Consider the following 57,671-nt stretch of genomic DNA (forward strand, 5'->3'; position numbering starts at 1 on the left):
GCCGTTCGAAGCGTCTGATGATTGATGCGACACATCTGAAAGCACGCCGGACAGCAGCCTCTTTGTTTAAAAAGGGGTTTTTCCCCGCCATATCGGACGCACGAAAGGCGGTCTGAACTCAAAACTCCATGCCGTGTGCGATGGTCAGGGCCGACCGGTCCGGCTTCATCTGACTGCGGGACAGGTCAGTGACTTCAAAGGGGCAGATGTTCTCCTGACGGACCTGCCGGAAGGAACAGAAGAGGTCATCGGGGATCGGGGTTATGACAGCAACCGGATCAGACGATATCTTGTCGAACAGAACATTACCGCCTGCATTCCACCAAGGAAGAACCGGAAATCAAAGCCATCTTACAACTGGCACCTGTATAAAAAGCGCCATCTTATCGAAAACATGTTCGCAAAGCTGAAAGACTGGCGACGTGTAGCGACCAGATGCGACCGGTGCGCTCATACATTCATGTCTGCAATCCACATCGCAGCAAGCTTCATCTTCTATCTCAAGGAATGAGTCCTGAGCCTAGATGACCGCCGACCACGGCGGAAGGTCATTCGGCATGGCGTGCCATGCAATTCCGTAGCGGATCACGTAACGCAATCCATTGAACAGTTCGCGCAATGCGTGATGTCGTTGTTCCGCATCCTCGCGCATCAGGACCAGATACAGGACAACCAGAGATCATTCTTCATCTGAGAGAGACGGTTTGCGTGCAGGCGTTATCCCTCATTACTGCATCAATCAGACACGAAAGTACATAACACCCTCTAAGCTATCAGGCGCTCAATGTTGTAACATAGCATGGAAGGAGATGAATCTTCCCTAAACCTTAAAATGCGCGATCTTCAATCCGTCCGGGCATTGAGTAGGCGTGGCCGAGTAGTTAAACTGAAGGACTGAACAATTATTTTATCATTCCGGAGCCACACTAGACATGAGCGAGACTGTGACCGGCGGCGCACCCGCCTCCCCAGCGGGGGAAGCAGGCAAGGAGACAGGAGCCGCCGGGGTCGAAGCATCTCGTAAGGGGACCGCCGGAAAATCAAAGTTAAAGCTGATTGTCGTGGGCCTGGCGGCCCTGATCCTTCTCATTAGCGGCATCACCTTTGTCGAGAAGGACAAGCTGTTCAAGACCGCGGGGGAAAAAGCCGATGCAGTCTTGCATCCGCCCGTTCTGGTGGGGATTCCGACGATCGTTTCCAATCTCGATAGCGGAGACGGGCATCCTGTCTATGTCAAGATCACAGCCAAGGTCGAGATTGCCGGTGCAACCGATGAGGCCTCGCTCCAGAGCACCATTCCCGAGATTCAGGATGTGTTCCAGACATATCTGCATGAAACGCGCCCCCAGGATATTCGTGGCAACGGGATATACAGGTTGCGTGAGGCCATTATCCGCCGCCTGAGGACGGATCTGGCACCCCTGCAGGTGACGAACGTGTATTTCGTCGAGTTGCTCGTCCAGTAGCCTTAAAGGCTGCCGGAACACCTACAAAAGTACTGAAGTTGGGAATTCGTGGTGACAGACGACATGCAGGATGCAGACGACACGCCAAAGGGTGCCGAACAGCACGAAACAGTCGCTGGCGATCAGCATGATGTGCCGCATGAAGACATCGCCATGCATCACCCTGCGGCCGATGCCCTTTCGGATGCGTCCGAGCATGACATGCTTGGCGGGCATGTACTGGACCAGTCCGAAATTGACAGTCTTCTGGGCAATACATTTGGTGCGGCACCTCCCCGCGAAGCAAATGGCATGGAGCAGGTCATCAAGGCCGGCTTCGTGGCGTATGAACGCCTGCCCATGCTGGAGATCGTGTTCGACCGGCTGGTCAGGATCATGTCGTCCACGCTGCGCAGCTTTACGAATGACAACGTTGAAATCACGATGGAGAGCATCCAGTCGATGCGCTTCGGTGATTATATGAATGCCGTGCCATCATCTTCCATGTTCGCGGTATTCAAGGCCGTGCAATGGGAGAATTATGGCCTGATCGTGGTTGATTCCTCCCTGTCCTATTCAATCATAGATATCCTGATGGGGGGGCCGCGCGGGACCGGGCATGCGGGGGTTGAGGCCCGTCCCCATACAGCCATCGAAAGGGCGCTGATCGAGAAGCTTATCACCCTTACACTCAATGACCTTTCGACCGCGTTCAGCCCCGTATGCGCAATTGATCTGACGTTCGAACGCCTCGAAATCAGCGCGCGTTTTGCCGCGATTGCCCGGGCTTCGAATGCAGTGGTGATGACCAGGCTGCATATCGATATGGAAGACCGCAGCGGGAATATGGATCTCATCATTCCCTATGCGACCCTTGAACCCGTGCGCGACCAGTTGTCCCAGCAGTTCATGGGCGAAAGGTTCGGGCGGGATTCAATCTGGGAAGATCATCTCATATCCGAAATTCTTGAAACCGATGCGCAGGTTTCCGCCGTGTTCGAGGAAAAGGTCATTCCCCTGTCGGAAGTTCTGAGCCTCCATCCCGGCAAGCAGATAACCTTTCCCCACCTGAGTGGGACCCCCATCCATGTCAGGCTCCAGTGTGGCCAGACACCTTTATTTGAGGGAAGGTTGGGAAAACTGCATGGTAAGGCAGCCGTAAAAATCGAAAGAAGGCTGGTGCCGGCTGAAAGTACCCATCCGAAAAAGGCACCGGCTCCGGCTCCGGCTTCCGCTCCTGCCTCGCCCGATGCTGCGGCCAGCAAGGCTTAAGATCACGTCCCCTTTCTCCCCGGCCTGTGGTATCGTAACCTCAGCAAGACTGGAGCCCCGCTAGTGCTGACACAGATCCAGATGATCATTGAGGTCGTTCTGTCGTTCTTCCTGTTTCTGGGAATAATATACAGCTTCTACCTCGGTCGGGTTCTGTCGAACCTGAGGCGTGACCGCACCAGCCTTCTGGAGCTTGTCCAGAAGCTGGAAAGCAGCGTGCGGAGTGCTGAAGACGGGGTTGAAAAGCTCCGTGTTGCCGGTGAGGTCAGTGGCCGTCCGTTGAGCAAGATGATCGAGCAGGCCAAGATCACGGGGACGGAACTCAACAGCATGGCCGATCAGGCGGATACGACGGCCGATCGCCTTCAGGTGCTGATTACTCAGATCATCTCTCAGGAAAAGCAGCTCAAGACCCTGATCGAGCAGGCTGAGGAAGTCCGTCTGGAGATGATAGAAAAGGCTGCCAGCCTGGGATATGTGGCTGGCAAGATTGAAGAAAACCCGGAAGCTACCCTGCAGGACAGGGCGGAGCAGACTGCTGGCTCCACTTCCCGCCCCGAGGCGCATTTCCCGGATGGCGTCGAAGCCGACAATGGTGTCTCAAAGGGCAACACGCCCGCAGCCCCGGTGCCTCAGGATGATCCGAACCGGAAGACCATGTTCGCGGATACAATAAACGTTCCCGCCCCGGCCTCGGTCACACGCACCCGGCCCTATATGAGGGCACTGGGTAAAACCTTTCTTGCAGACCCGGCCGATCTGGTGACTGTCTGGTCCGATCAGGGCAGATAAGCCGCGGCAAACCGGCACTCCCCGCAATATAGATATAATTACTGGCGCGACGGTGTAAGCGGGCCCTGTGCGGGTTGCTGCTGGACGGATGCCGAGTAAGACACCGTTCCGGTCTCGCTGCCCGGATCAGCTTTGCCATCGGTGACGGCTGAAACCCGGATGGGACGGAAACTGCGCACACCGGCCAGGAACTGCGAGACAAGGTTTACCCGTTCCGGCGTCATGGACCCCATGATGGCGGATATCTTGCGCGGGTTCATCTGGTTGGCGATGGAAACCAGAACATGAATATCCATGATATTGAAGACCGCAGCCGCCTCCTTGGGCGGCATGTCTTCGTATATCTTCACCAGCCTGTCAGTGTCAGCCAGCATGTTTTCCCGATGAGCTGCCTGCTTTTCGGCAAGTAGCGCCATGGAAGTATCCAGATCGTGCATCTTTTCATTGAGCGCGGTCTTGGCGGCATCCAGAACATGCTTCTGTTCTGCCATGTCCTTCTGTTCGCTAGCAATGTCGGACTGACGGGCTAGGATATCCTTGACGAGATCCGCTTCAGCCTTGCTGACTTCCGGGTCGAAATCTCCCCCGGCCTTGGAGGCCGCTGACTGCATGCTGGCGCAGGCCAGACCCTTGCGGCAGTCTCCATCCGTCATGCCCTGTTTCGGACCCGGGGAGTTCTGCTTGGCCTGTGCATCGCCATTACTGGCGTCATCGGACTGGAGGAGGGGTATCCAGCCTTCAATCGCGTTCCTGTCTGCCTTGGTGCTGACATGCTGCGGCGGGAGGATGGAAGTGGTATCGGCAGGCGCACCATTTTCTGCTCCCTCTTCCGCCTGCGCTTCGTTCTGCGCGGGCTGGGGGGCAGGCTGTGTATCGCCGCCATCCTTCAGGTGTCCGGCCAGGGCATGCATGTTCATTGCCAGCAGCAGTGTCATCAGGCTGGACGAAATATGTACAAGTTTCCCGAATGACAGACGGGGTATGAGCATTACAGTCTGGTCCACTTGCGGTTTTCTGGTGGTCGCCACAAGCAATGTCTCCGGGAGAAACCGGAGACATGTATAGTCATATGAACCAAATGCGGGCCATCAGGCAGTGCCTTGCTGGTGCTGGTCCACGCTGCTTGTACCCTCTGGCTTATTCCGGTTACTCCGGATCCTGACCCGGATCCACGAGAACCACATGGCCATCCGCGGTTGCGGCAGAGTGCAGGGCTTCGTCCATGTTGTCCCAGTCCGTTACGGGGGGCTGGGGAGCCTTGCCTTCATCCACGGACTGGTACGGGACCGTATTCGTGGAATTTTCAGGCGCCACCGTGGTGTTCGCAGCGGGTGCAGGCTGCGCATCGGGAGCAGGGGCTGCGGCGGGCTGGGGCGCCACCTTGCTGGCACCCTGCGCTTTTGCCGGGGCGGAACTGGACGTTACGAGCCTGATTTCCCCGGTCAGTTCGGCATCCTTGTGAATGCCACAGCCGGTATGACCTTCCAGCACGACGGTGCAGTTCTCCACCTTCGCGGTTGCGCTGGCGTAAAACCGCTTTGTCCGGATCACGGCCTCTTCCACCCGCCCGCGAATGATGACCTCATCGGCCAGCAGTTCGCCGGAGACGATGCCGGATTCAAGAATATCGACCGTCGGGGCACGCAGGCGGGCATTGCGTACGGAACCACCTACGATGATGGGGGTGTCCGTCTCGCACTCCAGGTTGGCGACATTCAGCCCCTGGGCGAGTATGGTCTGGGTTGGCTCAGACGCCTTGCCGAACACGTTATCACCGTCGTTCATACCGTTTTCCTTAGGACTTTCCTGCCTGACCATGCCCGCACGCCCATTCCTGACGGTCTGGCTCCATTCATAACCTGCGTTCGGGCCGCCTTTATACCAGACGCCTTGTGCCGGTTACTCATGTGACCTGAAAGTTCAGGCGCCGCACAGAGTGTTGATGATGTGAAGTAGCTGTTCGTGTCAAGCCATGCAATAAATTTGATCCCTGCAGGGGAACCTTTTTCTGTCTGGTGTACACTAATGGCCTCAGTAGAAGGACATGGTCCGGGCTTGCGTGGATGTCACGGCTGGGCCGTAATACGCTGGCGGGACCGTGGCGCGGAACAGCAGAACAAAGTCGTAACACTGTGTAACGATGCCACGGTTAAAATATAGTTAATCAATCCGGTCCTTCCCCGGGTTGCTTTTTGCCGCGGACGGTCCTTTTCTGCCTTACCTTATGGTGCAGGCATCGTTATCATGCACCCTGATTACTCCCATGTTGCGCTGGCGGGTATGATTGACGCAGTGGCAAGGCGAGATGCAGGGGTATCGAATGGTTAAAGCGCCGGAGGATTTTTTGGCTTCCTGTTCTCGTGACGTAATAAAGTAGCGCTTTCCCTTATGCAGAATATATTGGCGAGCCTGAAAGGCCTCGGGCGCACGCGACTGATCGCGCTGGGGGTTGCCGCGGCGGTTCTTCTTTCGACACTCGGGTTCCTTGTCTTCCGTAGCGGCGGTCAGTCCATGTCGCTGCTTTACAGTGATATCGACCTTAGCGAAGCCGCCGAGATGGTCGATGAACTGGGAAAGGCCCATATCGCCTCCACAACCAGTCCCGATGGAACAAGCCTGTATGTTCCTCATGACAAGGTGGCCAGCGCAAGGCTGCTCCTTGCAAAAGAGGGACTGCCCAGCGGGGGGCGATCGGTTACGAACTGTTTGACAAGAGCGGCACGCTCACCAGCACGCAGTTTGAGCAGACGATCAACGAGACCCGGGCGATGGAGGGGGAGCTTGAACGCTCCATCCGCCTTCTGCACGGGGTGCGTAACGTCAGGGTCCATCTTGTCCTGCCGCATCGTGATCTTTTCTCGACCCAGACCAGTCCGTCACAGGCCAGTGTCGTCCTTGACATAGGCCGGACCGGCCGTTTCAGCCCCGATGGCATCCAGGCCATCCAGAACCTGGTGGCCGCTGCCGTTCCGGGCCTGCGCCCGCAGAGCATCTCCATCGTTGATACGCGTGGCGATGTTCTGGCCCGCCCCGGCGACCCGGACAGTGCGACGGGACAGGAAACCTCGCTTGAAAAGCTCCGCCATGCCGAAGAACAGCGGCTGGCCCAGGCCGTGGAAGACATGCTGACCCCCACCCTGGGGGCGGGCCATGTGCGTGCGCGTGCGGCAGTCACCATGGATACGGATGAAATCCGTGAAACGGATGAGAGCTACGACCCCAACCAGCAGGTGCTCCGCTCCCAGCAGACCAGTTCGGACAAGACCGTCAATACCGAGGCGAACCCGAACACGACGGTGGGGAACAACCTGCCCAATGCCAACGCCAATCAGGATAACAGGACCGGATCGACCGGAGATCGGGAAGACGAGACCAACAACTACGAGATTGGCAAGCGCGTCCGTGTCATAAGCCAGACACGCCCGCGCGTGGCCCGCATCAGTCTTGCGGTCATGGTCGATGGTTCATTCACGAAGGCCAAGGATGGCAAGGAAGTCTGGCAGCCGTTCGATAATGCCAAGATCGGCCAGATCACGACGCTTGCAAAAACGGCGATCGGTTACGACAAGGCCCGCGGGGACGAGGTCAATGTCGTCTCGATGCCGTTCATGCCGGATGCCGAAGGCGCATTCCCGGCACAGGCCAGCAATCTGTGGAACCGTGATACCCTTATCTATATCGCGGAATGGGTCATACCCCTTCTTCTGGCGCTGGGTGCCATCTACATCGCCATCCGGCCCATGCTGCGCCGTGGCGGGATTGGCGGGGTCGCCCTTGCCGGTGGCCATGTTCGTGAGGGGGCGGCGGATGCTGCCCGCATAGAAGGTGGTGATGGCGCACTGAGCAGCGCCGTGCTCTCTGATGATGGCACGATCAGTGTTGATGGTGTCGATGGGAAAATGCGTGCGGAAGCGATCACGAAGGTTGCTGACCGTATCGAGGCCAGCCCCGAGGAGAGTGTTCTTATCATCCGGAACTGGCTGGCCGCGCCAGAACCGCCGAAGGGAAGCTAGACATGGCAGAACCCGCTGTAACCCCGCTTGCCGATGCCGCTCCCCCTCCCTCTGTCACCGTTCACCTGAGCGGACGGCAGAAGGCCGCCATCCTCATGCTGGCCGTCGGGCGCGACAGGTCGGCAAAGCTGCTCAAACAGCTGCATGAGGACGAGATCCGCGATATTTCCGTTACCATGGCGGGGCTTGGCCTTGTCCGGGCCGATATTGTGGAAGCCGTCTGCCACGAGTTTACGCGCAACTTTGAATCGTCCGATGGTCTTGTCGGCACTTACGAGACCACGGAAGAAATGCTGCGCAAGGCCCTGCCGGAAGAGCAGGTGGAAAAGATCATGGACGAGATCCGTGGTCCGGCCGGCAGGACGATGTGGGACAAGCTGGGCAATGTGCAGGAGACGGTACTCGCCAATTATCTGCGCAACGAATATCCGCAGACGGCCGCCGTTATCCTGAGCAGGCTCCAGCCCGCGCATGCTGCGCGCATTTTCGCGCTGCTGCCGGAAGACTACGCCACGGATGTGATGATGCGTGTCCTGCATATGGAAACGGTGCAGAGGGAAGTGCTGGACAGCGTGGAAGCCACGCTGCGCTCCGAATTCATTTCCTCGCTCGGCCGCTCGTCCAAGCGCAACAGCTACGAACTGCTGGCTGAAGTCTTCAATAACTTTGACCGCAAGACCGAGACGCGCCTGATGGCGTCCATGGACAAGCGCAATCATGAGGATATGGAAAAGGTGAAGGCGCTCATGTTCACCTTCGAGGACATCAAGCGTCTGCCCCATGTCTCCCTCATGCGGATTGTCAATGAGGTCAACCGCGAGAAACTGCCGCTGGCACTGAAGGGCGCTTCGGAAACGGTCAGGAAGATGTTCCTCCAGTGCATGTCGAAACGTGCGGGGAACATCCTTCTGGAAGAAATCGAGGCACTGGGCCCGGTCCGCGTCAAGGATGCCGACGCCGCCCAGACGGAAATCGTCGCCACCATCAAGAACATGGCGAATGCGGGCGAAATCGACCTTGCCGAAAACGGCGGCAATGATGAGATCATCCCGTGACCGGCAGACCGGTTTCCTCCCCTGCGTCACCGACGCAGGCCACGACGGACAAGGCGGCGGACAAGACATCTGCCACCCGGGCGGGTACGCCGCTTGGGGAACTGGCGGATATCGAGGATTTCGGTATCGTCCCCATGACGGTGGCGGACAGCCTCGCCGCAAAGGCCGAGGCGGAGCCGGAACCGCCCGAGCCTGATCCGAACCTTGTCACCATGACGCGTGAGGAAGCCGATGCCGCCCGTGCGGCCGCATTTCAGGCCGGGTTTGAAAAAGGGAAACAGGACCGCGAGCAGGCGCTTCAGGAGCATTATGCCAACTGCCTGTCTTCCCTTACAGACGTATTCAAGGCAGAGAATGAGCGTCGGAACCAGATCATGATGGGGGCGGCGAAAGCCTTTCTCATGACGGTTGTGGACATCGTGCGGAACCTTACGGCGCTGGACGGGTCCATCGTGGCCGGCATGCAGCGGGACCTGATCCTTGATGCGGTTGCGTTCGTCAAGGAATGTGACGGGCCGGTCAGGGTCCGGTGCAGTGCGGTCGATGCGCAACGCCTGGCGACCCTCCTGCGGGGCAACCCTGCCGTCAAGATAGAGGCGGTGCAGGGTTCCGCAGAGGATACGATACGTATTACATCAGCAGCGAACACCATCGTCATTGACCCCGGACAGTGGCGTAAAGCTGTTGCGGAGAAAATTGTTGCCGCCGTTACAGCCCTCGCGGAGCAGCGGGGGGGGCGGAACGTGCAGAAAGCATAGACCAGGCGGAGAGAACCATGAGCACAGGCAACGCGGATATCGGACTTGAAGATTTCACTTCCACTCCTTCGGACGCCCCGCCCGCAGCGGACGCGGCAGAGGCGAAGGACCAGACTGGCCCCGCCCAGATGGAGGCGGTCTATGATATTCCGGTAAAGATCACGGCTGTCATCGGCACGGCGACCATGCCGGTCAGCCAGCTGCTCAGGCTCGGGCGCGGCGCGGTCGTGGAACTGGACAAGAAACTGGGGGAAGCGGTCGATATCTATGCGAACAACCGGCTGATTGCCCGTGGTGAGGTTGTTGTCGTGGACGATAACCATATTGGTGTCACGATGACGGAAATCCTGTCGTCCTCGCCCACAACGGGCTAGGCATGGACGCCATCCCCCCGACAGGTGTTCCGGCCGGCCACGCCCATTCCCTCACATACGGGATGGGAACGTTCGGCCCGGCATGGGTGACGTGGATTACGTCATTTGCAATCGTCATCGTGCTCATCCTGTTGAGCCGCTACGTCCTGCAGTTTCTTGAACCCTACCTGTCGCGGCGGCGCCAGACGCGCCATCTTGCCATAGTCGAGAGCTTGGCGCTGGATCAGCGCCGCCGGATCAGCATCATAAAATGCGGTGAGAAAAAGGGGCTGATCCTGACCGGGGGAGGCAATGACGTGTTTCTGGGCTGGATAGAGTGCGCGGACGCCACGCCGCCAACCACTTCCTTTGAAAATCCAGCAAAGTGATACGCATAGTGGAGCTAACGCGTTGACATATCCGTCTCTTACGGGAAGAGCCGCCAGAGCATGGGGCCTGTTTGCATGCGTCATGGGCGTTATCGCTCTGGCGGCCATGCCAACGCTTGCACATGCGCAGTCCCTGACGGTTGACCTGGGCAAGGGGACGGGGGACGCAGGCACGACCAGCCGCCTGATCCAGCTGACGGCCCTTATTACAATTCTTTCGCTGGCGCCCAGCCTGCTGGTCATGGTGACGGCGTTTACGCGGATCATCGTCGTCCTGTCCCTGTTGCGGGGGGCGATCGGGGCGCAGGGTACACCGCCCAATACGGTACTGATCGGACTGGGGCTGTTCCTGACGTTTTTTGTCATGCAGCCCGTGCTTCAACAGTCATGGGATCAGGGGATTGCCCCCATGATGGATGGCCGGGTGAGTGAAATGGAGGGGCTGGCGGCAGCGGCCGAGCCTTTCCGGGGGTTCATGCTGGCGAATGCCCGGCCTGCCGATCTGACGACATTCCTGCATCTGGCAAATGTCGCGCCCCCCACCACACCGGCGGCCATGCCGTGGCGGGTGCTGATCCCGGCGTTCATGATTGGTGAGCTGAGCCGGGGCTTCGAAATGGGCTTCCTGCTCTATCTGCCCTTTCTTGTCATCGACATCGTGACATCAAGCGTGCTCATGAGCCTGGGCATGATGATGCTGCCCCCGGCCACAATTTCGTTGCCGTTCAAGCTGATTTTCTTCGTCATGGTTGACGGATGGCAGATGGTGGCAGGGGGGCTGGTCAGAAGCTTCGGGGGATGAAACCTTCCATGACACATGGGTAGGGGTTCATCCTGAGCCACAGATCAGACTATCCCGGCATGACTGAGGCCATGCCGGGCTGAGGTTCTTGTATTTCGGACTGGTGGCTTCTGTTCCGGATCAGAACGGAAGGACGCTATCAAGCACCTGCTGCCCATATCGCGGCGTCTGGATCTTGGTCAACTGGCCACGACCACCGTACGATATTCTGGCCTCGGCAATCCTGTCGTGGGTGACGGTATTGTCTTCCAGAATATCCTGGGGCCTGACCACACCGCTGACCATGAGCTGGCGGAGTTCGCCATTGATGCGGACTTCCTGACGGGCGACAACGACAAAGTTGCCGTTGGGCAGTACCTGGGTAATCGTCCCGGCCAGGGTAAGGGTGACGGTTTCGTTCCTGCGGATCGAGCCTGCAGCAAGATTGGCGCTGGCGCTGCTTGTGCTCAGGGCATCCGAGTTGGTGAGATGCGATACACCCTTGCCCTTGAAGCCAAACAGGCTGGGAATACCGAAATCTTCCGATCCGCTGCCGCTGGCGGATGTATCATCCGTCAGGGCGGCGTTATCGGCAATCTCGACCTTGATGGTCAGCAGGTCACCGGCCTGCGATGCCCGCTGGTCCTTGAAGAAGGCGCGGCTTCCGGGCCGCCACAGGCTTCCCACCTCGGTTGGCGGGGCCTGAAGGGGGGGCATGGGCATGGTTACGGGCCGGTAGTCAGGCGCCTGCGTCGGGTCCGATGTTCTGGTCATGCGGGGCGGATGGCCCATCTCGCTGACCTCGGACAGGCCGGAACATCCGGACAGGAACAGCAACCCGGTCATTATGGCGCCAGACAGGCGGCGTGTGGTCAAAGGAACTCTCCAGGACATTGGCGATTACCGAAGCGACAGGTTTGCCCGCGTATTCGTGCGGTTGGATGTGGCCAGACGTCGTAGCATGTTCGGGTCGGACGGAACCGCGCCAGACCCGGTTTCAACCTCGATCTGCGAAGGACCGGTCACCCGTCCGGTCACAATCATGTTGCTGGCCATGTTAAGGGCGCGCAGGTACTGGCCGGCGCCGCCATCTTCCAGTGCCTTCCCGGTCGCCGTCAGCCGAATTCCGGGCACGATGTAAACGATCAGGATGGGATCGCCCTTGTGCATGAGTATGGTCCGGTGCAGGTCCCGGTCCATCACGGGTTCCCCGGCGGCGACATCATGCACGAGCGTCATGCCGTCAACTTCGGTTTCATCGGTAAATACCCGGCCCGATGTATGCTCGGTGCTGGTTTCCCCGATACGCACATCCTGAGATGAGATCGTGGCACCTGCGGCAAGGGGATGCGTGAAGACAAGCGTGGTCTGGGAGGCATGCACAGTCCCGATCAGCAGGAATGAATCCTGCGTGACATCCCCGATAGGGTGGGTACGGTAAACCGTGGCGGAAAACCGCCCTGATTTCTGGTCCCAGTCAATATCCGTCAGGATGACCGGCTTCTGGTCATCCGGGGCGACAATCATGGGGTGGAAGTCAACAAGATCAACGGAAACAGGGCCGTTCCCAACGTCAGGCACGCTTTTCCTGATCAGGTTGACAAAGAAATCCTGATCGAGCACCCGGCCGGAGCGGGTGATTGTCGCGAGGGCCGAGGGTGACTGGTCAAGCCAGTCAACGCCGTACTGGTCGGCAATGGCGATCAGCTGCCGCCCCCCTACATGGATGCTGCCACCGGGGGCGGGGGCGGGGCCGATTACCTGGTCCTGCCCGGGGTCCAGATCAGCGAACAGGTCCGACAGCCTTACGTTATCGCTGGTGATGACTGTCGTGTTGCGCAGCGTTGCCGCCGAAACGTCCGGAATATGAAAAGTCACGATGCCTGCGGCGACCGCTAGGGCGATTGCTGCTCGCAAATGCATGTTATTTCAGGTTTGTCAGCGTCTGAAGCATCTCATCGGAAGCGGTGATGACCTTGCTGTTCATTTCATACGCGCGCTGGGCGGTGATCAGGTCCGTGATTTCGGTCACGACGTTGACGTTCGATTCCTCGACAAAGCCCTGACGGATGGACCCGAAGCCCGTGCTCTGCGGGGTGCCGGTGATCGGGTCACCGGATGAGGTCGTGGCCTCGAACAGGTTCTGACCCATTGCGGCCAGACCGTTTTCATTCTGGAAGGTAATGAGCTGGATCTGGCCGGCAACCTGCGCCGTGGTCGTGCCCGACACGGTGTACTGAACCTGCCCGGTCTGGTCCACGGTGATGTTTTCGGCGTTGTTCGGCAGGGAAATATCCGGGCTGAGGGGATAACCGTCAGCCGTGACGATGGTGCCGTCATCGGAAAGGGAGAAGGTGCCGTCACGGGTATAGGCATATTCGCCCGAAGGCAGCGTCACGCGGAAATATCCGCGCCCTTCGATCGCCAGATCGAGGGCGTTGCTGGTCTGCTCCAGCGTGCCCTGTTCGTTGATCCGGTAGATCCCCGCGGTGCGGACACCAAGGCCGACCTGCGCGCCTGCGGGCACAAGGTCACCCGTATCGGAACTCATGGTGCCGACGCGGCGGAGATCCTGATAGATGAGATCCTGGAATTCAGCCCGGCGGCGCTTGTAGCCCGTGGTCGTCATGTTGGCGATATTGTGGGAAATCGTCTCAACATTCGTTGTCTGGGCCTGCATGCCCGTGCCAGCGATATCAAGGGAACGCATCATAGGATGACGGGCCTCCGGGGTGTGGTGCACTTTTCATGGCCATCCATCACACTCGCCGGGATGGAATGACATACTACATATGATATATCTGCCGGATCACATCCGCGCCATGCATACTTGAGACACAGGTAAAACCACGTTACGATCATGGCAAGGGATTTTCTGAAAAGATGAAGGCCAGATCTGTCGTGGGTGGAATATGCGTGCCCGCGTGGAGCCTTGCTGTCGGGATGCCGATTCACTATAATCGGCCTGTTCACCGGACTTTGATGCAGGCAGCCGTTGCGGGGTGCCGGGCCATGCCGGTGGGGGTTCTGATCAGCCGCGCGTCAGGAACGCGCGCATAGCTGGAGACGGGCATTTGGAGAATACGACATATATCGCCCTGTCGCGTATTGATACGCTGACACGTGCCCTTGATGTGGCTGCGGACAACCTCGCCAACGCCAATACCGACGGCTTCAAAGCGACAAAGCAGCTATTCTCCCAGTATCTTGTCCACCAGAAGGGCAATGAGCCGTCCGGTGGCCGGGACGAGGCGTTCACGCAGGATCTCGCCACCTATCAGGATCATATACAGGGCGCGCTGCGGCAGACGAGGAACCCGACGGACTTCGCCATCAATGGTGAAGGCTATTTCTCGGTGCGCACGTCGCAGGGTGTCCGGCTGACCCGTAACGGTCAGTTTCACCGCCGCGTGGATGGAACGATTGTCGATGGCGCGGGGAATCCCCTCCTTGACCGGCAGGGGCAGAACATCGTTGTCGCGCAGCAGGATGAGGTCGTATCGGTTGCCGCGGATGGGACGATGTCAACCGAAGACGGGCGAATCGCGAATATCGGCATCGTGACCGTGGACAACCTGAACACCCTGCAGCCGGAAGGGGCCTATCTGCTCAAGCCCACGACCCGCACCCATGCCGTCGCCCAGACGGAAATACGGCAGGGCATGCTTGAGTCCAGCAATGTGAATTCCATTAACGAGACCACGCACATGGTCGAGATCCAGCGGGATTACGACCTGAATTTCCAGCTTGTACAGACTGAATCCACCCGCTTCATGAACGCGATCGACAAGATCACGACCGAACCGAGTTCCTGACACGCTACGTAATCCATTTCAGAACATGTCGATGTATTGAGGGGGAGACCTGTCCTTACCCGCTTTCCGAAATGCTGCCAGAATGCGATAGGTCTTGTAATCACCATTAACGCCCGGCATACATTGTTCTGGTTACATGGGAATACATGGCCGTGACCGGCGTGCGGGGAATGACATGGATCTGGGATCATCGCTATCAATAGCCAATAGCGGACTGAGCGCGATTGATTATGAGCTGGCCGTAACGTCCCAGAACGTCTCGAATTCGGGGACGTCGGGATATGTCAGCGAAACGGCCAATGTATCCTCGGCCGTAGCCGGGGGCAGGGGGACGGGCGTTCATGTCGCGGCGACGACACTGAACGTGAACAACGCCCTGCAGAAGGCACTGTATAACCAGAATGCCCAGGTTGCGTCCTATACCGCGACCAGCAATTCACTGGCGGCGGTATCGGCCCTGCAGGGGTCGACATCGGCTGATTCGGGCAGCACGGATACACTTTCCGACCTGCTTGGCAACGTACAGAGCGCCCTGACATCACTGACCTCGACCCCGCTGGACAGCTCCGCGCAGTCGAGCGTCATTTCCAGCGCGCAGTCCCTGACCTCGTCCATCAATACCCTTTCCTCGACCTATACGCAGCAGCGCCAGACGGCCGAGGATGATGTGGTCTCGACAGTATCGAGCATCAATTCTGACCTCACGAACATCGGCGCGCTGTCCAAGCAGATCATGAGCCTCAAGGCGACCGGCGCGGATACGGCCGACCTTGAGAACCAGCGGCTGGGGATCATGACCGACCTGTCATCCGAACTGTCGGTGACATTCTCCGAAACGTCGAATGGTGACGTGGTCGTCCGCACCGCCGACGGGACCGAACTCCCGACACGGCCGGACCAGATGGGCAAGGATGACACCAGCGTCACCCTCCCTACCTCGACATGGCCGCTGTCCACGACCGACGTGTCTGTTACGTCGGCAATGTATTACAGTTCCGGGGATTCTTCGTCGCAGATCCCCGGGATCACGCTGGACGGCAAGGATATCACCTCGCACCTGACCGGTGGCACGCTTGGGGCCAACATCACCCTGCGTGACCAGACCTATCCGCAGATGCAGGCGCAGCTTGACTCATTCTCATATACGCTGGCTACGCGGTTCAACAGCGCCGGGCTTGCCCTGTTCACGGATGGGACCGGTTCCGTGCCGTCATCCGATAAGACGCAGGAAACGCCGGCCGGTATCGTGGGGCTGGCCTCAACGCTGAGCGTCAATTCGACATATGTGAGCAGCCCATCATCCCTGACGACCAGTGGCACGACGCAGGGTGATGTCACAGCCATTACCGCAGTTCTGAAGGATGGATTCGGAACGAGCGGTGATGATGTGGATGATTCCCTTGAGGCACCGTCTGTCGATCTGGGTCCGACAGGTTCGCTGTCCACCGGATATTCGGGCACGCAGGGTCTGGTGGCCTTGGCCACGTCCCTGACATCCAACCAGGCTTCGACCATTGCGCAGGCCAGTGATGGCCTGACCTCCTCCACTTCGGTCCAGACAACGTTGCAGACCAGTGTCTCCAATGTTTCCGGCGTGAATGTGGATGACGAAATGTCCAAGATTGTTTCACTGCAAAACGCGTATACCGCCAATGCCAAGGTCGTGTCGGCTGTACAGTCCATGTTCAGCGCACTGCTTGAAGCGATCGACTAGGCGGGCAGGGGGAGACGGTTATGAGTACTTCTATCGGTCAGTATGGTGATGCCGGCGCGTCTCTGATTCTCGCTGCCGGCATCAAGAATATGGCGCAGACCCAGGAAACCCTTTCATGGGAGACTTCGGCGGGGACCCTGTCGGAAACCTATGCCGGGTTGGGTTCGAACCGCACGTCAGCCCTCGACATCACGCCCCAGATCACACAGGTCGAGGCGTGGCAGACCAATGTTTCCAGCGCCCAGAGCAGCCTGACCATCTCGGCCAGTGCGGTGCAGCAGATCGTATCGCTGGCGCAGACCCTGGATTCAAACATCCTGAGCATCTCCGGCACGACCCAGAGCAGTTCGGTCTCGACCGTCGCGACAGAGGCCAAGACCGCGCTGACGGATCTGGCATCCACCCTCAATACCTCTGATGGTACGGGCTACGTCTTTGCCGGGCAGGATACGAATGTGCCGCCGGTGAAGGATACGTCCTCGATTTCAAGTGGCACCCTGGCGACGGAAATTGCCAGCATTGTCAGCACGCTCAGCACGGCAGGCGCATCGTCTGTCATGCAGAGTGCTACGGATGCGGCATCGGATAACACGTCGAGCGTTTCCGTGTTTTCATCCAACCTGTCGGTCAGTGCCACGGATGCGAGCAAACTGCAGAAATCTGTCCTGACAGGCAGCAACACGACGGCCGACCTCGGGATTGTGGCAACGCAGGCAACGGGTGGAACATCATCCACATCGACCTCCCCCACGACCGGCTCCCCTATCCGCGACCTGATGCGCGATATGATGGTGGTCTCTTCCATGTCTGGAATGGACAGTTCCACAACAGGGTATGCCGATCTGGTCAGCCAGCTCCATTCGTCCCTGCAGAGCACGATTTCCGAGCTGACGAATACGGAATCTTCAATCGGTGTCACGCAGGATAGCCTGACTTCCCGGAGCACCATGCTGTCCAGCATGAAAAGCATGCTGGAAACGCAGCTTTCAACCGCCAGGGATGCGGATATTGCCGCGGTTGCAACGCAGACATCCGCGCTCAATACCAGATTGCAGGCGTCCTATACCCTTGTTTCGGACATGAAAAACATGTCGCTCGCGAATTACATCTGATTGTTACGGGGTATTTGAACTGTTCCATCCAGATAACGGGATGGAACAGTATCTATAAATAATTGACATTTCTGCCGCATGAATGTGTCGCGGCTGGTTGATGGTGGGTACTTACCAGTACCCACCAATCACATGGCGCGGCTGGTTCCCGCCCGGATCAGCATTGGACGACCATGCGCTCCAGTCCCACAGGGCGGTATCGCGCCTGTTTTCAGCGGCCATCGAGCGCAAATCCAGTAGGAACTGAGCGGACTTCTTGCCTTTCTGATTGGATGATTCAATCAGTCCGGTCAGCGTCCGGTAAGCGGTTTCGGACCCCATATAAACACAACCGCACCCGATCGGATCGGCATAGAGATAGATAAGCCCGGTGGGTGAGGGACGATATGTCACCTGTCCCGGTGGCAGCGTGTTCATCATGGCGTAGCGCGCCGTTGTATCCGCTGCATGGGCGATAAAGCCCGCCTGTGACAGTGTCATTCCCTCATCCAGATAAGGCTTGGCGGGGGCCCCACATCCAGCCAGGCCGGCGCTGAACAGCACTGCCATAGTGGCCATGACATAACGGCGCGGTTTCATGATCGTCTTATCGGGGCGATTTTCGGGGTGGATCGGGCTGTTGTGCATATAGGGAATGGGCCTTGATCTGAACGGCGGATCGCAGTCAGGAAACAGGCATCTGTTCCCGGAACATGGCCAGACAGGATACGGGAGTGGAGAGTGAATAAAAAGTCCCGTTTGGGACTGCCTACCAAAACCGGCTCCCCACTAACCGGCTGATTGCCGGGGTAGGTACGGCCCCATGTTCCCATGGCGCCGACGATATGTTAGGAAAGAAATTTGTGTGCCGGTTTTTGCCAGAAACGCTGGGTAATGCGTGGCGGACCACGAATGAAGGATTGAACTGATGAGCATCAGCAATATCTCTCCGGTGTCCACGTACCTTACAGCCGTAAAGGATGAAAGTACGGCAGCCACGAATTATGCGAAAATGGACGCCACCACCGGGCGCGAGGTGAGCAGTTTCGAGAAAGACGCGGCTTCCATTACATCGGCGGATGGCCTGCTCAAGAATTACTCGGCATTGCAGGTGGTTCTTGGCGCGTACGGTCTTGGCTCCATCTCGGGGGAGACGGCGCTGGTCAAGGATCTGCTGACGCAGGACCCCACATCATCCAAATCGCTTGCGAAGTCATCGGGTAACGCGACATGGCTGGCTTTTGCCGACGCGTTCAGCACCTGGGGTGAAAATGGCGGAACGGCCAGTGCCACGCCATTCACGTCTGACACGATCAGCTCGATCGTCTCGAAGTTCGAGGAAACCCAGTACGAGGACGATACTGCCAATCAGGATAACGGGGTTGGCAACGCGCTCTATTTCACGCGTACGATGACCAGTGACACGACGCTTTCAAAAATCATGTCGGACTCGACCCTGCTGAAAGTGGTGGAAACGGTTTCTGGCTACGACCCTGATGAATTCGGGGCGCTGGATTACGACCAGCAGGTCAGCATGCTGACGAAGAAGGTTGACCTGAGCAAGTTCTCGACCTCTGCTGGCATCCAGAAATATGCCGAGCAGTATCTCGCCATGCTCCAGATCAACCCGCAGACCCCGGACAAGCCGACGACAATGCTGGACCTGTTTGGCGGCGATAACAGCGATGAAGGCATTATAGCCTTGTTTGATACGAATGGCTCCTCGTCCAGCAGCCTCTATTCTGGTCTTTTCTAAGGCTGGACAGGCGGGCATGCTGTCCAGAGAAATCACAGGCTGCCGCCATAGTCGGCGCCGATGAGCACGGAGCCAGCACAGGCCTCGGTAGCTGCGGACATGATGGCGGGCATTCCCGACATTATGACGGCAATCCGGGAAGCTGTCGCAACCCCACGCCATGACGTGCCTGTTGGTGTTCTGGAAGGGCAGGTGACAGCATTGTCTGGCCTGTCCGTCTCCCTTAGCGGGCTGGCCGATTTTACCGGGGTGGGTGACCGTGTATCTATACTCGGGCTGGACGGGCGTGAAACCGAGGCCGAGATTGTAGCCTTTCGGGGTGAGACCGCTATCGCCATGCCGTACGGATCGCTCGAAGGGGTCGGGTCCGGCTGCCGGGCAACATTTAGCCTGTTTGATCCATCCGAAAGAAAGCGCCGGGCGGGTGGTACCCTGCTGGTCAATGATGGCTGGCAGGGCCGTGTCATTGACCCGATGGGGCGCCCCATGGATGGAAAAGGTCCATTGCCACCCGATGGAACGCCACAGCGGCTGCATGCGCCCCCGCCAGAAGCAGCACGCAGGGCGCGGCTTGGCCCGCGTATTGACCTCGGGGTACGGGTTCTCAACCTGTTTACGACCTGCCGGCAGGGGCAGCGTCTGGGCCTGTTTGCCGGTTCCGGTGTCGGTAAATCCACCCTCATGGGCATGCTGGCCCGTTATACGGCCTGTGATGTCGCGGTGATTGCCCTGGTGGGTGAACGTGGCCGTGAAGTACGGGAATTCATTGAGGACGACCTTGGCCCCGAGGGGCTGGCCAGATCGGTCGTTGTGGTCGCGACATCTGATTCATCGCCGCTGATGCGCCGGGAGGCGGCTTATACCGCCATGGCCACCGCCGAATATTTCCGCGATCAGGGCAAGTCCGTGCTCATGCTCATGGATAGTGTCACCCGCTTCTGTCAGGCCCTGCGCGAAATCGGCCTGTCATCGGGCGAGCCACCAGCTACCCGCGGCTATCCCCCTAGCGTGTTTGCCGAACTGCCGCGCCTTCTGGAGCGTGCCGGTCCGGGTGCGGTCGGGCCGGATGGAAAGGCGGGCCAGATTACGGCCATGTTCTCGGTGCTGGTTGAAGGTGACGACCATAATGAGCCCGTAGCCGATGCGGTGCGGGGTATTCTCGACGGGCATGTCGTCATGGAACGGCGGATCGCGGAAGCGGGCCGCTACCCAGCGGTCAATGTCCTGCGCTCCCTGTCGCGAACCGTGCCCGGATGTAACTCCGCCGAGGAGAACAAGCTGGTGCAGGAAGCACGTTCCGACCTGGCCTCGTGGGATGAGATGCAGGATATGGTCCGCCTTGGCGCCTACCGTGCCGGGAATGACCCCAAGGTGGATAAGGCCATTCGCGTGGCACCCGCCATCGAGGATGTGCTGAAGCAGTCCCGTAACGAAAGGGCCACGCTGCCCGAGAGTTTTGAGGCGCTGGCGCGTGCCCTTGTGCCGCCGCCACAGGCAGCATCCTGATGGACGCCAGAACGCGGGCACTGCAGGCCCTGATCCGGCTGAGGCAGACGGAAGTCGATCAGGCAAAAACGGCTCTGGCCGAAGCCGTGGGCAAGGAAAATGCGGCGCTGGACCTGGTGGAAAAACGGCGTGCCCTGATCGAGAGCGAGCAGGAACGGGCCGTTTCCGGGCAGGTGTCGATGGATGATTTCCGGACCTGGCTGCCAGCGGGAAGGGATGCTGTGGAACAGGCCCAGAAGGCCCTTTCCGCCGCCCGTCAGGTATCGGATCAGGCGCGTGAAGTGCTCATACAGGCCAACGCCGCCCAGAAAGCCGCGCAGGCCATAATGGACAGGCGGCTTGAAGAGGAAGCGGAAACCCGTGCGCGCCGGGAACAGACGGAAATTGATGACCTGTCCCGACGCAACAGGATGGGTTAGGGCCGCCCGCATTTTGCAGCGTGCGGGGTTCATGACCCTGCCATTTTCGGTGGCAGGGTGAATTCGTGTGGGCATTTTCTGCTGGCACTGCCATCCGTTACGGTCAAAGGGGCTTTATTGCGGCCTTTATCATGTTTGGTCCTTGAGAAACTGCAAAGCGCCCGCTATCGCTTCCTGTAAGAGGGGTGCAATATAATCGTATTTGATGTGATCCGGTTATATCAATGGCCATGAGGAATTAGGAAAGTACATGCAACAGTCACAGCAGCCGGATGCGAAGATATTTATCGCCACGCCATGTTTCGGTGGCATGGTCACACAGGAATACATGGAATCCATAGTCGCCTGCGCCAGTGTATTGCGGGTTCCGATGACGCTTTCCCTGCTGGGCGATGACGCCATGATCTCCCGGGCACGCAACACCCTTCTGCACAAATTCCTGGTGCTGTCCGACGCCTCCCACATCCTGTTTGTTGATGCCGATATCGGTTTCCCGGCGGAAGCGCCCGCCCGTCTTCTGGCGGCGGACAAGGATATCATTGCCGGCCTGTATCCGATCCGTGACCGCTTCTGGGACAAGGCCACGCAGGAAAACATCCTGCATGGCGAAGCACAGGAAACGGCTTCCCTGCGCTATGTTGGCGAGACGGAAGCCATGCACCAGACATGGGAGAAGGGGCCGCTCCTCAAGACCCATTATGCCGGGACAGGCTTCATGATGATCAGCCGCAAGGCTGTCGCCATGATGGTCAAGAGCTACCCGGAAACGGCGTACCGCCGTATCGACGCCCCCGGCAGCGAGGGGGACGGCCAGTATCATGCCCTGTTTGATGGCAGCATTGACCCTGACACCGGAACCTATCTGAGCGAAGACTTCACCTTCTGCCGTCGCTGGCGCGAGATCGGGGGAGAAGTCTGGGTGGATACGTCCATCTCCCTGACACATGCCGGACGCGCCTCGTTCCGTGGCAATCCGTCATGTCGTGTGGGTACGGCACAATACAAGGGCGCATGAGACTGCGGTAACACCACATGGCAAAAAACGATAACCACCCCATCATAATCAAACGGGGTGACGACGACGAGCAGGGCGGTCACCACGGGGGCGCATGGAAGATCGCCTATGGTGACTTCATGACCGCGCTCATGTCGTTCTTTCTTGTCATGTGGCTGCTCAACGCAACCACCGATGAGCAACGTGCAGGCATCGCGGCCTTCTTCAATCCCATGGCCGAGAAGGGTGCGCATCTCCAGTCAACCGATGCGATGCTTGACGTTGATCCGTCACCGCTTACGGGTGGCACCGTCATCCGGCGTGTCATAGATGGCAAGACGGTGGCACCGGAAGAAGAGGGTGATAAGGGAGGCCATGACGGCCCCCGTACATCGCTTCCCGGCAACAGCAGTTCGGATGATATCACGCGGGGCATCAAGACGCAGCTTACGCCGTCCTCTCCCGCGATCATACCGATCGGGGGGCCGAAGAGTGGTGCTGCCAAAAGCGTGGGCTATGTTGGCGGTGAAAGTCAGGTAGCCGCGGCGTACGAGCAGAACAAGATCGAGCAGATGGCTGCGGGCCTGCAGAAAGCGGTCCAGGAAAATCCCGAACTGCAGACATCCGCGTCCAATATGTCGGTTCATGTCGAGCGTGATGACATCCGCATCGAACTGCATGACGCCAGCAATGCCCCGATGTTCGACACCGGATCAGCCGCCCCCAATCGCGTGGGCACGCAGATGCTGATGCAGATTGGCAGCTGGCTGGCCACCATGCCCGAGCGTATATCGATTGTCGGTTATACGGATGCCGCCCCTTACCGGGCAGGCATCAAGGGCGGCATGTCCAACTGGACCCTGTCCGCGCTGCGCGCCGACCATGCGCGCGAAGTGCTTGTGCGCGCGGGATATCCTGACCGAAACATTCTGGATGTTTCAGGTCGTTCCGATCGCGAACTGGCCATCCCGTCCGATCCCTCGGCAGCCGGGAACCGACGGGTCGTGATCATCCTGCACAAACGCTATCCGACCCCGGAGCCCGCCATCACCCCCGATACCGGCGCCAGCCCTGTTGCGGCACCGGCGCAACCTGACGGAAAAACCGGCACGGTCGCGCCAAAATAAACAGGGCAACACACATTACAATGGGTGTTCCTTGCTATCAAAGCCGGGCAATCTTGCGTAGAAAGACTGTAAACCGCCGTTGGGGGAAGTTCTGCCATGCGGCCCAAGTGGATGAAAGTGGAGACTGCTAAATGCTTTTCCTCGGGGGGCTCTTCTTTGCGCTGCTCTGTGTCTTTGGTTCCTTTGTAGCGTCTGGCGGGGCGCTCGCGCCCCTGGCCAAGTCCATGCCCTTCGAACTGCTGACGATTGTCGGGGCGGCCCTTGGCATTTTCATCATGGGCAATTCCAAGGAAGCCCTCAAGCAGGCTCCCGGCTTCCTGAAGCGGACACTGAGCGGCGCGCGGTACGACAAGGCAGCCTATCTGGAACTGCTGGTTACGCTTTTCCGGTTCACGCGCCTTGCGCAGGCCAAGGGTAACATGGCGCTTGAGGAGCATATCGAGAACCCTGCCGAGAGCAGCATCTTCGCCCTGTCCCCCGGCGTACGTGACGATATCGAAGTTCGCAACATGATCTGCGACTATCTCCGCCTGGTCAGCCTCAACATGGGTGACGCCTATCAGCTGGACGAGGTGATGGCGCGTGAACTCAAGAAGAACCTGACGGAAAAGCTGCACATGTCGGAATGCCTGCAGAGCATTGCCGACGCCCTGCCCGCGCTGGGTATCGTGGCCGCCGTGCTGGGCGTGATCAAGACCATGGCCTCGATCAGCAAGCCTCCGGCCATTCTGGGCGCCATGATTGGTGGCGCGCTTGTAGGTACCTTCCTTGGCGTGCTCCTGTCCTATGGTGTCGTGGCCCCACTGGCGGGAAGGATGCGGGATGTGATAATGCAGGATGGTCGCTATCCGGATATTATCAGGATCGTCCTTGTGGCCCATCTGCAGGGAAATCCACCGCAGGTCAGTGCTGAGATCGGGCGTAAGGATATACCGCACGCTTTCATGCCTACGTTCAGTGAACTTGATTCCCTTCTTTCGGAATCAGCAAACCCGCCGACAGGAACAGCTTGACCGGGCAGGGATGCAGCCAGGAGCACGGAGTATCTAATGGGTATTACGGTGGCGAAAGCCTCGACCATTCCCAACTCGGCACAGGAAGCATCCCTGTCATCCCGGCTGAACATCGCAACGCCACAGAAGGCGGGGACCACGACGGCTGCGTCCTCTCCTGTCTCGAAAAAGCGGACCGGAAAGGAAAAGAACTCCTTCGGGGCAATGGTCCGTGGGTTTTCGGGGGAGCGGGGCAGCGACAGGCATGAGACTCATGCCCGCTCCGGTTCCAGCGCGACCGGGGCCACGTCCACGATGGTGTCAGACCCGTCAGGGCAGGGGAACAGGACAAAATCATCTTCTTCCCCGACCGCTGCGGACAAGACAGCGCAGGAAAGTGCGGACACGCAGAACAGCGCACAGGTCCCGACGTTCCAGCTTTCGCTATCAGATCAGGAAGATGATGCATCTTCCCCTAAATCGGCATCGGCGCAGGACACCACGCAGGGTCAGGATGCGAATAGTGTTCAGTCCTCCAGCGATCCTGCTGCGGATGCAGGCCAGCAGATCCAGAACATGCAGGGGTGGCCCGCCCTGATGCTGGCCCAGACGGTCATGCCCGTACAAGTCACGACCACACAGGCCCCTAACTCGACTGGATCATCGGCTACAGCAGCGGCCGGAACCGCCAGTGCCGCCACCATGACATCAGGCACGGCGCAGGCCGGAACGATCCTGTCCGCCAGTGCGGCGCTGAGCGCCATCATGACGACCTTGGCTTCAGCCGGTGGGGCGCAAGCCGCCCCATCCGCCCAGTCGATGCCAACCGCTGCACAATCGACAGCTTCCCAAGGTGGTGCCAGGGCAGAGAAGTCCCTGCTGGCCTCACAGCAGGCGCAGGTTGCCGCTGCCGCGCAGGGGAATGACACTGCATCTATTCCCGCCCCTGGCACAACCGCGACTGCCAACACACCTGGCACGGCCACAGCGGGCGCGGACATTGTGCAGGCTGCCGTCGGGCAGGCGACGGTGCCGGTAAATGCTTCAGGGAGTGCGGTTGCCGCCCCCCTGTCATCCAGTAGCAGGTTCGCGTCCATCCATTCTGCCGCGTCATCTACCACCACTACTGCCCCATCGGCCCAGTCTGTGCAGACCGGTGATGGTACGGCCGCCTCGCAGTCCTCCCAGACCGCAAGTGTCAGCAATGTCACGGTACAAACATCCGCCCGCATGGACAGCCGGGACGGGCTGGCATCGCTGTCGGCATCGCCGGACCATACCGCCTCGACCGGATATAATGCCGTTACCGCTCCCTCGGGCGAGGCGGTAGCAAGTGCGGAACAGCAGGGTGGTCTGTCCGATCATTCCGAAATGTCCGGGGATGACAGGGGCGAAGACACACAGAAGGCGGATGCCCCGACACCGACCAATATAACCCTGTCCTCTGACCTGTCCGCCCCGACGGCCTTTTCCATCGAGCATGCGGGACAGACAGCGGATACGGAAGCGACCCAGACGCTCAACCAGGCGGACGGGGATGATGAGGTCAGTAGCCAGTTTGTATCTTCCCCTGGCATTTCGCGCTCTGCCGATGGCCGGACTTCTGTTTCCATGACCATCATGACGGGGGACTCAACGCCGGTTCATGTTCATCTCGAAGGGACGGATGGGGTCACAACCGGTATTGTCCTGCAAAGTGAGGATGAAGCCACCGCCCGTCACCTTGCCAATAACAGGCATGAACTGGTTACGGCGCTGGGGGCGACCGGCATGGAGGTCAACAAGCTGAAGATTGACGTGGTGGCCGCGACAGATAACGGCGCCAACCTCAATGATCAGGGGGCCGGTAATGGCGCTACGTATGACGGAAGTGCCTCGGGCGGCATGTCCGGCAACGGTGCCGGGCAGAATGGCGGACAGTCATTTTCCGGTAGTGCGTGGGGGAGCGGATTTGTCTCCCCGGCCCAGGGAGGAGTTGACATTGATGGCGGCACCAGCGATGCAGCCACAGGGGCTGGCCGCACATACGCCGGAAGTGGGATCAATATTACCGCATGACCCCGGCAGCGGGCGTGGTAACAGGAAGGAACAGAGGCAATGACGACGTCGTCCATCAGCAGTGAGAGCCAGCTTCTCCAGGCGGCGGAATCGTCTGCCAAAAGTTCGGCCAATACATCAGCCGCCAGCACCAGCAGCACCAGTGCTTCGGCCAGCAGCGCCACATCGGCCCTGTCTTCCCTGGCAGATAACTACACGACTTTCCTGACCCTGCTGACGACGCAGCTCAAGAATCAGGACCCCAGCAGCCCGATGAGTTCCGATACCTTTACATCGGAACTGGCGCAGTTTGCCGGGGTGGAACAGCAGGTTGAGACCAACCAGAAGCTTTCCACCCTGATTTCCCTGAATGAAGACAGCCAGATGACATCGGACACCAGTCTTGTCGGTCAGACGGCAACGGCTGATTCAACGACGCTGCCCCTTCAGAACAGTTCCGCCTCGCTGAGCTTCAGCGGCACATCCGGCGAGACGGTCGCCATCGCCGTGGCGAACTCTGCCGGTACCATCGTCAAGGATGCCGTGGTTTCGGCCAATTCCGGCACCAATACATGGACATGGGATGGCACGGACAACAGTGGCAACCAGTTGTCCGACGGGGCCTATAGCGTAGCTGTAGAGACGATGGATTCCACCGGGGCCACGTCTGCCGTGCCGTTCACGGTCAGCGGCAAGGTGACGGGCGTGACGAAAGGATCGTCCGATATGGAAGTGGAGATGGGCAGCGCGGATATCCCCATGTCCGACGTGACGAACCTCTCCAGCAACTCGGGCTCGTAATTCCCCTAACGGGGCCAGAAACCGGGTCGGGGTTTCTGGATTCCCGTGGGGTTCAGGCTGGCAGGGTCAGGAGCCTTCTTGCCAGCATGGGGGCGTTGAGCGTGGCAAGTCCGCCCACCACGGCCGATGAGCACCCGCCATATGTCAGGGTCAGCCCGCAGGCGGCGGCCGTGATGATGCCCCCGATCCGGCCGGCCTGATCCATCCGGCTCGCTATCATCGTCAATGCGCCGGACTGGGCGAAGGCCGCGCCAATATCGGCTGATTCCTCGGCATCCAGTCCCGCAGGCAGGACAAGGGTGAGTTCGGCGCCAATGCTCTCCACCATCCTCATCATGCGGGCCATGCTGACGGGGGAATAGACGCATACACCGGGCAGATCGAGCAGCAGGGGCTGTCCCTTGCGTCTCTGGCTTACCGCGTCAACCAGTGCATCCGGTGTCCCGACCTGAATGACGGGAATCCTGAACGGTTTTACAAGGGCGGCGAGTTTCTCGAAATCCCCGGGGTTTTGGTCACAGATCACGACATAGGGGAGGGGTACGTCCTTGCCCTGATTGGCCATGACGTAGCGCGCCACGATCTTGGCAAGCGCAAGCGTCTTTCCCCCGCCAGAAGGCCCCCCGAATGCCAGCGGGGCAGGCCGGTCGATCGGCAGGGTTCCGAACGACAGCAGTTCATCCAGACCATTGGCCAGATACCCCCCGGACAGGGCGGCAACCAGTGCCTGCGGGATTGCATGCCAGCGTAGCACATCCTCGACAGTAGGCCGGATCGGCAGTTCGACCCCGGCGGCATAGGCTTCCGTGTTAAGGGCGCGCTGCCCCATCCGTTCGGGCATGCTGTTGCCCTGCCGGGCGCGGACCGCCCCGTCCTGAACAGGGACGGGGGTGTGGTCCGTACCTGCCTTCACCACAGGCTGTGGGGCATCAGGCCCTGCCGGGGTGGAAGGGGTCGATATCCTGCCTTGCGGGTCCACGCTGGCCTGCTCTGCATGTCCGGGTTCGGTTTCTGGGGCCATGGCCTGCATACTCTATCGGTCTCTTGCTGGCTGCGATCTTGCATTCATGTGATGGTCGCGACGGTCTTGATGCGGGAACGTGGGTATATCTCGGACTGCGAGAGAACGGAAACCGATGGCCGCACACGCTCGACAATTGAACGCATGGCGTCGCGTACCGGCGTTGAAACGACAATGACCGGCACCTCTCCGCTAGTGGAGACGGTGTTGAAGACCTCACGCAGTTTCGCGACAAACGTGTTCAGCATGCTCGGCGGCATGGCCAGACGCCGTTCTTCTGCCGGTCCGGTAATGTGCGATATGAAATCAGCCTCCCATTCCGGGGAGAGGGTGATCATCGGGATATATCCGGCCGGCCCGACCAGCGCATTGCATATCTGCCGCGACAGGCGGATGCGCACGTGCCCGGTCAGGTTCTGGACGCCACGCAGACCCAGGCTGCAGCCTTCCTGAATGCTTTCCAGAATGGTCGGCAGGTCACGGATCGACACGCGTTCAGCCAGCAGCGCCTGCAGGACACGCTGGACCGTGCTGAGCGGCACCTGGGAGGGGATCAGGTCATTGACCAGCTTCTGCTGTTCGCGCGGGAGATCATCCAGCAGCGCCTGGGTGGCGACATAGGTCAGCAGGTCGGGCAGGTTCTGCCGGACCATCTCGCTCAGATGCGTGACGATGACACTCGGCGGGTCCACCACGGTGCATTTCATGGCGATGGCCTTGGCCTTGAGCGATGGGGAAATCCAGACGGCGGGCAGGCCAAAGGCCGGTTCCGTCGTCTTGTCGCCCGGCAGGTCAGGGGCCCCACCGGATGGGCTTATGGCCAGAAGCCGCCCGGGCTTGACCTCACCCGAGGCGACTTCAATCTCCTTGAGCTTGATGACGTACCGTTCCGTGGGCAGGTGGATGTTGTCCTGTATTCGTACAGGCGGCGTTACAAAGCCCATTTCGGTGGCAACGGTGCGCCGCAGGGCCTTGATCTGCTCCGTCAGCTGCGGGTTCTCACCACTGGTCAGGGGCAGCAGGCCAAAACCGATTTCCAGCCGTAGCAGGTCGAGTTTCAGGATTTCGGAAATGGGCGCCACGGTCGGCTGGGGCGCGACTTCGGTCACGTCGCCATCCGCATCCTGAACCGGTGCCTTGTACCGCATCCATGCGCCCACACCGGCTGCAACGGCAATGGCCAGGAAGGGCAGGGCTGGCAGGCCCGGCATGAGGGCAAAAAGCGCTGAAAGCATGCCCGCAATGGCCAGCGGCTTGGGGTTGCCGCCAAGCTGCCGGACCAGGGTGACATCGGCCGACCCGTCCGTTCCGCCCTTGGTCACGACGATACCGGCCGCGGTCGAAACCAGCAGGGACGGGATCTGTGAGACCAGACCGTCACCAACCGTAAGCGTGGTAAAGGTGCTGGCTGCCTCGCTCAGCGGCATGCCATGGCGCAGGATACCGATGGCCAGGCCACCGACGATGTTGATTGCCGTAATGATGATACCCGCAATCGCATCACCACGAACGAATTTGGCTGCGCCGTCCATGGCGCCATAGAAGGAGCTTTCTTCCTCCAGTTCCTTGCGCTTCTGGCGCGCCACCCTCTCGTTGATCGCGCCTGATGACAGGTCCGCATCAATGGCCATCTGCTTGCCGGGCATGGAATCAAGGAAGAAGCGCGCCGCCACTTCCGCGATACGGCCCGACCCCTTCGTGATGACCATGAAATTCACGACCAGAAGAATACAGAACACGATCCCGCCGATAACGACATCGCCCCCCATCAGGAACCCGCCGAAAGCGGCCACGACGTGACCGGCGGCATAGGTCCCCTCGCTCCCATGGCTGAGGATCAGCCGCGTGGTGGCAATTTCGAGCGAAAGGCGCAGGAGGGTCGTCAGCAGCAGCAGGGTGGGAAACGATGTGAAGTCCAGTGGCCGCTCAAGGAACAGCGCCACCATCAGCACCAGCACCGATGATGTGATCGACAGCGACAGCCCCAGATCAAGGATGAACGTGGGCAGCGGCAGGATGAGGATGGACAGGAGCAGGACAACGCCAAGGGCGAGGCCGATGTCGGTGCCAGGCACGAGCGAGCGCCATGGCACGGATTTCCACCCCCCCTTGCGCAGGGCCTCGGCCGAGCGGGTCAGGGAGCGGGAGGCGGACGAAAGTTTCTGACGCGCTGCGTTGGTCCTGTCAGCCAGCTTGCTGTCCGCCTGCTTCTTGACCGAGGTGCCATCGGCAGTATTCAAGGACTACGTTTCCTTTCGCGCATCTTGGCAACGTGGCGTTTCCGGCGCAGTCTGTCAGGGCGATGACCTGTGCGGCCAATATGTCATCCCGGCCACGGGGCCGGGTCTGGAAGAAGAAAGTAACCGTTATCGTCAGTGTTGAGCAAGGCTGGAAAAGTGGTTCATGCACGGGGCGGTATAGCCGGGCGGCAGTATCGCGCACCAGTGCCTTTCCGGTCTTTTTTCAGGAATGTGGCCTGTATGCATCCATGCCGGATGGAGGGCACCTGTAATAACGCAGGCTACCCCCCATCAACAGGCGTCTTTGCCGGGTATTCTTCCCTTTCCCGCTTCAGGCGGGTGGCATGGAGTGTGATCGCGTATACACTCCCGACGGATTACCGCGGGTCCTGTCTTCATGTCGGTCGGGCACCACATCAACCATAGGAAACAAGATGCAGAAAATAGACGTGGCGGCATTATGTGAAAACGGGGCCCTGGAACATGTGGATGTTGATGTCTGGAAAAAGGCCCTGTTGCAGGATCTTACCCCCGAAAATCTGGCCCTGACGGGAGAGGGCCTCTTTCTCAGGGGGCAATGGGTCGATGCCCTGCGCCTTGCGCTTGAAGTTGTCAGCACCAACCTGAGCAATGTCCCGCTGGTCATGGTTGCGGCGGGGATGATCTCCAAACACACGCCCCGCCACGATATTGTTGCCTCCCTCATGCGGAATGTCCTGATTCATGAGCCGGGCAATCTTGAAGCCCGCATGTATCTGGCGGATGCCCTTGTGGCCATGGGCAACGTAGCCGAAGGGTGCACCCTTTACAGGGAGATAATGGCCAGCCATCCCGAGAATGGCGCCAATCTGTGCGAACATATCTCCATGTCTCTGCTGGAAGCGGGCTATGCCATTGAAGGGCTGCAGATCCTTGCGTCATGGCTCAAGCAAATGCCCGGCACGCTCGCGCTGCTGAACAACATGGGCTGCGCGCTTGAACGTACGGGACATTCCGACCTGGCCGTAACATGGTACGAAAAGGCGCTGGAAATGGCGCCGGACAACCCGACGGTCCGGTTCGGATATGCCATCGCCCTGCTCAAGGCGGGTAACTTCCGCAAGGGCGGAGAGTATTATACCGAGCGGACCCCGTTAACCAACGGCATAGACTGGTGGTTCATGTCCCTGCCCCGCCTGCGGCACGGGGATGATGTGGCTGGAAAGAAGATCATCCTCTATCAGGAACAGGGGATGGGCGACACCGTCCAGTTCATACGGTTTGTTCCGTACCTGCTGGCAAAAGGGGCCGAGATAACAATCGCCACCCTGTCGCCCCTCGTGCGGCTGCTGGCCCTTTCCTATCCCGAAGTAACCGTCAGGCAGCTGACGGAGTTCAACAGGCAGGAAGGTTTCAGCTACTCTGTTCCCATTCCCGACCTGCCGTTTGTTGCGGGTGTGACGGGGGACAACGATATTCCGGCCCCGATCCCCTATCTTTCGGCCGATAGCCGGGATGTCCAGAAATTTGCCGCCATGCTTCCGCCGCGCAGGCCACGTATCGGCCTTGTCTGGGCGGGGGACCGCCGCCTGCAGGCCGAGTTCGTGGCGGCTGACAAGCGGCGCTCAACCACCCTGGCCGATATGGGGGCCGCCCTGACGCCGGTGGATGCCACCCTGATCAATCTGCAGTTCGGCGCCCCCCGTGAGGAAATTCTGGCGTGGCATGGCCAACCCCTGTTCGACCCGATGGGCGAAGTGCGGGACATGGCCGACACCGTCGCCCTGATGAAAAGTCTGGATCTGGTCATATCGGTTGATACCTCACCCGTGCATCTTGCCGGGGCGATTGGCGTGCCGGTCTGGCTGGTCAGCCGGTGGGATGCCTGCTGGCGCTGGGGGGATCAGGGCGATACGTCCCCGTGGTACCCGAGCATGCGGATATTCCGCGCACGGGAGAGGAGCTTTGTCCCCGTCCTGCAGGAAGTCGGCACGGCCCTGCAGCAGTGGGTAAAGGAGTGGAAACCCGACTGATCCCGAGCTACCTGGGCGTTTTCTTGCGCGTACCCTGCCGTTGCCGGTCGATCAGTTGCCGTGCATGGCCATGGCGACGGGGGCCGCGCGGTATGAGGCCAGCGTCCGCCCCCGCATGCCTGCCGTTGCGGGCTTGCGGGCGGCAGGTTCGTCAAAATGTCGGCTGCCCTGGAAGGGATGGAACATGCGGGGCGGTGCATCCGCCTTGCCGCCATCCGCGCCCGTGGGTGCTGCGACCAGAACAGGTTTCGAGCGCCCCGTATTAAGCATATTGGAGGCGACAAGGGCCTGCCCCCCGGGGGAAGCGGGTTTCTGGTCTTTTTTCTGGCCTGAAGCCTGCGCACTGCGCTCATCTTGCGGAACGGCCCATGTCTCCAGCACCTTCCACTGATATGACGAACCGATACCAGGTGTCTGGGAATGGTAGGCTGCTGCCGCCCGTGGCCAGCTTCCGGTCCTGTCATGCATCTGGAGCAGGAAGTTGCCAGCATAAAGCGCGTTACGGAATGGGTCGAACGCCTGATCAAGGGAAGAAAAGGCATCGGGATGCTGTTGCAGGTTGACCTGCATGCACCCGACATCAATCGATACAATGCCCTGCTGGTGGAAGACCCGCACGGCCTCCATCGCTTCCTCCCGGGAGGCATAATGATGTCCGGTGCCAGCCGCATTCACGGTCCATGGCCATGCTGAAATAACACCGTCCGGTTCCGCCCGGCCACTTTCCACCCGGCTCATGGCGGACAGGAACCCATCGGGAATATGCAGCGTACGCTCGGCCTGCGCTGTCGCTGCGACACAGAGGGCGGCCTCTGATGAACGGGCCATGGCCCCTGACATACAGGCCCCCATGACAAGAACGGGCAAAACAGCCAGACAGGACGGGCGACGGAACACGGTCATGGCTTTAGCCTGCCGTACCGTGGGAACATCGTATAGTCGGATCGGGAAACGGCCTGTTCCCGGATCGCATGCGTTGCCTGATTTCCTGCGTTCATGATATCCATAACGTGGCTCTGGTAACGTATCTGGAGGTTTCCTGCATCCTCCAACCGACCTTTGCCCCTGATTTCCTGCGGCGCTGTGGAAAAGCCGTAGTCTCCTAAACCCAATTTCATGCCCCGGGAATACAGTTTTTGTTGCCTGCGCCTTCAGGCAGTTCCGGGATGAGCATTGAATGTCATGGCCAGCCAGCCTATTCTGGGCAACGCTACAGCTTGTCTCGGGAAAGACATTGGCCGAAACGCATAAGGTAACCTGTTCTATGAGGAATCGCCTCAAGGCGAGCATTGAGTGTGACCGCCATGTCCGCCTTTAGGTCTGATGATGGCGTCACTCAGTTCCGGGCGGCTGCCTGGAGCGTGACAGGACTGGTGCGCCGCTGGGGTGTTGCCCTGACCGTGGCTGCTTGCATGCTTGCCAGCATGGTTGCGGCCAGCCCGGCCGGGGCGGCGACGGTACGCGTCAAGGACATCGTTGATTACGAAGGCGTACGAGACAACCAGCTTGTCGGGTATGGTCTCGTTGTTGGCCTTCATGGCACGGGTGACCGCCTGACCAATACGATTTTCACACGTGAAACGCTGATTGGTATGCTCAACCGCCTTGGCGTGAACATCCGCGATCAGGAAATCCAGCTCCAGACGCATGACGTGGCGGCCGTTATGGTCACCGCGACACTGCCGCCTTTCTCGCACGGGGGCGGGCATATTGACGTGACCGTTTCCGCCGTGGGTGATGCGCGTGACCTGACCGGTGGCACCCTGCTGGTCACACCGCTGCAGGCGGCGGATGGCGAGGTCTATGCCGTGGCCCAGGGTTCTCTGGTCACGAACGCTTTCTCCGCAACCGGGGCTGCCGCCAGTGTCACACGGAACATTCCCACCAGCGGCCACATTGCCAATGGGGGCGTGGTGGAACGTGAAGTGCCCGTGGCACTCGGGGCCACCGGGGTCATCCATCTTTCCCTGCACAACCCCAATTTCACGACCGCGACGCGCATCGCCAACGTCATCAACCAGTATATTGGCCGCGGGATTGCACGGGTTGATGACCCGCGCACCATTGCGGTCAACCTCACCAATCGCGATCCGGCCCAGACACTCTACCGTATTGGCGATCTGACCATTGAGCCGGATACAATGGCCAAGGTGGTGGTTGATGAAGCCAGCGGCACGATCGTAATGGGTGACAATGTGCGCATAAGCACGGTCGCCATCGCCCAGGGCAACCTGACCATTCAGGTTACGGAAATGCCGCAGGTGGTCCAGCCCGCACCGTTTTCCTACGGCACGACAGCAGTCGTGCCGCAGACCCAGATCAACGCAAGCACCGATAATTCCCACCGTCTGGGGATACTGCGTGAAGGCCCGACCCTCGCCAGCCTCGTATCTGGTATGAATGCTCTCGGGATGGGACCACGCGATATGATCAGTATTCTACAGGCCATCAAGGCCGATGGCGCCCTGCAGGCGGATCTTGAGGTAAGGTAGCAAGACTATGAGTGTAGGAAGCATCACCAGTTCCCTGGCCGCGGCCATCCAGCAGTCAGCCACAGCGCAGTCCGACAGGGATAGCGCCCTGGCGGAACAGGCGCGCAAGGCGGCCAAGGATTTTGAAGGGGTGGCCATCACGGAATTCCTTCAGCCGATGTTCGACACTGTCGATACGGCGAATGGCCCCTTTGGCGGCGGCGCGGCGGAGACGCAGTTCCGTTCGCTCCAGATTCAGGAAATGGGCAAGCAGATCGCCAATAATGGCGGTATCGGCCTGGCAGACAGTGTCTATCGCCAGATACTGGCCATGCAGGAGCAGGCGCAGGAACAGGCCCGGTCATGACCCGCACACCGGACGAGACAGAAGCCCAGCTCCTGGACTGCTTTGAGCGTGTCTGTGCGGTCCTGGAACAGGAGAACGATCTCCTGACCGCCAGCAAGCTGGAAGAAGTGGCGGACCTTCTGCCCACGAAGCAGAAAGAGATGCAGGCGCTCGAAGACCTGTTATCGCCCGGGGATGACGCAGCACCCGCATCTAGAGAACAGCAGACCCTGCTTACCCCCCAAACCGAAGAAGCGGCAAAACGCTTCGGGGCACTGGTGCGGACCAACCGCAAATTGCTGCAGAACGCGATTGATGCCCAGAATGCCCTGATCAAGCTGATTGTGGTGGATGCAGCACAGGAAACATCGACCGGGTACGGTGCTTCCGGTCAGTACACCGTCAACAGGACCGCGCCAGCCGCACTGACATTACGTAACGACGTCTGACACCCGGTGTCCGCCCGGGGCATGCCCGGGCCTGCATGGTCTACAGGATGTCCAGTCCACCGGATGGCACCATCTTGATCCCGGCCGTGACCGGAATGCTGGACTCCCGCGCCGTCGGGCGGGCGGAGCTGTCAATATCATTCACCCGCGCGCCCAGTGGTATGAACGCCGCCTCATTCAGGCGGTAACCAATGCCCCATAGCGTGGTGAAGGGCTCCGTAATGCCCATATTGCGCATTTTCTTGCGGATCTGGCAGATCATGACATCAATGACCTTGCCGTGGGGTTCGCTCTGCCCGGCGTAAAGGTTGTCGAGCACGGCTTCCTTGCTCAGCACCTGCCCCTTTCGCAGCGCCAGCAGTTCAACAATTTCATATTCCCGCTTGGTCAGCGGCACCGGCTTGCCGTCAATCTGCGCTTCACGCCGGTCCACATTGACCGTCAGCCGCCCGATATGCAGGGTCAGGCTGTCATGCCCGCTGGCACGGCGGATAATGGCGCGCAGGCGGGCCAGCAGTTCCACGGGATCGACCGTGGCCGGAACGCAGTCATCCGCCCCGACGGACAGGACCCGGGCCACGGCTGCGGGGTTTATGTTGCGCGCAATGATCATGATGGGCGTTGGTACGCGGCTGTTACGGATGTGACGTAACAGTTTCACATCCGGTTCCATTTGCTGGATGACCGCAATGTCGTACTGGGAGCGGCGTAGTGTCTCCACCACCCCTTCCGGGCCCGACATCGTCATTGACACGGCCCCTTCCACCGCCGCCTTGGATAACCCGTTGCATGGCCGTCCATCGCCATGGATCGAACTGTCACTGATACACAGTACCCGCATGCTCTCTTCCGTTACCCATCCTGAAAGCCACTCACGAACCGGAACACCGTTCAGGTCCCGTGGCCACATCCATTTCTACCGCGCGTCACTCCGGACACACCAGACCCTGCCCGTGACTGGAGCAGTAGCCCTGCCGATACTCCTGTAATTACCTCTAGAACAGTATCAGCCTTAACATCCTTTTACTCCCGGGCCAAAAAACACCTTGGCTAAGCCCCGGTCATCCCATAATCTGATAATGGTATGGTCGGGTTGTGCGCCTTGTGTAAGATGAAGGCCATGAACCATGGCGGCGGCTGGTCTTTTCCCTGCCGTTTTTTTCGGGTTTGAAGGACGATAGAGATGGCGGATACTACGGCGGCGGCTCTTGCTTCGCACATGCGTACCAGCGCGACACAGGTTACGCAGGCGGTACATCGCGCCACCCAGCCGGAAAACGTGGCGAGCAACAGCCTGAATGTCGCCTCCAAGAGCGTGGACGGTTCCAAGTCCTCCATGCAGTTTGATGCAACCGGCCAGATCGTTCCCAGCGGACATTCGGAGAAAAAAAGCTCCGCGACCCAGAGCTTCGTCAACCTGCTCGCCTGAGCCATATCCGGTCGTGATGGAAGCCGTAGCATCATGACCGGCACCTACCCGGCCCAGCCTGCCTGACCGCAGGGCAGGAGTCCCGCCGGTCCGGGTCATGGCCCGAGGCGGAAAACTGGCCTGATATTTCATGGGATCGACATTGAGAGCCTGCGGAACATGCTGCGATGCCATGCGCTGCGCCAGATAATTCACGACGCGATAGGGTGGCTACCGCATCCTTCCCTCAGGATTGACTATACGTGTTTTCCAGCAGAGCCTCAGGCGTGAGACGCTATATCGCGCTTCCGGTCACGGTCATCATGCTTCTGTCCTGTTCCGCCATCACGCCTGTCATGGCGGCGGACGCGCATGTACACTCCCAGCCGCACGGGAAGAAGCACCACAGCAAACCCGCCAGGCCACCTGAACAGAAGCAGGCGGCTTCCGCGCCTGTACCGCCGGCTCCCAACCCGCCACAAAATACCAATCTGCCAGCAGGCATGCTGCCCACGGGACTGCCTGCTTCATGGCAGGCAACGGTGCTGGACACCCTTGTTACGCCCCAGCAGCCGACAGCAGCAAACCCGAAAGCCACGGCATCCACACCCACGCCGCAGGTCCCGGCATCCATGCCAGCCCCACCGCCTGCAGCATCTGTTGCAACCGGACCGGACCAGAGTGCGCCCTCTACGGATCGTATCCTGATCCCGCTTCCGCCCGGTATGGGGATTGCAGGGTTCAAGAGCGGCAATAATTTTGTCATCGTCGTGGATAATGCCCAGCCAATGGACACCAGCGCCCTGCGCGGGGATGGCATTTTTTCCACACTTACCGTGACGACCCTGCCGGATGCGACACTGATCCAGGTTGCCCTGCCCGATAACCGGCGGCTTTACCTGTCGCAGCAGGCCGAAGGCTGGGTGCTGGGCGACCAGTTGCCGCCGGGAATTGATTACGGGGACAGGCGCGTCATCAATCCCCGTCCGGTCAGTGATGGTATCCTGTACCCCATGCGCCACCCCGGGCGCGTGCTTGCCATCAAGGACCCGGCTTCGGGCGTGCCCCTTCTTGTAGGCACATCGGCCACGGATGACGGGGGTATCCTCTCCCCGCGCACCGGTGATGGATATGACGTATGGCCAACGACGGAAGGCGTCATCATTGCCGCCAGATCACCCGATGTCAGCATGCGGGCGACACCCGAAGGGGCGCTGCTGAGCAATTCCGGCCAGGCCCTGTCCGATAGCGGAACGGCCGTCTATGCCAGTGATGTTGACCTGAAATGGCTTGGCCTGCGCAACCTGACGGATGTTGATCTTGAAAAGCGTTTCCACAAGACGATCATAGCGGCTGCGGATTCCGAACCCGCCAAGCGTTTCGCCCGCCGGTTAGAGGCGGCGCAGGCGGCGTTCAGCCTCGGGAGTTTTGTGGAATCACGTGGCATCCTGACAGTCGCACTTGAGGACGACCCCGAGGAAATTTCACGCCCCGATGTCCAATTCCTCCTCGCGGCTTCAGAACTGCTCAGCGGGAATGCAGACGGTGCTTCCCTGCTCAAGGGACCATGGCCGGAAGGCCAGCAGCGGGCAACGCAGGTCTGGCGGGGGCTTTATCTTGCCGCCACGGGCGGGCATGACGCGGAAGCAGCCCATCTTCTTGCGCGGGATTTCACGCGGCTGAAGAACTATCCCCGCCCTGTAAGCGAGACCATCCTCCCCAATGTGGCCGAGGAAATCGGCCGTTATGGATCGGAAGAGGATCTGACGGCACTGAACGAGATGCCTTCCAGTTCCCCCTACCAGCTTGCCGCCGCGTTCCGCCAGCTGCGTATGGGCAAACGCGCGCTTGCCCATGCGGCTTTCCAGAAGCTTTCGACCGACAAGAACCCCCTTGTTGCTGAAAAGGCGCTGGAGCAGGTCACAGCACTCGACCTGGCCGATGGCAGCATTACACCTGCCGCCGCGGCCGATGCGCTGGACTCCATCATTCCTGATGCACGTCTGGCAGGCCGGGAAGCGACTGTCCGCCTCCTGCAGGCAGATGCTTATCTGGGTATGGGCAAATGGAGCGATGCGCTGGCCGCCATTGATCGTGCGCAGACAGCCTATCCCGCCCCGCTGGGCAGCATGACAACTCCCCTGCTGTTCCAGACCCTGGCAAAAATCGCCAGCGCCGGGGCCAAGGAGACGGATAAGGATAATCTCCTGCATGATGCGGCCATGCTGAGGTCACATGTGCCCCAGTTGCCGCCGGGAACGCAGAAGGCTGAAATCCTGCTCGCTTATGGCAAGATGCTGCTTTCCCTCGGGTTGCCCGATGAATCGGCACAAGCCTTTTCCGATGCGATCCCCATGCTTGATTCCCCGAACCTGCGCGCCCTTGCCGGCGAAGGTCTGGCAAACGCCGATCTCCAGCGCGGGCAGCCACAGGATGCAACGGATGCGCTGGACAGGACGGATGATCCGACCCTTCCGGATGACATAAAGGGGGACAGGCGCAGGCTACAGGCCCAGATTGCCCTGACAAGCGGGAACCCGGCCGCAACCCTTTCCCTGCTGAAGGGGGATGCGAATGTGGCCTCTCTGGACATGAGTGCGCGTATCTATGAGGGGCAGAACCAGTGGGACGCCGCGACAGATGAAGTGCGCAAGATGGTGGAAGCCGAAATTCCCACCAAGGGCACGCTGACAAAGGCGCAACAGGCCCTCGCCCTGCGTCTGGCATCCGATGCGACCCAGGCGGGTGATAGCGCCACGCTGGACTGGATCGCCAATCGGATCGGAAACAGGCAGATGGATGACAGTGGCCCGGTGTTCAATCTGCTGACCCGGCATGACGGTGACCCCATGAAGGTCACGTCGAATTCGGAATTACAGTAAGGTTTTCCGCCCTCGGCTACCCTACCGTCCGGTGTGGTCCATACGACATGGGTGATGGCTCAATAGCCCGGAATAAAGTATTTCCAGCCGGGCAGACCCGGCACGTTATGGGCAAGCAGGGCCAGCGCCAGGCCCAGTGCGAATGACGGACCCATGGGCTGGACCCAGGCGCGGTCCGGCCCCTGCAGATAGACGGGCCGTGTCGCCTGAATGCTGAAGTGACGCATGATGATGCAGAACAGCCAGTGCAGGAACGCGGATATGAGAAGAAATATGGATATGTTCTCAATGCCCGCCCATGCACCACAGGCAGATGCCATGGTGATGTCTCCCCCTGACAGGAAATTGGCCCGCAGCGAGACCGAGATGAACACAAGGGCAAGCGATGTTACCACCCATGCGGCAGTTGCCCCCAGAATGGCCCCATTCGGGTTGTCGCGCATCATGCCCATCAACAGCCCGGTCAGGAGCATGGGGATAAGAACATAATTGGGCAGCCAGCCTTCCCGGCGGTCCAGCAGGGCACACAGGCAGGCAAAGTTGATTGCTATGATATCAGCCAGCGCCGAAGGGAGTGGCATGCTGGCCAGAAACGCAATGGAGAGGGAGGCCGTAAGAAGGCATCCTGCCGTTATTTCCCGCTTCCATTGCGATGTCGCGGCAACGGGTTTGGTCCTTATCCCGCCAATGACAGGCAGCCAGCGCAGTAGGCACTGATAGAGCAGTATCGATATCGGGAACCATATCGCCACACCGATACCGGCAACGGATATCGTGCTGTCACGTGCGAGGACACTCCATACGACCATGACTGCCATTGCCGCGGCGGACAGGAGTTTATCGCCCATTTCGGATCGCCATCTCTCCTTGCCGCCCATGCAGATGACCACTATCAGTTGCGAACATGATTAGCCATAACGTCGGGATGGCGGAAAGTCATGGCCTGACGGGGATGAATTTGACGAAAGCCTTGCGCCATTCAGGAAACTGGGGGTATCAGGTCAACTGGCCGTCAGTGTGGTGGCAGATTGAAACGGAAAGGAGCCGACGTCGTATGCTGGAAGCATTGTCATCCGCGGCGGGATCAGCCCATGGCGGTACGGATCTGTTTGATCTGGCCGAACGCAGGCTGGGATGGCTCGAAAACCGTGAAGCCACCCTTGCCGGCAATGTTGCCAATGCGAATACACCCGGTTACGTGCCCAAGGACAGTGCCCCATTTCAGGGTGTCCTTCAGACACAGATGAGCATGATGCTTGCGCAGACCGAGCCGGGACATATGCCCGGCCGTGTCCACGGCTCCAGAACGGATCATTCCATAGCCAGCACATCGCCAGACGGGAACCAGGTCAGGCTTGAGGACGAACTTGAAAAGATCGCCTCCACCAACGATGACCAGCGTTTCGCGACGACGGTGTATACGCGTTATATGTCGATGTTCTCCACGGCTCTGGGAACGTCTTCTTAATAGCGGGAGCGGGATATGGACTTCTCAAATACCCTGGAAGTATCCGCAGACGGCATGCGGGCACAGGCCGAGCGCCTGCGCGTCGCGGCGGAAAACCTGGCCAACAAGGACACGACCGGCTCAAAACCCGGGGCCGACCCGTACCGGCGGAAGACGATTACCTTCAAGGAAAGTCTGGACCACGCAAGTGGCACCTCTACCGTGAAAATCAAGGAAATCGGGCACGACAACTCACCGTTCGAAACGCGCTATGATCCTTCGCATCCGGCTGCGGATTCAAAGGGTTATGTCAAGGTATCGAACGTGAATTCCATGGTAGAAATCATGGACACGCATGAGGCCCAGCATTCCTACGAAGCCAACCTCAATACCATGCAGATCACCCGCTCCATGCTGACACGGACCATCAATCTCATGAAATAATGGGGCAATCCCATTATCATCCGCCCTGCATTTATACGCAGGATGTTGTGTTAATGACCGGGCTCAGGGCTGGTCAGGATTATCCGGCAGGTGTAGAATATCATCCGAATAAATGGCATTCGATTAACGGACGGCGAATGGTGCGATGATGTTTAACCCCGCGATGAAAGCCTATCAGAGCGTTGCGCAGTATTCCCTGACGGGGCGGGACGCCGACGCCGCATGCTTCCGGATGCTGATTGATGAGCTTGAGGCCGCTGCCCGCAGCCCGGATGAGGAAGTGCGCCGCAAGGCCCTTTTCCGGCATCAGTCCCTGTGGTCCATGATCATGAAGGCAAATGCCCTGGATGCAGGCGTTGTGCCCGAAGAAGACCGCGCCCTTTTCATCGCCCTGGCCGACAGGGCGCAGAAATACGGCATTCTGGCTACACTGAAACCGGAACTGTCCCTTTCCCCCCTTATCGAGATCGCGCAGGATGTCCTTGAGGGGCTTGAAGCTGCACAGGCCGAGAACGAAGCGGCTTTTGGTGCGGAGAACATGTTCTAGGCATACGTCCACCGCAGCCAGAATATGATCATTCTCACCATATCCCACGGATGCGCACCATATTAGTCCGCATTACTCTTACCCCGCATGGGGTTAGTAAGCGGGCTATATTCCTGTGGTAATTAACCCGGAAAAACCCCGTTACATATAGTAACACCAGATTTCGGCCTATAGGGCTAATGGAAATCAACGGGGTGATATGGCTGTGCCCGTTCAGCGTATTATCGGATGGTGACTGCCCGGTTCATGCCATGCATAGCTGCCGGAAGTTCCGCCCTGTCCTGTCGATGTAGAATTGCCCCATCCTACTGGACCGGAATCGTATAACAGCCTATTCCGGATCAGCGATCTCCGTTAATCCGGGCTGCTTCACTACGTCTATAAAAAAGGCTCTTTCCGATATTATGAAAATTGCATTTCTTTACATTGCGGAAGCCTACCAGTGCTATCATGGTGCATCCATAGCATCAGTGCTGTCTCATTATCCGGATGTCGAGATTGTAATCTATTATAATGACCCGGCGTGTCTGCCGCATCTGAAAAGCCTGGAACACGGCGCAGATACGAAAAAGATACAATATAAACGCCTGCGCAGGTCACCTTTCATTACGATCGCACAGTCGATCAAGAAAGCGGGGCTTCTTAAGCCCCATATCATGAAATACAATGCGGAAGAGCTGAATCAATATGATGCCATAGTTGCCGTTGAATACACGGCGGCATGGCTGCGTGATGTTGGTGTCACGCACCCCAAGCTCATCCTGAACCCACATGGCTTTGGCGACCGGAAGAACCCGACCGATGCGCTCATGCCAAATTTCGATCTGGTTCTCGTGGCCGGACAACGGATGGCGGATGACTTCCTGAAGCGGGGCCTCATACGCCCTGATGCTCATGCCGTTACAGGTTACGTGAAATATGACATGTGCGAGGGATGGCACGACAGGAACAAATCATTGTTCCCAAACAGAAATCCCATCGTCATCTACAATCCGCATTATGAGACCGGCTTCAACTCCATGCCGCGGTTTCTTGAAACCATGCTGGAGGATTTCAGGAAACAGAACGATCTGAATCTGATTGTTGCGCCACATATCAAGATGTACCGACGCAGCTATGGCCTTGCCCCAAAGCTTCTGGAGAGGAAGAGCGGCCCCAATATCCTGATCGATACACGATCAAAAAAGCTGCTGGACATGACCTATACCACTGCGGCCGATATTTATGTGGGGGACCTGAGCAGCCAGGTTTATGAATTCCTGATGCGGCCACGCCCATGTGTGTTCCTGAACACGGCGCAGGTCGAATGGCGCGACAACCCATTTTTCCAGCACTGGAAGCTGGGGGATGTCGTTGATGACCCCAAGGATCTCATGGCCGCAATCCGTGCGGCTCCGTCACGCCATTATCTGTACCGGGACCTGCAGAAAGAAATGGCAGAGCGTACTCTGGGCCATATGGAAACAGGTGCGTCACGCCGATGCGCTACGGCGATAATGGATTTTCTCTCAAAGAAATAACGATATAAATATGAGAGTTACGTCAGAACACGCCTTTTAAGGCGTGTAGCCGTTCGTCGGCGGAATCTTCTTGATCTGCATGTTGAGCCGCTGCGCATTCTGGTCCTGTGTCAGGCCCGTCGGACCTTCCGCAACCTCGCGGGCGACATTGGGCATGAGGTCGGGACGGCTCCAGCAATCTACGCCATTCCAGCTTTGTGTACAGTAGGGCTGCGGCACGGGCGGCCTTTCCGGTGGGGCGCACCAGTCCTCGCCCTCCTGGATATAGCCGGCATTGCATTCGCGTCCCGTCAGGCGGCTGGCAACGTGATCGGGGGAACAACCCGCAAGAGCCACGACAAGGAATAACGTTGTCCTACACCTGATCTTCATAGATACCTGTTTCCGCCCATCGAGGTTTGGCATGCCGTATGCCGTATGCCGTATGCCGTGTATGATACTTTTCGCAAAAAATACCATACAATCTTAACCTGACCGCCACTACCCCACGATAGCCGCGCCCGTCACATTCCATCCGCAGGGCTGCCATCGTGATGATTCGCGCCGGTGCGGATCCCGCCTGATTCCTGCGTACATCCTGAATACAGGATGGTCCCATTACCATATCCCTGCAGGAAATCCGCAGAACAAAATGGAACATGACCTGTCTGGATCAGGAATATTCCAAAAACAGGTGCTTCCACGCCACAGGCCCCCGTCTGATATTTTTTTGTCATATTTGAAAAAATATGCGTCCGCCTTACCTTCTCTTAGCCATTTGAAGCTCTACTGACCTTGCGTTGGCGAACAGCCATTACGAGACGGAGAGAACAACAATGTCACTTTCGATTAACACCAACACCTCGGCGATGATCGCCCTTGAAACCCTGAACGCGACCCAGACCGAACTGAGCGCCACGGAAAACGCCGTTTCCACCGGCCTGAAGGTTTCCACGGCTGCTGACAACCCCGCTGCTTTCGGTATCGCCTCCCAGATGAACGGCAACATTGCCGGCCAGAGCGCGGTGAACGATGGCCTGTCCTTCGCTTCCCAGGTCGTCAGCAGCACCACCAGTGCCGCCAACCAGATCATCAGCGTCCTGAACACCATCCAGAGCGCCGTGACCTCGCTGGGTGACAACCAGGGCAGCCCGACCTCGGTTGGCCAGATCGGTGACGAAATCACCAGCTACCTCAACCAGATCGACACCATCGCGCGCAACGCGACGACCAATGGTGTGAACCTGCTCGCCTACAGCAAGCAGGGCACGGGCGGCACGGCCGATGGCAATGCCATCACTGCCAACAGCCTGCGTTATGTTACGGGGCTTAGCGGTGATACGGCCACCATCACCGGCTTCAACTCCATGATCGCGACGGATGTCACCGCGAATGCCAGCCTGGGCATCTCGAAGGGCACTGCCGGTGGCAGCCTTGCCTATGCTCTGGGCCTGACCACCGACAAGACGATGGGCGGCAACATCAGCGGCAACGTCTTCACCGGCACCACGGGTTCGTCGACCATCACCAGCGGCTTCCTCAACAAGTCTGGCACCTCGTCCTCTGCCTATGTCAGCGCCATGATCAGCCAGGTGCAGAACGCCCTGAACGCCATGACGGAAGTTACGGCGGCGCTGGGTTCCAACACGCAGATGCTCTCCAGCATGTCCACCTACGGTTCGACCGTTTCCGACAACCTGACGGCTGGCGTTGGCGCCTTGACCGATGCGGATATGTCGGCTGAAAGCGCGAAGCTGACCTCGCTGCAGACCAAGCAGTCGCTGGCGATCAAGTCCCTGACCATCGCGAACGGCCAGTCGCAGAACATTCTCTCGCTGTTCCAGGGCTAATCGTCTTCGGACGCTACGCCTTGACGGCAAATACCCCCGGCTTCGGTCGGGGGTATTTTTTTGTCTGCGGGCGTATATTGCGGGCAGGCCATTTCTGGCGGTACCAGCTTCATGCCTCGCGCTACTTACTCTGCAGGGTGAGGGCGAAAGGACAGGTTGCGGCCTGATCCGTTCCCGTGCACCTGTCCCGCGAATAGGGGCGGCCGGCTTCAAGGCAGCAGCCTTGCGTACTGCCCTGAATTACCGCGCAGGCTTCAAGCCTTCATAACGTCACAGGCTGTCGGACAGCCTGACCAGCAGGGATACGGAATTGCCCGATGCATCCGTCCCGGCACGGAAATTCATCCACTTCCCCGGCGTAAAGACCCATGTCCTGACGAAATTTACCGCAAATGGATGGGGTTTGCAGGCGCTGCCGTTATCCTGCTGGGCGCATTGCATCGCATCGGCATCGCTGGGCGGGGCATAGATATTTGCATTCATGTCCACGGTGCGGCCATGTATCTGGACCGCGCCCTCCACGCCGGTTTTCATGCTGGCGGCGACAGGACCTGTATTGTCTGCAATCGTCCCGGCCATGACAATATCGGAAAATTTGGTGGCGTTGGTCGAGCAGATCTCCGTCGAGGCCGATCCGATAACGACGCCAGCATTATCGCTGCTGTTGTTACTGACAGCATGTATCTCGACAACATAGACAGGCCCTGTCGTGCACTGGATGCCGCCGCCGTCCGTACCCGGCATTTTGGCGGACTGCTGCTCCCCCGGGGGATGGGACGCCGCTTTACCGGTCGCTGCACTCGCGGCCATGCAGGTGCCCGCGGAAAAAAATGCCGCAAGCAGGGCCACGCCCATACCGGCATGCGTAAAAGTCATATTCCGTCGGTCACTCACTCAATTACGTCCTTATCCTGGAAACAGGAAACCAGGAGATGATCCACCTCGGATACAGGTCCGGACTGATTGTTAGTCCATGGCAATATTATTTTCCATGGGTCCAGGACCAGGATGTGACTGACGGGAGGAGATAACGCACAGGACCGGCAGGGCTTGTGAGGAATGAGGGGCTAGGCTATTAGTCACCTGATTAACTGGCAGCAATGCGCTTTCACCCCTTGACAGACAGGCGGGGGCTGAACGGGAACACGATGATAAGCGATATCACCACACGCAGTCTCGACGCGAGCAACGCCTATGGGCTGACGCAGAAGGCAACGCAGTCAACCACGGACGGCACGGATGCTGCTGGCGGCGCACAGTCCTCGGATGCCGTATCCGGGTTCACCACGGCGCTGGATAACGCGGTCAAGGGTGCGATCAGCACCGGCAAGACTGCTGAAGCCCAGACTGCAGTCGGCCTGTCCGGCAAGGGAAACCTTACGGATATCGCTACCTCGGTCGAGGAAGCCAAGCTGACCCTGCAGACCGTAACGACAGTCAGGGACCGGGTGGTTCAGGCCTATCAGGACGTTATGAAGATGTCGATCTAGGGTCGCCATATGCATCATACGGTCGACATTCATGAAATCCTGCGTGAAACACTGATCGTGGCCGTAAAGATGGGAGCGCCATCCCTGCTGGCGTCTCTATGCGCGGGAATGCTGGTCTCCCTGTTTCAGGCCATGACGCAGGTCAGTGAGGCGACACTTTCCTTCGTGCCGAAATTCGTTGCCGCCATGGGCGCGCTCCTGCTGACGGGGTCGTTCATGTATTCCACCCTGCATACCTACGCACATACGATTTTTGACCAGATGGTCATGGTCGGCGGCTCATGACCGACCAGCGGATACGGCAGGCGGCTTACGTGAAATGATGGACGATCCGTCCTTTCCCGGCGGATCCATTGCCGTTCTGGCCGCCATGTTTCTGGTTGTCCTGTGCCGCGTCAGCGCCCTGATCATGACAGCCCCTGCCCTGGGGGAGACCACATCCCCCATGGTGGTCAGGGCCGGTCTCGCCCTTGCCACAACCGTCATGATCCTGCCGGTCGTGCAGGACCGTGTCATGGAGGTATCCGGGCAGGCGTTGCGCATACCGTCACTGGCGGTGGCGATTATCGCAGGCGAACTGCTGTATGGTGTCTTTATCGGAACCCTGGCCCGGCTTGTGGCTACGGCGCTTGCGATTTCCATGCAGATCATTGCCGTTTTCACCGGACTGGCCAGCGTGCTCCAGCCAGATGCCGAACTGGGCGCGGGCAGCACGGCCATCAGCCATATGGCATCATCGCTGATCCCGGTCATTTTCCTGATAACAGGCCTGTATATCCTTCCTCTGGCAGCGATTACGGGTTCGTACAACCTGTTTCCACCGGGGCATATGCCGCTGGTGGGTGACATGGCACGCAGTGTTACGGACTCCACATCGCAGACATTTGCCCTTGCCCTCCAGCTTGCAGCCCCTTTTGTCCTGATCGGAACCCTGTGGCCCGCCATGCTGGGGGTTCTGAACCGGCTTCTTCCTGCAATTCAGGTCTATTCACTGGCCATGCCGGCACAGTTGCTGGGCGGCGTACTGCTTCTGGCCATGCTGATTCAGGTCATGACCGGGTTCTGGCAGCAGCGGATGAGCGATCTGCTTGTCGGCCTGCCGGGGATAAACGCTGGCGTATCACACCATTAGGGGCAGAGACTGATGGCTGATGAAGGATCCGGCGGCGGCGAACGGAGTCAGGCCCCTACCGAAAGAAAACTGCAGACCGCGCGTGAGGAAGGCAACGTAGCCCAGTCCCGTGAACTGCCGATGCTGCTCGTGCTCGGGGCGTTTCTGATCATCTTCACCCTGACATCAGCCCAGTCAGGAACCAGATTTGTCGCGCATATGCGTGGCATCATGGGTCATTTCGACAGTATTCCGCCCGACATGACATCCATCAAGCGGGCCGCCATGCAGAGCGGGATGGAAGGGGTACTTCTTGCCGCGCCGCTCGTATGCATAAGCATTGTGGTGACCCTCATATGCGGTCTGTTGCAGACGGGCTTTCTCTGGCGGCCAGAGGCTCTTGTGCCCGATCTTACCCGCCTGTCGCCCATGCGGGGCATCAAGCGTCTTTTCAGCCTGAGCAACTTAGTGGAAACACTGAAAAGCTGCACCAAGTTCATCGTATTCGGACTGCTTCTGTACGGTGTAGCCAAGGGAACGCTGCAGGTAGCACCGGAAGCCGAACGCTGGACGATTACGCGCCTCACCAAAGAACTCACCTCGTGGTTCGCCTATGCCACGCTGGTCGTGCTGGTCGTGCAGTGCGCAATCGCTCTGCTTGATGATCTGTGGACGCGCTATAACCGAATACGCGGCCTGCGTATGAGCTTTCAGGATATCAAGGAAGAAAACCGCCAGACCGAAGGCGACCCCCTTGTCAAACGACGCCTGCAGATCATTCGCCGCAAACGCGCCCGCCGCCGCATGCTCGATGCCGTCAAGACGGCAACGGTCGTGGTGACGAACCCCACGCATTATGCCGTTGCACTCTTATATGAGACCGGTACGGAGAGCGCGCCCCAGATCATAGCCAAGGGAACGGACGACCTTGCCGCCCGTATCCGACACGCGGCCGAGGATGCGCGGGTGCCGGTCATTGCAAATCCACCCCTGGCACGCGCCCTGTATACAATCCCGCTGGATTCGGAAATTCCCCCGGAATATTTCCAGCCCGTTGCCGCCATCATAGCTTACGTGATGAAGCTCAAGACCCCCGGTTCGCGCACGCAGTTACGTTAGGCGAACAGAGCCATAGACACTCGGGAGCGCGTGTTTCTCCCGGTTACAAAGGGTAACCGGAAGGGCATATTGAAGGAAATCCTTGCATTTCATGGCGCGCATGCTAGTCAGAAACAGCATAGGCACAGGTGACGCGCTGGGGATGTTTCGGCCGCCATTCCATGCCCGTAAAAGCCATAGGCTCATGCCCACCCGCCCGGAACGGGGCTGGTTGGCAGTATCGTGCGGCCATGTCGCATGATGGAACCATGACTTTTTTCTGCCTGATGGCGGACGGGACAGACAACAGCGCGCTCGGGTCAGGGACAGCTCATGTCGATTTTTAATGCCCTTACTACGGCTGTCAGCGGAATTGACGCGCAGTCGACCGCATTTACAAATCTCAGTAACAACATCGCCAATAGCCAGACGGTGGGTTACAAGGCTGATTCCACGGCCTTTCAGGATTTTGTGGCAGACTCGTTAAACGGCAATTCCGCATCCGCCGACATTTCGGATTCCGTTTCGGCCCTGACCATCCAGCATGTTGACCAGCAGGGCACGGCCTCGGCCAGCACCGACAGCCTGGCCATGTCGATTTCCGGCAGCGGCCTCTTTGACGTGTCCAAGGAAACCGGCGCGACCACAGCCGGCTCGACCCAGTTCCAGAATGAGCAGTACTATACGCGTAACGGCGAATTCTATGAGAACAAGGAAGGCTATCTGGTCAATACCGCCGGGTATTATCTTGATGGCTACATGGTCAACAGCGAGACCGGGCAGCTCAATAACAATCTGACCCAGATCAATATCGCTAATGTCGGTTTCCGCCCCACGGAAACGACAACCCTGACCCAGACGGCCGTGGTTGGCAGCCTGCCGTCCGACAGCACGAACTACACACCGCAGACATATACGACCGCGCCCGTCACGACATATGACGCAAATGCCGAGGCCCATCAGGTCGGTCTTTCGTGGACGCAGAGCTCGAGCAACCCCCTGGTCTGGAATGTCAGCGCCTATGACGCCGGGGGAACGGGCACCATCGCGGCGAATGACTATCAGGTCACGTTCAACAGTGATGGCACACTGGCCTCTGTCATGAATGCGACGACAGGCGCCACCGTTGGCTCGACCACGACCGGCTCCGCCGTTTCGATCCCCATTTCGGCCGACTACGATGGGGTCACGCAGACCATGCAGCTTGACCTCGGCACGATTGGTGGCACAAGCGGCACCACCATGGCCGCCGCTGGCAGCAACAGCGTCAGCACAAGCCAGGTCTCTGCCCTGACGGCCGATACGACAGCCAACACCATCTCGATGGCCGCCAACACCAAGCTGGGCACGACCACGGGTTCGAACCAGTCCTATGTCACGGCACCGACCGATGTCGGAACGACGCCCGTGTCTGTCAAATGGACCCAGACATCCGCATCCCCCGCGACATGGACGGTTTCAGCGGTCAATCCTTATGACAGCTCCTCATCCTCGGGTGTCAGCTCCGACTCTTACAGCGTCGTTTTCAACTCGGACGGCACGGTCAAGTCGGTAACCGATCTGACCAATCCCAGCACAACGGTATCGGGGCTGAACAGCCTGACAGCATCCATCAATGGCACAAGCTACGCCATGGACCTCAGCGGAGCTTCCCTTTCAACAACGGCCCTGTCCACCGATACCACGTCCCTGACTTCCGACAGTGTATCGAGCGGTACGTATGAAGGCGCCGAGATTGAAAGCGACGGCTCCATCATGGCCGAGTTCGATAACGGCGATACGCAGCTTATCGGCAAGGTCGCCCTGAGCAACTTCGCCAATGTTGATGGCCTGAACGCTGTTGATGGACAGGCCTATACCGCTACCGCGAACTCTGGCAGCGCGAAAACGGGCGTTGTGGGTGAGAACGGCACGGGCACCGTATCGGTCGGGTATGTTGAATCCTCGACCACGGACCTGACCAGTGACCTGTCCTCGCTGATCGTTGCCCAGGAGGCCTATTCGGCCAATACGAAGGTGGTGACGACTGCTGACGAACTGCTCCAGACCACGATTGCCATGAAGCAGTCCTAATGATCTGACCGGTCCGCCATGGTGCGGACCGGTCTTTTCTATCTGGATAAACCGACCTTTTTCATGGCGATTACTGAAACTTCATCTCCACAGGTGTAAGATCCCGAAATCGGATTTTCCGAAGAAGCGTGGCTATAGCTGTTTAGCGGCCAGCCTGTAGCCAAAGCCGTGAACGGTCTCGATAAATGGTTCCGATTTGCCAAGAACGGCATGCAGCTTTGTGCGCATCCGGTAGATTGCCTTATCAATCGCACGAACCGTAATATCTTCATCAAGCAGCATAAGCAGGCGATCACGATGAACCGGTTTGGGCGCATTGCGGATCAGCGCATCAAGAAGCCGGAATTCATTTTCCGTAAGATGTATTTCGATATTGCTATGCAGCCATATCTTCCGCGTCGCCAGGTCAATTTTCCATCCCGCAAAATGGTAAACAAGGCTTTCCTTGCCCCGCAGGACCGCCATGTTCAGTCGCCGCGACAGATTACGGACGCGCGCGACAAGTTCACGCGGATGCAGGGGTTTTTCCAGATAATCATCCGCACCATTTTCCAGCCCGCGCAGGCGGTCGTTCATTGTGCAGCAGGATGTCGCGACAATAATCCCGGCTGATGTATCACGCCGTAATTCCGATATGACATCCAGCGCATTGCCATCGGGTAACTGTAATTCCAGCAGTATAATGTCGAATTTGCGGTACCGGATATGTCGTTTCATTTCCAGGATTGAGGTGGCAAGGTCCGTCACGCACCCCGAACCAAGCAGGACGGCGTTATACAGGTCGCGTGTTGTCTTTTCAGCTTCAACAAGCAGCACATGCGCATCCGTCCTGTCTCCCGTCATGAGTGCATTACTTTCAACCTATAGTAGTAACGGTGGATGCAGCGTCATTGAAACTACATATATCTCAAATACGGGATATATTAGGGAAACTATCAAGACAAGTGACTGCTAAAATATCAGCCATGTGTATAGCCCTCTTTTCCATTGGCATGACGTAATCTAGAGACGGATATATAGGATGGTGATATCTGTCTGCGTCAAAAACCGCAGAATATCTGGCCGATAGTTTTCCCATCAGAACAGTGCTGCGCTGCGTCGTTACCGTAATTTATCTGCGCGCAACAAACATAAATGGTACAGTAACATGTTAAATTGGTTTACTGAGCGTGCGCCTCTACGCAAAAAAATTACCGTAGTCACTGCCTGTCTCCAAGCCTACATGATCTTTCAGATCTTTGTTCAGATCATCTGCTTTGAGCTCCAGCTTTCCATTGAAAACCAGAGAATTATCACCCTTGGTGAGTTCCTCTTTGGTTCGGTCATGGTCGTGTGCATCCGGTGGGTCCTGATCAACCGTGTGGCCAAGCCGTTTGAGACCATTACGCGCCTGACCGAGCGGATCGCCGCCGGCACATTGAACGAAAACATCCCCTTCCTGAGCTGGACGGATTGCGCGGGACGACTGGCCAACGCGCTTTCGACCTTCCGTGACGCGCTTCTGCGCCAGATCGAACTCCAGAAGCAGGCAGCCGAAAGTGCGCGCAAGCAGGAACTGCTTGCCGAGCAGACACGCCAGCGCGAAATCCAGCAAAATGCCCTGATTGCCGATCTGGGGCAGGGCCTGAAAGCTCTGGCTGATGGCGACCTGACTTTCCACTTCTCGTCTCCCTTCGCCAAGGAGTTCGAGCCGCTTCGCCTGAACTTCAACGATGCGCTCATCTCCCTGTCCGACGCGATGACACGCGTTGCGTCCGCATCCTCCCTTATCCAGAATGGCGCGGTGGAAATCGCCCAGGCCTCGGATGACTTCGCGCAGAGGACGGAGCGCCAGGCCGCCGCACTGGGTCAGACAGCCGCATCCGTCAATAATGTCACGGGTGGCGTTTCCAACACGGCAACGGCAGCGCTTGAGACCAACCGTTCGGCCGATGTGGCGCATTCCTCTGTCCAGCGGTCCAGCGATGTCATGCAGAGCGCCATGGTCGCCATTGAGGAAATCGCAGCTTCTTCGGAAAAGGTCGCCGCGATTATCGGCATGATTGATGAGATCGCGTTCCAGACCAATCTCCTGTCCCTGAACGCAGGCGTGGAAGCTGCCCGTGCAGGGGAAGCAGGACGTGGCTTTGCCGTTGTCGCCAATGAAGTGCGTTCACTGGCACAGAGATCCGCTGACTCGGCCAAGCAGATCCGCGACCTGATCGGCATTTCCAAGCGTCACGTGACGGACGGTGTGAAGCTGGTTGAACAGACCAATAAAGAGCTCAGGACCGTCGTATCCCAGGTGGAATCCATCAGCGGCCATGTCTCCAAGATCGCAACCGTAGCGCGGGAGCAGGCAGCCAGCCTGAAGGAAATCAATACCACCGTCTCCCATATCGACACCACCACGCAGCAGAACGCGGCCATGGTTGAGGAGACCGCTGCGGCGGCGCATAACCTCAAAAGCCAGGCATCGAACCTGATGATGGTGGTCAGTCATTTCCACATGAGGGGCATCCCCGGGAAATCAAAGACCATAGCGGCACCTTCCGCCCCCCAGAAGAAGCTCTCATCTGGAGCCAAAGTGCCTGAAACCCTGAACGGATGGGCGGCTGATTTTTAATGCTTGCTTTCAATATGCTACATGGTGACCAGCAACAGGCGTTGCAGGTACTGACCTTTATGGTGAATGGGGAGTCCTATGCGCTCCCCATTCTCTACGTCATGGAAATCCGTATCTGGACAGGAGGGAGCCCGCTTCCGTCCGCTCCGGCCTACCTCAAGGGGGTCATGAACCTTCGGGGAGCGATGATCCCTGTCATTGATATGCATGTCATTTTCGCTACCGAGAAAAAGCATAAGACGGAAGACGAGAGTGGCAACGTCCCTGCGGCAGTGATTATTGTCGAACTAGGTGGCGAGCCTGCCGGCCTTCTTGTTGATAAAGTGCAAGATATTGTCACGCTGACCGCTGATGACATCAAACAGATCCCCACAGCAGCGGGACAGGAAACCCATAAGATCCTGAGCGGTCTGATAACGATCAAGGACCGGATTATCGGGCATCTTGATCTTGATGCATTCAGCAAATGGATTGAGTTGCCTAACCTGAACGGTTCTGAATCGGCCCCTGTAAAAGTGACCAATGGTTAATATCTGGATATCTGGTTTTGGGGTGTGAAAGACATCCCAATCAGATCGATTTCTCTTACTACATCCGCATTTTATTATAAGTCCTGAAACTATGGGAAACCATGTTTCAGGGCACGATGCCCGGCAGCGCATCTATTGAAGAACCTACAGAATTATGGACGTTTTCGCTTTGGAATATGAGGAAGCGAATAGTCCCGCCATTTAACGCGAAAGCGCCTCATCGCCTGCGCATATGCTTTCCCGTCCCCTCACTGGTAGAAAAGTACCAAGAATGAGGCCGATACACGTGGAATGAGCGGAGCACCTCCCACTTCGGGACACAATACACGCTTTTTGCGCTGTAGCTCGCAATCGTAACATGAGGCAAAGTGCATATAGATCCCGAAAGAATAGGAGCCTGAACATGATTCCTATCCTTCTCAATTCCCTCACACGCGATAACTGTGATTATCGCGTGTTATAGAAAGTATGTGAGAAGGCGCATTCCGTATCCATCGCGTTGCCACATTGCGACTGGATAACTTGGAGGGACATGCATCCTGTAAGGCTATAGACATCACCGATTTCCATGCAGGATCATCGCACATCAGCGTGACGCGGATTACCGCCATCCATCGAGCTACAGTCTATATAGAGACGTGACGGGATCACCGTCCTGGATGACGGCAGCGCGATGTGGCGAAAGCCCCTGTCAGGCCTGCCTACGGATTGGGTGCAAACTGACGCACTTTAATAATATTTACCGTCTGGACAGTCATCACCTGCAGTCCGATATTCCCACTGTTGGTAACCGCAGCAAATCAGGCGGGTCCTCAAACAGCCAGACTCAACGCGACATCCGTGCCTTGTCTTCCGGGGGGGTATCCTTCATCTGGATATACGGACCTTTGCCCACGTTAATCCCGTAGCTATCCGTAAAATCACGGCTGAAGTTTTCACGAACCTCATACCGTGGGCGGCCATTATAATCTATGCCGTCTATATAGGTTGTATGCCCGATTGTGGTGGAGAATTCCTGATATGTCTGTCCGCTGTCCGGCCGTATGCCGTTAATAACGGCTTCATGCCCAAAACGGGAAATATCTACATGCATGCCGCTTTCCGGGTCATCACATGTCTGGAAACTGGCCGGGCCAAGGCAGCGGGCTGAACACACCAACGGAAACAGCAGGAAGGTTCCGGTTATCAATACCGGCAAGCAGCCCCTTACAGTTTTCAGCATCCTGCATGCCTCCAGTTGGATTTCAGACATATTTCAGAGATATTTTTTAAGAATAGCCCATTGCGGCGCGGTTTTGCCGTTATCAATTTCCAGACCATAGGGATAGGAAGGACCAAAGTCTTTTCCCGTTCCCCAGTAATAAAATGGAAGGCTGTTATTATAACAAAACCGGATGGTCTTTTCCAGAGCTACCAGCCAACCCGTATCATCCTGCCCGTCGGGGCGATCCTGGCGTCCCACGCCACACTCACCAATATTCCCGTTCAGTCCATGATCACGCAGCCATTCCACAAAGGGCGTAATGCGTTTTATGCCGACATCTGCGGTTAATGCACTACCAGACACCATATCCCCGGCCGCAACTTCTTCATCCCAGTAATAATGGGTACCGGAATTATCGCGGTCGAGATAACAATGGGCCGAAAATACCAGACGCTGCAGCGGATCGTGTAACAGATGCAGCATCGGATTATTGGTTGGCCATGCCGCCGCGCTGGAAGATCCATATCCCTCCACCCAGACAGGCCGCTTGTCACCTGCCTGCCTGATCGCGGTAATGGCAGCCTGTGCAGCATCCTGCCAGATATGGCTTTGCTCCGCTATGGATGGGCCGGGCAGATTTGTCGGCTCTCCCATAAGATCCAGTCCTGAGATATTGGGCATATCTCCAAACACATGAATGAATTTCTTCCAGAAATCGGCAAACAGGTCTGCCGTCAGGTTTCCATCTCCCAGACGGAGATCCTGTCCCTGCGACCGATAATGACCATAATTATGGCATGGATCACAGATTACGTTTATTTTTAATGCTCTACACTGTTCAATAACAGACCTGTATATATGACAGTAATCCGCATCCAGTTCCCCTCCCAGTTGTGGCTGGAAATGTTCCCACAATCCGGGAAGGCGGATGTGCCTTATCCCCTGTGCCGCGTAATAGTGAAGCATTTCCTCTGTCGGGATACCGGGCGGGGTGTCCTCCAGCCCGGAACAATTGATTCCGCAGATAAAAACGGAAGTATTTTTCCGGTTGCCCCATGCTCTCCGATTATAGGGAAGAGCCGCCAATGCAGCCCCGGAAAGACCTGACAATAACAGCCTGCGGGTCAAATCCATTTTATATTTCTTCCATGCCGGGGAGATAGATTTCAACCGATACGACCATCATGGACTGTCTGCCTTTTCCTCTGTCACATCCTAACCCAGAAACAAAACCGCGGATTTCAGCACTTTGTATACCATTCGCATTTTCCGCTCATGTCGCACATATGCTGCGGCACGCAGGTCTCCCGACCTGCGGGGGGATAAATACTCGCAGGGGATGATGCCGTATCAAGGGGGGAAACAGGGGGCAACTCCATTGGCTCCGGCGGGATGACATCATAATGGTGAACGCATATGGGAACATGCCGACAGGGACCATCCGTACAGTTCCATGCCCATCGGCATTTCTCTTCATCAGCGTAAAGGGGGGAACTCCACAATAGCAGGAGCAGGCCAAACGCCCCACCTAATACATTGATTTGTTTTATGAAAACACGCTCCGCCAACCGGTGCCTCTTTCGGGTTCCTGTTTCGTACGATACCATGCCACTATTATCTGTCCAGCTTTCCCGGCCACGCGGCATAATGCATCATATGCCGTATCCTTTCACTGTTATGATGGTCCATGCGCTTCTTCATTTCCCTGCTTGAACAGGCCATGGGCGCCCTGCTCACATTTGCAGTCAACATATGGATGGCGCGGGACGGCCACCCCGAGGCCTATGGCGTATATGCCTTCTGGCTGACCATTGCGTGGATGGCAGGCACCGCC

Annotated in this window: 56 protein-coding genes and 2 pseudogenes (1 of these 58 running past the window's edge); 40 read left to right on the top strand and 18 right to left on the bottom strand. The window is 58.4% G+C overall.

Going from position 1 to position 57,671, the window contains the following annotated elements; translation table 11 throughout:
* Positions 1-112 precede the first annotated feature (112 nt).
* Positions 113-511: an IS5 family transposase gene (locus DY926_RS18080; protein ID WP_408886015.1), complete on the top strand. Its 399-nt coding sequence runs from the start codon at positions 113-115 to the stop codon at positions 509-511.
* A gap of 15 nt (positions 512-526) precedes the next feature.
* Here DY926_RS18080 and DY926_RS00010 read toward each other — a convergent pair.
* Positions 527-676: pseudogene (locus tag DY926_RS00010) on the bottom strand (transposase); the annotation flags it as partial.
* Between the two features lie 256 nt (positions 677-932).
* Here DY926_RS00010 and DY926_RS00020 point away from each other — a divergent pair.
* The 3 genes from DY926_RS00020 (at position 933) to DY926_RS00030 (ending at position 3,509) form a co-directional block, all read left to right on the top strand.
* A complete protein-coding gene (locus tag DY926_RS00020; protein WP_116701495.1) occupies positions 933-1,466 on the top strand; it encodes a flagellar basal body-associated FliL family protein in 534 nt (177 codons plus the stop codon).
* A gap of 51 nt (positions 1,467-1,517) precedes the next feature.
* Complete coding sequence (gene fliM, locus DY926_RS00025) at positions 1,518-2,717, top strand: flagellar motor switch protein FliM (protein WP_241502956.1); 1,200 nt, start codon at positions 1,518-1,520, stop codon at positions 2,715-2,717.
* A 63-nt stretch (positions 2,718-2,780) separates the two neighbouring features.
* On the top strand, positions 2,781-3,509 hold the full coding sequence (locus DY926_RS00030; RefSeq protein ID WP_116701497.1) for a DUF6468 domain-containing protein: 729 nt from the start codon (positions 2,781-2,783) through the stop codon (positions 3,507-3,509).
* A 38-nt stretch (positions 3,510-3,547) separates the two neighbouring features.
* Here DY926_RS00030 and DY926_RS00035 read toward each other — a convergent pair whose 3' ends face one another.
* The 3 genes from DY926_RS00035 to DY926_RS17740 form a co-directional block, all read right to left on the bottom strand.
* The gene (locus tag DY926_RS00035; RefSeq protein ID WP_116701498.1) at positions 3,548-4,498 is read right to left on the bottom strand and encodes a MotE family protein; all 951 of its coding nucleotides are present in this window, start codon (positions 4,496-4,498) and stop codon (positions 3,548-3,550) included.
* 157 nt (positions 4,499-4,655) lie between these two features.
* On the bottom strand, positions 4,656-5,294 hold the full coding sequence (locus DY926_RS00040) for a bactofilin family protein (RefSeq protein ID WP_148707716.1): 639 nt from the start codon (positions 5,292-5,294) through the stop codon (positions 4,656-4,658).
* A gap of 432 nt (positions 5,295-5,726) precedes the next feature.
* On the bottom strand, positions 5,727-6,092 hold the full coding sequence (locus tag DY926_RS17740) for a hypothetical protein (protein WP_241502966.1): 366 nt from the start codon (positions 6,090-6,092) through the stop codon (positions 5,727-5,729).
* On the opposite strand from DY926_RS17740, the pseudogene fliF reads away from it, so the two are divergent.
* From fliF to fliP, 6 genes and pseudogenes are all read left to right on the top strand, one after another.
* Positions 6,066-7,522 (top strand): annotated as a pseudogene (gene fliF / locus DY926_RS00045) (flagellar basal-body MS-ring/collar protein FliF). The gene DY926_RS17740 and the pseudogene fliF sit on opposite strands and share 27 nt — an antisense overlap.
* 2 nt (positions 7,523-7,524) lie before the next feature.
* Positions 7,525-8,577, top strand: a complete 1,053-nt coding sequence (fliG, locus tag DY926_RS00050) for a flagellar motor switch protein FliG (protein WP_116701500.1) — start codon at positions 7,525-7,527, stop codon at positions 8,575-8,577.
* A complete protein-coding gene (locus DY926_RS00055) occupies positions 8,574-9,335 on the top strand; it encodes a hypothetical protein (RefSeq protein ID WP_241502957.1) in 762 nt (253 codons plus the stop codon). The genes fliG and DY926_RS00055 overlap by 4 nt, the downstream gene beginning before the upstream one ends.
* Before the next feature lie 17 nt (positions 9,336-9,352).
* Positions 9,353-9,709 (top strand): flagellar motor switch protein FliN, encoded by a 357-nt coding sequence (gene fliN / locus DY926_RS00060; protein WP_116701501.1) that lies wholly within the window; start codon positions 9,353-9,355, stop codon positions 9,707-9,709.
* A 2-nt stretch (positions 9,710-9,711) separates the two neighbouring features.
* Positions 9,712-10,077 (top strand): flagellar biosynthetic protein FliO, encoded by a 366-nt coding sequence (locus tag DY926_RS00065; RefSeq protein ID WP_116701502.1) that lies wholly within the window; start codon positions 9,712-9,714, stop codon positions 10,075-10,077.
* 82 nt (positions 10,078-10,159) lie between these two features.
* Positions 10,160-10,879 (top strand): flagellar type III secretion system pore protein FliP, encoded by a 720-nt coding sequence (gene fliP, locus DY926_RS00070; protein WP_116701503.1) that lies wholly within the window; start codon positions 10,160-10,162, stop codon positions 10,877-10,879.
* A gap of 120 nt (positions 10,880-10,999) precedes the next feature.
* Here the strand turns inward: fliP and flgH are convergent, their stop codons facing one another.
* Genes flgH through flgG form a run of 3 tightly spaced genes read right to left on the bottom strand, consistent with a single transcriptional unit; the run spans position 11,000 to position 13,568 of the window.
* The gene (flgH, locus tag DY926_RS00075; protein WP_241502964.1) at positions 11,000-11,704 is read right to left on the bottom strand and encodes a flagellar basal body L-ring protein FlgH; all 705 of its coding nucleotides are present in this window, start codon (positions 11,702-11,704) and stop codon (positions 11,000-11,002) included.
* A gap of 54 nt (positions 11,705-11,758) precedes the next feature.
* The gene (flgA, locus tag DY926_RS00080; protein WP_116701545.1) at positions 11,759-12,736 is read right to left on the bottom strand and encodes a flagellar basal body P-ring formation chaperone FlgA; all 978 of its coding nucleotides are present in this window, start codon (positions 12,734-12,736) and stop codon (positions 11,759-11,761) included.
* A gap of 46 nt (positions 12,737-12,782) precedes the next feature.
* Positions 12,783-13,568 carry a flagellar basal-body rod protein FlgG gene (gene flgG, locus DY926_RS00085; protein WP_186336024.1) on the bottom strand — a complete coding sequence of 262 codons (786 nt, stop codon included), beginning with the start codon at positions 13,566-13,568 and terminating at the stop codon, positions 12,783-12,785.
* A 364-nt stretch (positions 13,569-13,932) separates the two neighbouring features.
* On the opposite strand from flgG, the gene DY926_RS00090 reads away from it, so the two are divergent.
* From DY926_RS00090 to DY926_RS00100, 3 genes are all read left to right on the top strand, one after another.
* Entirely contained in the window at positions 13,933-14,673 is a 741-nt protein-coding gene (locus DY926_RS00090; RefSeq protein WP_116701506.1) for a flagellar hook basal-body protein, read from the top strand.
* 175 nt (positions 14,674-14,848) lie between these two features.
* Complete coding sequence (gene flgK / locus DY926_RS00095; RefSeq protein WP_116701507.1) at positions 14,849-16,387, top strand: flagellar hook-associated protein FlgK; 1,539 nt, start codon at positions 14,849-14,851, stop codon at positions 16,385-16,387.
* Between the two features lie 20 nt (positions 16,388-16,407).
* The gene (locus DY926_RS00100; RefSeq protein WP_116701508.1) at positions 16,408-17,499 is read left to right on the top strand and encodes a flagellin; all 1,092 of its coding nucleotides are present in this window, start codon (positions 16,408-16,410) and stop codon (positions 17,497-17,499) included.
* Positions 17,500-17,610: 111 nt separating this feature from the next.
* Here the strand turns inward: DY926_RS00100 and DY926_RS00105 are convergent, their stop codons facing one another.
* Positions 17,611-17,979 (bottom strand): hypothetical protein, encoded by a 369-nt coding sequence (locus DY926_RS00105; protein ID WP_241502959.1) that lies wholly within the window; start codon positions 17,977-17,979, stop codon positions 17,611-17,613.
* 427 nt (positions 17,980-18,406) lie between these two features.
* Between DY926_RS00105 and DY926_RS00110 the strand changes: the two genes are divergently transcribed.
* From DY926_RS00110 to DY926_RS00150, 8 genes are all read left to right on the top strand, one after another.
* Entirely contained in the window at positions 18,407-19,234 is an 828-nt protein-coding gene (locus DY926_RS00110) for a DUF1217 domain-containing protein (protein WP_116701509.1), read from the top strand.
* Between the two features lie 123 nt (positions 19,235-19,357).
* A complete protein-coding gene (gene fliI, locus DY926_RS00115; RefSeq protein WP_186336025.1) occupies positions 19,358-20,740 on the top strand; it encodes a flagellar protein export ATPase FliI in 1,383 nt (460 codons plus the stop codon).
* Positions 20,740-21,159, top strand: coding sequence for a flagellar export protein FliJ (locus tag DY926_RS00120; RefSeq protein ID WP_241502960.1), 420 nt, complete (start codon positions 20,740-20,742; stop codon positions 21,157-21,159). Before fliI ends, DY926_RS00120 begins: the two co-directional genes overlap by 1 nt.
* Positions 21,160-21,409: 250 nt before the next feature.
* Positions 21,410-22,174, top strand: coding sequence for a hypothetical protein (locus DY926_RS00125; RefSeq protein ID WP_116701511.1), 765 nt, complete (start codon positions 21,410-21,412; stop codon positions 22,172-22,174).
* Between the two features lie 17 nt (positions 22,175-22,191).
* Positions 22,192-23,280: a flagellar motor protein MotB gene (locus DY926_RS00130; protein WP_116701512.1), complete on the top strand. Its 1,089-nt coding sequence runs from the start codon at positions 22,192-22,194 to the stop codon at positions 23,278-23,280.
* 131 nt (positions 23,281-23,411) lie between these two features.
* The gene (gene motA / locus DY926_RS00135; protein WP_116701513.1) at positions 23,412-24,293 is read left to right on the top strand and encodes a flagellar motor stator protein MotA; all 882 of its coding nucleotides are present in this window, start codon (positions 23,412-23,414) and stop codon (positions 24,291-24,293) included.
* A gap of 36 nt (positions 24,294-24,329) precedes the next feature.
* Positions 24,330-26,330, top strand: a complete 2,001-nt coding sequence (locus DY926_RS16945; RefSeq protein WP_148707717.1) for a hypothetical protein — start codon at positions 24,330-24,332, stop codon at positions 26,328-26,330.
* 39 nt (positions 26,331-26,369) lie between these two features.
* Complete coding sequence (locus tag DY926_RS00150) at positions 26,370-27,110, top strand: flagellar hook assembly protein FlgD (protein WP_116701516.1); 741 nt, start codon at positions 26,370-26,372, stop codon at positions 27,108-27,110.
* A gap of 52 nt (positions 27,111-27,162) precedes the next feature.
* Here DY926_RS00150 and DY926_RS00155 read toward each other — a convergent pair whose 3' ends face one another.
* Both DY926_RS00155 and flhA read right to left on the bottom strand, forming a co-directional pair.
* Complete coding sequence (locus DY926_RS00155; protein WP_158551889.1) at positions 27,163-28,131, bottom strand: hypothetical protein; 969 nt, start codon at positions 28,129-28,131, stop codon at positions 27,163-27,165.
* Between the two features lie 44 nt (positions 28,132-28,175).
* Complete coding sequence (gene flhA, locus DY926_RS00160) at positions 28,176-30,248, bottom strand: flagellar biosynthesis protein FlhA (protein WP_408886016.1); 2,073 nt, start codon at positions 30,246-30,248, stop codon at positions 28,176-28,178.
* A gap of 557 nt (positions 30,249-30,805) precedes the next feature.
* On the opposite strand from flhA, the gene DY926_RS00165 reads away from it, so the two are divergent.
* Positions 30,806-32,383 carry a tetratricopeptide repeat protein gene (locus tag DY926_RS00165; RefSeq protein WP_116701519.1) on the top strand — a complete coding sequence of 526 codons (1,578 nt, stop codon included), beginning with the start codon at positions 30,806-30,808 and terminating at the stop codon, positions 32,381-32,383.
* A 51-nt stretch (positions 32,384-32,434) separates the two neighbouring features.
* Here the strand turns inward: DY926_RS00165 and DY926_RS00170 are convergent, their stop codons facing one another.
* Positions 32,435-33,211, bottom strand: coding sequence for a transglycosylase SLT domain-containing protein (locus tag DY926_RS00170; RefSeq protein WP_241502961.1), 777 nt, complete (start codon positions 33,209-33,211; stop codon positions 32,435-32,437).
* Positions 33,212-33,795: 584 nt separating this feature from the next.
* Here DY926_RS00170 and DY926_RS00180 point away from each other — a divergent pair.
* From DY926_RS00180 to DY926_RS00190, 3 genes are read left to right on the top strand one after another with little or no spacing between them, the layout of a single operon-like run.
* A complete protein-coding gene (locus DY926_RS00180; RefSeq protein ID WP_116701548.1) occupies positions 33,796-34,875 on the top strand; it encodes a flagellar basal body P-ring protein FlgI in 1,080 nt (359 codons plus the stop codon).
* Between the two features lie 7 nt (positions 34,876-34,882).
* Positions 34,883-35,221 carry a rod-binding protein gene (locus DY926_RS00185; RefSeq protein WP_116701522.1) on the top strand — a complete coding sequence of 113 codons (339 nt, stop codon included), beginning with the start codon at positions 34,883-34,885 and terminating at the stop codon, positions 35,219-35,221.
* Positions 35,218-35,649, top strand: a complete 432-nt coding sequence (locus tag DY926_RS00190) for a hypothetical protein (RefSeq protein ID WP_116701523.1) — start codon at positions 35,218-35,220, stop codon at positions 35,647-35,649. The genes DY926_RS00185 and DY926_RS00190 overlap by 4 nt, the downstream gene beginning before the upstream one ends.
* A gap of 40 nt (positions 35,650-35,689) precedes the next feature.
* On the opposite strand, the gene DY926_RS00195 is transcribed toward DY926_RS00190, so the two are convergent.
* A complete protein-coding gene (locus DY926_RS00195; RefSeq protein ID WP_116701524.1) occupies positions 35,690-36,490 on the bottom strand; it encodes a response regulator transcription factor in 801 nt (266 codons plus the stop codon).
* Positions 36,491-36,832: 342 nt separating this feature from the next.
* On the opposite strand from DY926_RS00195, the gene DY926_RS00200 reads away from it, so the two are divergent.
* Positions 36,833-37,078 carry a hypothetical protein gene (locus DY926_RS00200; RefSeq protein WP_116701525.1) on the top strand — a complete coding sequence of 82 codons (246 nt, stop codon included), beginning with the start codon at positions 36,833-36,835 and terminating at the stop codon, positions 37,076-37,078.
* 266 nt (positions 37,079-37,344) lie between these two features.
* Entirely contained in the window at positions 37,345-39,939 is a 2,595-nt protein-coding gene (locus DY926_RS00205) for a hypothetical protein (RefSeq protein WP_241502962.1), read from the top strand.
* A gap of 59 nt (positions 39,940-39,998) precedes the next feature.
* Here DY926_RS00205 and DY926_RS00210 read toward each other — a convergent pair whose 3' ends face one another.
* The gene (locus tag DY926_RS00210) at positions 39,999-40,787 is read right to left on the bottom strand and encodes a prepilin peptidase (RefSeq protein WP_158551890.1); all 789 of its coding nucleotides are present in this window, start codon (positions 40,785-40,787) and stop codon (positions 39,999-40,001) included.
* Between the two features lie 56 nt (positions 40,788-40,843).
* On the opposite strand from DY926_RS00210, the gene DY926_RS00215 reads away from it, so the two are divergent.
* The 4 genes from DY926_RS00215 to DY926_RS00230 all read left to right on the top strand — a co-directional run bounded on the left by DY926_RS00215 (position 40,844) and on the right by DY926_RS00230 (position 43,897).
* A complete protein-coding gene (locus DY926_RS00215; protein WP_241502963.1) occupies positions 40,844-41,407 on the top strand; it encodes a flagellar basal body rod protein FlgB in 564 nt (187 codons plus the stop codon).
* Positions 41,408-41,422: 15 nt separating this feature from the next.
* Positions 41,423-41,830: a flagellar basal body rod protein FlgC gene (flgC, locus tag DY926_RS00220; protein ID WP_116701528.1), complete on the top strand. Its 408-nt coding sequence runs from the start codon at positions 41,423-41,425 to the stop codon at positions 41,828-41,830.
* A 145-nt stretch (positions 41,831-41,975) separates the two neighbouring features.
* The gene (locus DY926_RS00225) at positions 41,976-42,377 is read left to right on the top strand and encodes a flagellar biosynthesis regulator FlaF (protein WP_116701529.1); all 402 of its coding nucleotides are present in this window, start codon (positions 41,976-41,978) and stop codon (positions 42,375-42,377) included.
* Positions 42,378-42,781: 404 nt separating this feature from the next.
* Positions 42,782-43,897, top strand: a complete 1,116-nt coding sequence (locus tag DY926_RS00230) for a CDP-glycerol glycerophosphotransferase family protein (RefSeq protein ID WP_116701530.1) — start codon at positions 42,782-42,784, stop codon at positions 43,895-43,897.
* Between the two features lie 36 nt (positions 43,898-43,933).
* On the opposite strand, the gene DY926_RS00235 is transcribed toward DY926_RS00230, so the two are convergent.
* Entirely contained in the window at positions 43,934-44,269 is a 336-nt protein-coding gene (locus DY926_RS00235; protein ID WP_116701550.1) for a hypothetical protein, read from the bottom strand.
* Between the two features lie 443 nt (positions 44,270-44,712).
* On the opposite strand from DY926_RS00235, the gene DY926_RS00240 reads away from it, so the two are divergent.
* Positions 44,713-45,726: a flagellin gene (locus tag DY926_RS00240; RefSeq protein WP_116701531.1), complete on the top strand. Its 1,014-nt coding sequence runs from the start codon at positions 44,713-44,715 to the stop codon at positions 45,724-45,726.
* A 270-nt stretch (positions 45,727-45,996) separates the two neighbouring features.
* Here DY926_RS00240 and DY926_RS00245 read toward each other — a convergent pair whose 3' ends face one another.
* On the bottom strand, positions 45,997-46,470 hold the full coding sequence (locus DY926_RS00245) for a hypothetical protein (protein ID WP_148707718.1): 474 nt from the start codon (positions 46,468-46,470) through the stop codon (positions 45,997-45,999).
* Between the two features lie 404 nt (positions 46,471-46,874).
* On the opposite strand from DY926_RS00245, the gene DY926_RS00250 reads away from it, so the two are divergent.
* The 5 genes from DY926_RS00250 to DY926_RS00270 all read left to right on the top strand — a co-directional run bounded on the left by DY926_RS00250 (position 46,875) and on the right by DY926_RS00270 (position 51,498).
* On the top strand, positions 46,875-47,216 hold the full coding sequence (locus tag DY926_RS00250; RefSeq protein WP_116701551.1) for a flagellar hook-basal body complex protein FliE: 342 nt from the start codon (positions 46,875-46,877) through the stop codon (positions 47,214-47,216).
* Between the two features lie 9 nt (positions 47,217-47,225).
* Positions 47,226-47,501 (top strand): flagellar biosynthetic protein FliQ, encoded by a 276-nt coding sequence (locus tag DY926_RS00255; RefSeq protein ID WP_116701533.1) that lies wholly within the window; start codon positions 47,226-47,228, stop codon positions 47,499-47,501.
* A gap of 34 nt (positions 47,502-47,535) precedes the next feature.
* Positions 47,536-48,348: a flagellar biosynthetic protein FliR gene (locus tag DY926_RS00260; RefSeq protein WP_186336023.1), complete on the top strand. Its 813-nt coding sequence runs from the start codon at positions 47,536-47,538 to the stop codon at positions 48,346-48,348.
* Positions 48,349-48,360: 12 nt separating this feature from the next.
* On the top strand, positions 48,361-49,446 hold the full coding sequence (locus DY926_RS00265; RefSeq protein ID WP_116701534.1) for an EscU/YscU/HrcU family type III secretion system export apparatus switch protein: 1,086 nt from the start codon (positions 48,361-48,363) through the stop codon (positions 49,444-49,446).
* Between the two features lie 312 nt (positions 49,447-49,758).
* A complete protein-coding gene (locus tag DY926_RS00270; protein ID WP_116701535.1) occupies positions 49,759-51,498 on the top strand; it encodes a flagellar hook-basal body complex protein in 1,740 nt (579 codons plus the stop codon).
* Positions 51,499-51,630: 132 nt separating this feature from the next.
* Here DY926_RS00270 and DY926_RS00275 read toward each other — a convergent pair whose 3' ends face one another.
* Positions 51,631-52,341, bottom strand: coding sequence for a response regulator transcription factor (locus DY926_RS00275; protein ID WP_116701536.1), 711 nt, complete (start codon positions 52,339-52,341; stop codon positions 51,631-51,633).
* Positions 52,342-52,720: 379 nt separating this feature from the next.
* On the opposite strand from DY926_RS00275, the gene DY926_RS00280 reads away from it, so the two are divergent.
* Together DY926_RS00280 and DY926_RS00285 are read left to right on the top strand one after the other, a co-directional pair.
* Positions 52,721-54,103 (top strand): methyl-accepting chemotaxis protein, encoded by a 1,383-nt coding sequence (locus tag DY926_RS00280; protein WP_158551891.1) that lies wholly within the window; start codon positions 52,721-52,723, stop codon positions 54,101-54,103.
* Entirely contained in the window at positions 54,103-54,633 is a 531-nt protein-coding gene (locus tag DY926_RS00285) for a chemotaxis protein CheW (protein ID WP_116701538.1), read from the top strand. Before DY926_RS00280 ends, DY926_RS00285 begins: the two co-directional genes overlap by 1 nt.
* 826 nt (positions 54,634-55,459) lie before the next feature.
* Here the strand turns inward: DY926_RS00285 and DY926_RS00290 are convergent.
* Positions 55,460-55,726, bottom strand: a complete 267-nt coding sequence (locus tag DY926_RS00290) for a hypothetical protein (RefSeq protein WP_148707719.1) — start codon at positions 55,724-55,726, stop codon at positions 55,460-55,462.
* A gap of 162 nt (positions 55,727-55,888) precedes the next feature.
* Positions 55,889-57,007 (bottom strand): glycoside hydrolase family 5 protein, encoded by a 1,119-nt coding sequence (locus DY926_RS00295; RefSeq protein ID WP_148707720.1) that lies wholly within the window; start codon positions 57,005-57,007, stop codon positions 55,889-55,891.
* 517 nt (positions 57,008-57,524) lie between these two features.
* Between DY926_RS00295 and DY926_RS00300 the strand changes: the two genes are divergently transcribed.
* A protein-coding gene (locus DY926_RS00300; RefSeq protein WP_116701541.1) for a lipopolysaccharide biosynthesis protein crosses the window boundary here: on the top strand, positions 57,525-57,671 show its start. It continues 1,080 nt past the right edge of the window; 147 of the gene's 1,227 nt are visible here — the first part of the coding sequence; it begins with the start codon at positions 57,525-57,527; its stop codon lies beyond the right edge, outside the window.

Source organism: Komagataeibacter melaceti, assembly GCF_003403295.1.
Taxonomy (GTDB): domain Bacteria; phylum Pseudomonadota; class Alphaproteobacteria; order Acetobacterales; family Acetobacteraceae; genus Komagataeibacter; species Komagataeibacter melaceti.

Coding starts and splice junctions, on each gene's coding strand:
- DY926_RS00195 (WP_116701524.1), bottom strand. CDS start 36,490: ATGCGGGTACTGTGTATCAGTGACAGTTCGATCCATGGCGATGGACGG.
- motA (WP_116701513.1), top strand. CDS start 23,412: ATGCTTTTCCTCGGGGGGCTCTTCTTTGCGCTGCTCTGTGTCTTTGGT.
- DY926_RS00190 (WP_116701523.1), top strand. CDS start 35,218: ATGACCCGCACACCGGACGAGACAGAAGCCCAGCTCCTGGACTGCTTT.
- DY926_RS00230 (WP_116701530.1), top strand. CDS start 42,782: ATGAAAATTGCATTTCTTTACATTGCGGAAGCCTACCAGTGCTATCAT.
- DY926_RS00210 (WP_158551890.1), bottom strand. CDS start 40,787: ATGGGCGATAAACTCCTGTCCGCCGCGGCAATGGCAGTCATGGTCGTA.
- DY926_RS00270 (WP_116701535.1), top strand. CDS start 49,759: ATGTCGATTTTTAATGCCCTTACTACGGCTGTCAGCGGAATTGACGCG.
- DY926_RS17740 (WP_241502966.1), bottom strand. CDS start 6,092: ATGGGCCTTTCCCAGTTCATCGACCATCTCGGCGGCTTCGCTAAGGTC.
- DY926_RS00100 (WP_116701508.1), top strand. CDS start 16,408: ATGAGTACTTCTATCGGTCAGTATGGTGATGCCGGCGCGTCTCTGATT.
- DY926_RS00255 (WP_116701533.1), top strand. CDS start 47,226: ATGCATCATACGGTCGACATTCATGAAATCCTGCGTGAAACACTGATC.
- DY926_RS00065 (WP_116701502.1), top strand. CDS start 9,712: ATGGACGCCATCCCCCCGACAGGTGTTCCGGCCGGCCACGCCCATTCC.
- DY926_RS00200 (WP_116701525.1), top strand. CDS start 36,833: ATGGCGGATACTACGGCGGCGGCTCTTGCTTCGCACATGCGTACCAGC.
- DY926_RS00290 (WP_148707719.1), bottom strand. CDS start 55,726: ATGCATGTAGATATTTCCCGTTTTGGGCATGAAGCCGTTATTAACGGC.
- DY926_RS00250 (WP_116701551.1), top strand. CDS start 46,875: ATGATAAGCGATATCACCACACGCAGTCTCGACGCGAGCAACGCCTAT.
- DY926_RS00275 (WP_116701536.1), bottom strand. CDS start 52,341: ATGACGGGAGACAGGACGGATGCGCATGTGCTGCTTGTTGAAGCTGAA.
- DY926_RS00260 (WP_186336023.1), top strand. CDS start 47,536: ATGATGGACGATCCGTCCTTTCCCGGCGGATCCATTGCCGTTCTGGCC.
- fliP (WP_116701503.1), top strand. CDS start 10,160: ATGGGCGTTATCGCTCTGGCGGCCATGCCAACGCTTGCACATGCGCAG.
- flgC (WP_116701528.1), top strand. CDS start 41,423: ATGGACTTCTCAAATACCCTGGAAGTATCCGCAGACGGCATGCGGGCA.
- DY926_RS00150 (WP_116701516.1), top strand. CDS start 26,370: ATGACGACGTCGTCCATCAGCAGTGAGAGCCAGCTTCTCCAGGCGGCG.
- DY926_RS00185 (WP_116701522.1), top strand. CDS start 34,883: ATGAGTGTAGGAAGCATCACCAGTTCCCTGGCCGCGGCCATCCAGCAG.
- DY926_RS00265 (WP_116701534.1), top strand. CDS start 48,361: ATGGCTGATGAAGGATCCGGCGGCGGCGAACGGAGTCAGGCCCCTACC.
- DY926_RS00240 (WP_116701531.1), top strand. CDS start 44,713: ATGTCACTTTCGATTAACACCAACACCTCGGCGATGATCGCCCTTGAA.
- DY926_RS00280 (WP_158551891.1), top strand. CDS start 52,721: ATGATCTTTCAGATCTTTGTTCAGATCATCTGCTTTGAGCTCCAGCTT.
- DY926_RS00155 (WP_158551889.1), bottom strand. CDS start 28,131: ATGGCCCCAGAAACCGAACCCGGACATGCAGAGCAGGCCAGCGTGGAC.
- flgK (WP_116701507.1), top strand. CDS start 14,849: ATGGATCTGGGATCATCGCTATCAATAGCCAATAGCGGACTGAGCGCG.
- DY926_RS00035 (WP_116701498.1), bottom strand. CDS start 4,498: ATGCTCATACCCCGTCTGTCATTCGGGAAACTTGTACATATTTCGTCC.
- DY926_RS16945 (WP_148707717.1), top strand. CDS start 24,330: ATGGGTATTACGGTGGCGAAAGCCTCGACCATTCCCAACTCGGCACAG.
- DY926_RS00235 (WP_116701550.1), bottom strand. CDS start 44,269: ATGAAGATCAGGTGTAGGACAACGTTATTCCTTGTCGTGGCTCTTGCG.
- DY926_RS00105 (WP_241502959.1), bottom strand. CDS start 17,979: ATGACACTGTCACAGGCGGGCTTTATCGCCCATGCAGCGGATACAACG.
- DY926_RS00245 (WP_148707718.1), bottom strand. CDS start 46,470: ATGCCGGGTACGGACGGCGGCGGCATCCAGTGCACGACAGGGCCTGTC.
- DY926_RS00285 (WP_116701538.1), top strand. CDS start 54,103: ATGCTTGCTTTCAATATGCTACATGGTGACCAGCAACAGGCGTTGCAG.
- DY926_RS00170 (WP_241502961.1), bottom strand. CDS start 33,211: ATGGCCCGTTCATCAGAGGCCGCCCTCTGTGTCGCAGCGACAGCGCAG.
- DY926_RS00120 (WP_241502960.1), top strand. CDS start 20,740: ATGGACGCCAGAACGCGGGCACTGCAGGCCCTGATCCGGCTGAGGCAG.
- DY926_RS00020 (WP_116701495.1), top strand. CDS start 933: ATGAGCGAGACTGTGACCGGCGGCGCACCCGCCTCCCCAGCGGGGGAA.
- flgG (WP_186336024.1), bottom strand. CDS start 13,568: ATGCGTTCCCTTGATATCGCTGGCACGGGCATGCAGGCCCAGACAACG.
- fliG (WP_116701500.1), top strand. CDS start 7,525: ATGGCAGAACCCGCTGTAACCCCGCTTGCCGATGCCGCTCCCCCTCCC.
- fliN (WP_116701501.1), top strand. CDS start 9,353: ATGAGCACAGGCAACGCGGATATCGGACTTGAAGATTTCACTTCCACT.
- DY926_RS00130 (WP_116701512.1), top strand. CDS start 22,192: ATGGCAAAAAACGATAACCACCCCATCATAATCAAACGGGGTGACGAC.
- flgH (WP_241502964.1), bottom strand. CDS start 11,704: ATGACCGGGTTGCTGTTCCTGTCCGGATGTTCCGGCCTGTCCGAGGTC.
- fliI (WP_186336025.1), top strand. CDS start 19,358: ATGACGGCAATCCGGGAAGCTGTCGCAACCCCACGCCATGACGTGCCT.
- DY926_RS00165 (WP_116701519.1), top strand. CDS start 30,806: ATGCAGAAAATAGACGTGGCGGCATTATGTGAAAACGGGGCCCTGGAA.
- DY926_RS00215 (WP_241502963.1), top strand. CDS start 40,844: ATGATTAGCCATAACGTCGGGATGGCGGAAAGTCATGGCCTGACGGGG.
- DY926_RS00125 (WP_116701511.1), top strand. CDS start 21,410: ATGCAACAGTCACAGCAGCCGGATGCGAAGATATTTATCGCCACGCCA.
- DY926_RS00180 (WP_116701548.1), top strand. CDS start 33,796: ATGCTTGCCAGCATGGTTGCGGCCAGCCCGGCCGGGGCGGCGACGGTA.
- DY926_RS00110 (WP_116701509.1), top strand. CDS start 18,407: ATGAGCATCAGCAATATCTCTCCGGTGTCCACGTACCTTACAGCCGTA.
- DY926_RS00040 (WP_148707716.1), bottom strand. CDS start 5,294: ATGAACGACGGTGATAACGTGTTCGGCAAGGCGTCTGAGCCAACCCAG.
- DY926_RS00225 (WP_116701529.1), top strand. CDS start 41,976: ATGATGTTTAACCCCGCGATGAAAGCCTATCAGAGCGTTGCGCAGTAT.